General features: G+C 41.7%; 52 protein-coding genes (2 of these 52 cut by a window edge). 8 read left to right on the top strand and 44 right to left on the bottom strand.

The window, feature by feature from the left end; genetic code table 11:
- The 5 genes from BLU58_RS05535 to BLU58_RS05515 all read right to left on the bottom strand — a co-directional run.
- Positions 1–1,348 carry the 5' portion of an OmpL47-type beta-barrel domain-containing protein gene (locus BLU58_RS05535; protein ID WP_176786507.1) on the bottom strand. The gene continues 803 nt to the left of window position 1, outside the view, so the window shows 1,348 of its 2,151 coding nt (coding positions 1–1,348); it begins with the start codon at positions 1,346–1,348; its stop codon lies off the left edge, out of view.
- A 212-nt stretch (positions 1,349–1,560) separates the two neighbouring features.
- Positions 1,561–3,219 (bottom strand): glycerol-3-phosphate dehydrogenase/oxidase, encoded by a 1,659-nt coding sequence (locus tag BLU58_RS05530; RefSeq protein WP_093291230.1) that lies wholly within the window; start codon positions 3,217–3,219, stop codon positions 1,561–1,563.
- A gap of 122 nt (positions 3,220–3,341) precedes the next feature.
- Positions 3,342–4,835, bottom strand: a complete 1,494-nt coding sequence (gene glpK, locus BLU58_RS05525; protein ID WP_093291229.1) for a glycerol kinase GlpK — start codon at positions 4,833–4,835, stop codon at positions 3,342–3,344.
- 55 nt (positions 4,836–4,890) lie between these two features.
- Positions 4,891–5,601 carry an MIP/aquaporin family protein gene (locus BLU58_RS05520; protein ID WP_093291228.1) on the bottom strand — a complete coding sequence of 237 codons (711 nt, stop codon included), beginning with the start codon at positions 5,599–5,601 and terminating at the stop codon, positions 4,891–4,893.
- Between the two features lie 228 nt (positions 5,602–5,829).
- Entirely contained in the window at positions 5,830–6,390 is a 561-nt protein-coding gene (locus BLU58_RS05515; RefSeq protein ID WP_093291227.1) for a glycerol-3-phosphate responsive antiterminator, read from the bottom strand.
- 261 nt (positions 6,391–6,651) lie between these two features.
- On the opposite strand from BLU58_RS05515, the gene BLU58_RS05510 reads away from it, so the two are divergent.
- Positions 6,652–8,055, top strand: a complete 1,404-nt coding sequence (locus BLU58_RS05510; protein WP_093291226.1) for a protein kinase domain-containing protein — start codon at positions 6,652–6,654, stop codon at positions 8,053–8,055.
- A gap of 51 nt (positions 8,056–8,106) precedes the next feature.
- On the opposite strand, the gene BLU58_RS05505 is transcribed toward BLU58_RS05510, so the two are convergent.
- From BLU58_RS05505 to BLU58_RS05475, 7 genes are all read right to left on the bottom strand, one after another.
- Positions 8,107–8,787 (bottom strand): uracil-DNA glycosylase, encoded by a 681-nt coding sequence (locus BLU58_RS05505; RefSeq protein WP_093291225.1) that lies wholly within the window; start codon positions 8,785–8,787, stop codon positions 8,107–8,109.
- A 111-nt stretch (positions 8,788–8,898) separates the two neighbouring features.
- Positions 8,899–10,170 (bottom strand): M14 family metallopeptidase, encoded by a 1,272-nt coding sequence (locus BLU58_RS05500; RefSeq protein ID WP_093291224.1) that lies wholly within the window; start codon positions 10,168–10,170, stop codon positions 8,899–8,901.
- Positions 10,171–10,372: 202 nt separating this feature from the next.
- Positions 10,373–11,653, bottom strand: a complete 1,281-nt coding sequence (gene aceA / locus BLU58_RS05495) for an isocitrate lyase (RefSeq protein WP_369813685.1) — start codon at positions 11,651–11,653, stop codon at positions 10,373–10,375.
- Between the two features lie 33 nt (positions 11,654–11,686).
- On the bottom strand, positions 11,687–13,291 hold the full coding sequence (gene aceB / locus BLU58_RS05490) for a malate synthase A (RefSeq protein ID WP_093291222.1): 1,605 nt from the start codon (positions 13,289–13,291) through the stop codon (positions 11,687–11,689).
- A 446-nt stretch (positions 13,292–13,737) separates the two neighbouring features.
- Positions 13,738–14,922 carry a ZIP family metal transporter gene (locus BLU58_RS05485; RefSeq protein WP_093291221.1) on the bottom strand — a complete coding sequence of 395 codons (1,185 nt, stop codon included), beginning with the start codon at positions 14,920–14,922 and terminating at the stop codon, positions 13,738–13,740.
- A 12-nt stretch (positions 14,923–14,934) separates the two neighbouring features.
- The gene (locus BLU58_RS05480; protein ID WP_093291220.1) at positions 14,935–16,002 is read right to left on the bottom strand and encodes a multicopper oxidase domain-containing protein; all 1,068 of its coding nucleotides are present in this window, start codon (positions 16,000–16,002) and stop codon (positions 14,935–14,937) included.
- Positions 16,003–16,141: 139 nt separating this feature from the next.
- The gene (locus BLU58_RS05475) at positions 16,142–16,513 is read right to left on the bottom strand and encodes an iron chaperone (protein ID WP_093291219.1); all 372 of its coding nucleotides are present in this window, start codon (positions 16,511–16,513) and stop codon (positions 16,142–16,144) included.
- A gap of 185 nt (positions 16,514–16,698) precedes the next feature.
- Between BLU58_RS05475 and BLU58_RS05470 the strand changes: the two genes are divergently transcribed.
- From BLU58_RS05470 to queF, 4 genes are read left to right on the top strand one after another with little or no spacing between them, the layout of a single operon-like run.
- Positions 16,699–17,403: a radical SAM protein gene (locus tag BLU58_RS05470; protein ID WP_369813684.1), complete on the top strand. Its 705-nt coding sequence runs from the start codon at positions 16,699–16,701 to the stop codon at positions 17,401–17,403.
- A gap of 14 nt (positions 17,404–17,417) precedes the next feature.
- Complete coding sequence (queC, locus tag BLU58_RS05465) at positions 17,418–18,119, top strand: 7-cyano-7-deazaguanine synthase QueC (RefSeq protein WP_093291218.1); 702 nt, start codon at positions 17,418–17,420, stop codon at positions 18,117–18,119.
- 4 nt (positions 18,120–18,123) lie between these two features.
- Entirely contained in the window at positions 18,124–18,510 is a 387-nt protein-coding gene (locus BLU58_RS05460; protein WP_093291217.1) for a 6-pyruvoyl trahydropterin synthase family protein, read from the top strand.
- 27 nt (positions 18,511–18,537) lie between these two features.
- Positions 18,538–19,020, top strand: coding sequence for a preQ(1) synthase (gene queF, locus BLU58_RS05455; RefSeq protein ID WP_093291216.1), 483 nt, complete (start codon positions 18,538–18,540; stop codon positions 19,018–19,020).
- A gap of 16 nt (positions 19,021–19,036) precedes the next feature.
- On the opposite strand, the gene BLU58_RS05450 is transcribed toward queF, so the two are convergent.
- From BLU58_RS05450 to BLU58_RS05435, 4 genes are all read right to left on the bottom strand, one after another.
- A complete protein-coding gene (locus tag BLU58_RS05450) occupies positions 19,037–19,759 on the bottom strand; it encodes a 4'-phosphopantetheinyl transferase family protein (protein WP_093291215.1) in 723 nt (240 codons plus the stop codon).
- Positions 19,760–19,798: 39 nt separating this feature from the next.
- Positions 19,799–20,473, bottom strand: a complete 675-nt coding sequence (locus BLU58_RS05445; RefSeq protein ID WP_093291214.1) for a 3'-5' exonuclease — start codon at positions 20,471–20,473, stop codon at positions 19,799–19,801.
- 172 nt (positions 20,474–20,645) lie between these two features.
- On the bottom strand, positions 20,646–21,458 hold the full coding sequence (locus tag BLU58_RS05440; protein WP_093291308.1) for a YitT family protein: 813 nt from the start codon (positions 21,456–21,458) through the stop codon (positions 20,646–20,648).
- Between the two features lie 190 nt (positions 21,459–21,648).
- Complete coding sequence (locus BLU58_RS05435; RefSeq protein WP_093291213.1) at positions 21,649–24,456, bottom strand: DUF7948 domain-containing protein; 2,808 nt, start codon at positions 24,454–24,456, stop codon at positions 21,649–21,651.
- A gap of 207 nt (positions 24,457–24,663) precedes the next feature.
- Here BLU58_RS05435 and BLU58_RS05430 point away from each other — a divergent pair, with 207 nt between their 5' ends.
- The gene (locus tag BLU58_RS05430) at positions 24,664–25,518 is read left to right on the top strand and encodes a cupin domain-containing protein (protein WP_176786506.1); all 855 of its coding nucleotides are present in this window, start codon (positions 24,664–24,666) and stop codon (positions 25,516–25,518) included.
- A 71-nt stretch (positions 25,519–25,589) separates the two neighbouring features.
- On the opposite strand, the gene BLU58_RS05425 is transcribed toward BLU58_RS05430, so the two are convergent.
- Both BLU58_RS05425 and tdh read right to left on the bottom strand, forming a co-directional pair.
- Positions 25,590–26,768 (bottom strand): glycine C-acetyltransferase, encoded by a 1,179-nt coding sequence (locus tag BLU58_RS05425; protein WP_093291211.1) that lies wholly within the window; start codon positions 26,766–26,768, stop codon positions 25,590–25,592.
- A gap of 41 nt (positions 26,769–26,809) precedes the next feature.
- Positions 26,810–27,838, bottom strand: coding sequence for an L-threonine 3-dehydrogenase (gene tdh / locus BLU58_RS05420; protein ID WP_093291210.1), 1,029 nt, complete (start codon positions 27,836–27,838; stop codon positions 26,810–26,812).
- A gap of 232 nt (positions 27,839–28,070) precedes the next feature.
- Here tdh and BLU58_RS05415 point away from each other — a divergent pair, with 232 nt between their 5' ends.
- A complete protein-coding gene (locus BLU58_RS05415) occupies positions 28,071–29,609 on the top strand; it encodes a DHA2 family efflux MFS transporter permease subunit (RefSeq protein ID WP_255404614.1) in 1,539 nt (512 codons plus the stop codon).
- A 212-nt stretch (positions 29,610–29,821) separates the two neighbouring features.
- Here BLU58_RS05415 and BLU58_RS05410 read toward each other — a convergent pair whose 3' ends face one another.
- The 12 genes from BLU58_RS05410 to recA all read right to left on the bottom strand — a co-directional run bounded on the left by BLU58_RS05410 (position 29,822) and on the right by recA (position 41,945).
- On the bottom strand, positions 29,822–30,688 hold the full coding sequence (locus BLU58_RS05410; protein WP_093291209.1) for a 2-oxoacid:ferredoxin oxidoreductase subunit beta: 867 nt from the start codon (positions 30,686–30,688) through the stop codon (positions 29,822–29,824).
- Positions 30,675–32,435: a 2-oxoacid:acceptor oxidoreductase subunit alpha gene (locus tag BLU58_RS05405; protein ID WP_093291208.1), complete on the bottom strand. Its 1,761-nt coding sequence runs from the start codon at positions 32,433–32,435 to the stop codon at positions 30,675–30,677. Before BLU58_RS05405 ends, BLU58_RS05410 begins: the two co-directional genes overlap by 14 nt.
- A 252-nt stretch (positions 32,436–32,687) precedes the next feature.
- A complete protein-coding gene (locus tag BLU58_RS05400) occupies positions 32,688–33,653 on the bottom strand; it encodes a dipeptidase (protein ID WP_176786504.1) in 966 nt (321 codons plus the stop codon).
- A gap of 131 nt (positions 33,654–33,784) precedes the next feature.
- Complete coding sequence (locus BLU58_RS05395) at positions 33,785–34,045, bottom strand: stage V sporulation protein S (protein WP_072332452.1); 261 nt, start codon at positions 34,043–34,045, stop codon at positions 33,785–33,787.
- Positions 34,046–34,177: 132 nt separating this feature from the next.
- Positions 34,178–34,978: a TIGR00282 family metallophosphoesterase gene (locus BLU58_RS05390; protein ID WP_093291206.1), complete on the bottom strand. Its 801-nt coding sequence runs from the start codon at positions 34,976–34,978 to the stop codon at positions 34,178–34,180.
- A 65-nt stretch (positions 34,979–35,043) separates the two neighbouring features.
- On the bottom strand, positions 35,044–36,582 hold the full coding sequence (gene rny / locus BLU58_RS05385) for a ribonuclease Y (RefSeq protein ID WP_093291205.1): 1,539 nt from the start codon (positions 36,580–36,582) through the stop codon (positions 35,044–35,046).
- 227 nt (positions 36,583–36,809) lie between these two features.
- Positions 36,810–37,472 (bottom strand): ATPase, encoded by a 663-nt coding sequence (locus tag BLU58_RS05380; protein WP_093291204.1) that lies wholly within the window; start codon positions 37,470–37,472, stop codon positions 36,810–36,812.
- Positions 37,473–37,715: a hypothetical protein gene (locus BLU58_RS05375; RefSeq protein WP_093291203.1), complete on the bottom strand. Its 243-nt coding sequence runs from the start codon at positions 37,713–37,715 to the stop codon at positions 37,473–37,475.
- Complete coding sequence (locus BLU58_RS05370) at positions 37,696–39,171, bottom strand: AAA family ATPase (protein ID WP_093291202.1); 1,476 nt, start codon at positions 39,169–39,171, stop codon at positions 37,696–37,698. Before BLU58_RS05370 ends, BLU58_RS05375 begins: the two co-directional genes overlap by 20 nt.
- Positions 39,168–40,157, bottom strand: coding sequence for a metallophosphoesterase family protein (locus BLU58_RS05365; RefSeq protein WP_093291201.1), 990 nt, complete (start codon positions 40,155–40,157; stop codon positions 39,168–39,170). Before BLU58_RS05365 ends, BLU58_RS05370 begins: the two co-directional genes overlap by 4 nt.
- A complete protein-coding gene (locus tag BLU58_RS05360) occupies positions 40,154–40,810 on the bottom strand; it encodes a RecX family transcriptional regulator (protein ID WP_093291200.1) in 657 nt (218 codons plus the stop codon). Before BLU58_RS05360 ends, BLU58_RS05365 begins: the two co-directional genes overlap by 4 nt.
- Before the next feature lie 19 nt (positions 40,811–40,829).
- Complete coding sequence (gene recA / locus BLU58_RS05355; RefSeq protein ID WP_093291306.1) at positions 40,830–41,945, bottom strand: recombinase RecA; 1,116 nt, start codon at positions 41,943–41,945, stop codon at positions 40,830–40,832.
- 166 nt (positions 41,946–42,111) lie between these two features.
- Between recA and BLU58_RS05350 the strand changes: the two genes are divergently transcribed.
- Positions 42,112–42,426: a metal-sulfur cluster assembly factor gene (locus BLU58_RS05350; RefSeq protein ID WP_093291199.1), complete on the top strand. Its 315-nt coding sequence runs from the start codon at positions 42,112–42,114 to the stop codon at positions 42,424–42,426.
- 74 nt (positions 42,427–42,500) lie between these two features.
- Here the strand turns inward: BLU58_RS05350 and BLU58_RS05345 are convergent, their stop codons facing one another.
- The 14 genes from BLU58_RS05345 to BLU58_RS05280 form a co-directional block, all read right to left on the bottom strand.
- Positions 42,501–44,120, bottom strand: coding sequence for a DEAD/DEAH box helicase (locus BLU58_RS05345; RefSeq protein ID WP_093291198.1), 1,620 nt, complete (start codon positions 44,118–44,120; stop codon positions 42,501–42,503).
- A 9-nt stretch (positions 44,121–44,129) separates the two neighbouring features.
- On the bottom strand, positions 44,130–45,371 hold the full coding sequence (locus BLU58_RS05340) for a competence/damage-inducible protein A (RefSeq protein ID WP_093291197.1): 1,242 nt from the start codon (positions 45,369–45,371) through the stop codon (positions 44,130–44,132).
- A 15-nt stretch (positions 45,372–45,386) separates the two neighbouring features.
- Positions 45,387–45,980 carry a CDP-diacylglycerol--glycerol-3-phosphate 3-phosphatidyltransferase gene (gene pgsA, locus BLU58_RS05335; RefSeq protein ID WP_093291196.1) on the bottom strand — a complete coding sequence of 198 codons (594 nt, stop codon included), beginning with the start codon at positions 45,978–45,980 and terminating at the stop codon, positions 45,387–45,389.
- Positions 45,981–46,221: 241 nt separating this feature from the next.
- Positions 46,222–46,785 (bottom strand): hypothetical protein, encoded by a 564-nt coding sequence (locus BLU58_RS05330; RefSeq protein WP_093291195.1) that lies wholly within the window; start codon positions 46,783–46,785, stop codon positions 46,222–46,224.
- Positions 46,786–46,898: 113 nt separating this feature from the next.
- Positions 46,899–48,503 (bottom strand): helix-turn-helix domain-containing protein, encoded by a 1,605-nt coding sequence (locus tag BLU58_RS05325; RefSeq protein ID WP_093291194.1) that lies wholly within the window; start codon positions 48,501–48,503, stop codon positions 46,899–46,901.
- 190 nt (positions 48,504–48,693) lie between these two features.
- The gene (locus tag BLU58_RS05320) at positions 48,694–49,512 is read right to left on the bottom strand and encodes a helix-turn-helix domain-containing protein (RefSeq protein ID WP_176786503.1); all 819 of its coding nucleotides are present in this window, start codon (positions 49,510–49,512) and stop codon (positions 48,694–48,696) included.
- 67 nt (positions 49,513–49,579) lie between these two features.
- Positions 49,580–50,350, bottom strand: a complete 771-nt coding sequence (locus tag BLU58_RS05315) for a DUF3388 domain-containing protein (protein ID WP_093291192.1) — start codon at positions 50,348–50,350, stop codon at positions 49,580–49,582.
- 183 nt (positions 50,351–50,533) lie between these two features.
- Positions 50,534–50,788, bottom strand: a complete 255-nt coding sequence (locus BLU58_RS05310; RefSeq protein WP_093291191.1) for a DUF3243 domain-containing protein — start codon at positions 50,786–50,788, stop codon at positions 50,534–50,536.
- A gap of 47 nt (positions 50,789–50,835) precedes the next feature.
- Positions 50,836–51,585, bottom strand: a complete 750-nt coding sequence (ymfI, locus tag BLU58_RS05305; protein WP_176786502.1) for an elongation factor P 5-aminopentanone reductase — start codon at positions 51,583–51,585, stop codon at positions 50,836–50,838.
- A 66-nt stretch (positions 51,586–51,651) separates the two neighbouring features.
- On the bottom strand, positions 51,652–52,965 hold the full coding sequence (gene yfmH / locus BLU58_RS05300) for an EF-P 5-aminopentanol modification-associated protein YfmH (RefSeq protein ID WP_093291189.1): 1,314 nt from the start codon (positions 52,963–52,965) through the stop codon (positions 51,652–51,654).
- Entirely contained in the window at positions 52,952–54,253 is a 1,302-nt protein-coding gene (gene yfmF / locus BLU58_RS05295; protein WP_093291188.1) for an EF-P 5-aminopentanol modification-associated protein YfmF, read from the bottom strand. Before yfmF ends, yfmH begins: the two co-directional genes overlap by 14 nt.
- Positions 54,254–54,423: 170 nt before the next feature.
- Positions 54,424–55,428, bottom strand: coding sequence for a BMP family lipoprotein (locus BLU58_RS05290; RefSeq protein WP_255404612.1), 1,005 nt, complete (start codon positions 55,426–55,428; stop codon positions 54,424–54,426).
- A gap of 283 nt (positions 55,429–55,711) precedes the next feature.
- A complete protein-coding gene (locus BLU58_RS05285; protein ID WP_093291187.1) occupies positions 55,712–56,647 on the bottom strand; it encodes an ABC transporter permease in 936 nt (311 codons plus the stop codon).
- A protein-coding gene (locus BLU58_RS05280; RefSeq protein WP_093291186.1) for an ABC transporter permease crosses the window boundary here: on the bottom strand, positions 56,640–57,671 show its 3' portion. 36 nt of this gene lie beyond the right edge of the window; only the last 1,032 of its 1,068 coding nucleotides appear in the window; its start codon lies off the right edge, out of view — the gene reads right to left on this strand; the stop codon is at positions 56,640–56,642. Before BLU58_RS05280 ends, BLU58_RS05285 begins: the two co-directional genes overlap by 8 nt.

Here is a 57,671-nt window from a genome sequence, read left to right as displayed (position 1 = left end):
CTGCTTGATAGATCCCTAGATCTAAACCAGATAACGTCTGGCCAGGTGTTAAATGATCTACTGTAACATTTAGTCCAAATTCTTCGCCATCAGGTAAGACGGATTGATGAGTAAGGGTATACACGGGTTGAACTGGCGCTGCTTGTGAGGAACCATACGATCCAGGTTTAAAAGTACTAGGGTCCCACCATTTATAACCTGCTTCAGGTGCTGCCCAAGGTTCTGCTTGAGGTTCAGTCGAAGCTGCTGGTTCTTCCATCGGCAAAGTAGGTGTTGGCTGGTCTAACTGAAGCCCTTCTATCTGATCCAGGCTAGTATATGTTTCTTTTTTAGCCAACCAATTAACCGTATTTACTAGCAATTTTGCGTCGTCTTGCTCTTTAAAACCGTCATAAGTAGTCTTCTTTTTTCCGTTTTCCTCACGAAGATATTTAGGGGTAATATCTTCAACTGGAGAAGAATCGCCGATAAAAGCAGCTTTTCCTTTTCCTTTTTTCGATATCGCCATATAAGGACCTTCTGCCACTCCACCACCCATGTAGACTCCTTGGTCAACTGAGTGCGCCCATTTTGTATTCGTGGTTGGTAGATATACAAGTCCTTTTGCTTTTTTAGGATCTGTAATCATCAATGTGGAACCCGCATGCATTGCTACATTTGAAACCCCGGAAGTAATCCCAAAGCTTTGTTCAGGAGCTACAACATGGTTTGCCGTTACATCCCCAATTGCATTATATCGGAAGCGAATACCAAACTGCTCGTTAAGCCAGTCCGTACTTGTGACATCCTTCATCGCTTCTGAATTTTTCTCCTCGTCACTCATCCCCTTTGTTGGATTTCCAAATGCGCCACGTCGATAGCCATTCATTACCTCAGAACCATCCCAGCGGTTCTTATTACGATCTGCATTATAGTGATCCCCGATGAAGAAAATACTGCCACCCTGCTCCACATATTGTTTCATAGCAGCTTGTTCGGTTTGTTTATATGGGATGTTTGCTTCCCCGATAACAAGTACATCATATCCCCTTAGATCGGTAAGTGTAATCGGAGTTTTCTTTCGCAGTTCTTTTACATAGAAACCATCATTAGCAAGTCCATTTGCAAAATCTGAAAATCCACCATCAATTACCCAATCAGCTGCACCAGCAGTTTGTCCATGAGTATTATCAAATAATACCTTTTTTCCAGCATTCCCATTTACAACCTTCGGACTAATAAACGGAGCAGGATCAATCGGACCCTCTGCGTGAACAGATCTTTCATTCCAAAAATAGAGTGGAATCGATACTGTCACGATTGCAAATGAAAGGACAAGCTTTGAAGATTTCCTCAACAAGCTTAGCATAATACTCCTCCTAAAATTAGAAAAATTATGACTACAAATTCCCCTTAGATCGAAGCAAACAATCCTATCATAACACGAAATCAAACATATAACACGAAATTATCAATAATTTTATACCTTTTATATCGAAAATTTACACTTTATAAATTACTAACACTCATTGCGAAAAACCCTCCATATTATAAGTAAATGGAGGGTAGAAACACATTTCATTAAATCGCTTCTGTAGCATATTTGATCTCTTGTTCAAGATGTTTCATATGGTGTTCTGTAGTCTGCTCATCCCAATTCGATTTCTCTTTCATGTATTGTAGGACAAGTTCTTTCCATTCTCTAACCCATGCAATATCAAACAATAAACTACCTGTTCTACGAATAAAGAAGTCAACTGGAGTTGCTACCATTTCGTACTCCATTCCATATACAAGCGCTCCATATACTTCCGAAGAAAGATGATATTTCTTTGCCTCATGATCACCTTTGTTTATGATGTCATACACTTGATCGATATTGCTACCGTAGCGGTTAGCTAGACGCGATGCTTCTTCTTTAGATAAGCCTATTTGAATCCCTAGTTCTATTTTCCCTTCAATAAATGCTTTATAGCCACTGGAACCTCCTAGATCACCGCCAGAAAGAACCATTCTCTCCGTATGGCAATCTTTGAAACTTCTCCCCTCTTCATTTTCAAGCTCAGAACCAACTAAATCAACAACTCGTTCAGCCATCTTACGATACCCAGTCAATTTTCCACCAGCAATCGTAATCAATCCTGATTCAGAGTGGAAGATCTCATCTTTTCGAGAAATTTCAGATGGGGATTTTCCTTCTTCATGAATGAGGGGTCTCACTCCTGCCCAACTTGATTCCACATCTTCTGCTGTCAAACCAACAGAAGGGAACATATGATTGGTGGCCGCAATAATGTAGTCACGATCCTCTTTTGTCATTCGAGGATGGGTAAGATCTGAATGGAAATCAGTATCTGTGGTTCCGATATAGGTTTTCCCGTCACGTGGAATCGCAAAAACCATACGTTTGTCGTGAGTATCAAAATAAACAGCCTGACCGAGTGGGAATCTCTTTTGATCTACAACAATGTGTACACCTTTTGTCCAATGCAGATACTTCCCTTTTTTAGAACCATCTTGTTCGCGCAATTCATCTACCCACGGACCCGTAGCATTTACAATCTTTTTCGCGTAAATGTCGAACTTCTTATTCGTTAGTAGGTCAATCGCATTTACACCAACTAACTTGTCATTATCATAAATAAGACCTTCTGCTTTTACATAGTTAAATGCTTTCGCACCATATTCAGATGCTTTTTTCATTACTTCTAACGTAAGCCTTGAATCATCAGTACGATATTCTACATAGTATCCAGAACCCTTTAAATCCTCCTTGCGAAGAAGAGGTTCTTTCTCGAGGGTTTGCTCTAGGTTTAGCATCTGACGACGTTCATTTTTCTTTACACCTGCTAATAGATCGTAAATCCAAATCCCAATCGAGCTGGCTAACTTACCGTAGGTTCCACCTTTTACGATCGGTAAAAGCATCCATTCAGGCTTGGTAACATGTGGTGCATTTTCATACACAATCGCACGTTCTGTACCTGTCTCTGCAACAATTCCAAATTCCAATTGTTTCAGATAACGTAGTCCACCGTGCACCAGCTTTGTGGAACGGCTCGATGTTCCTGCGGCGAAATCCTGCATTTCAATTAACACTGTGTTTAATCCTCGCGATTGAGCATCCAGCGCAATCCCTGCACCCGTAATTCCACCACCAATTACTAATAGATCAACCTTCTCTGAGGATACCTCTTGTAACTCTTTCTCACGCCCATTAACAGAAAAAATGGTACTCATCCTCAACTACCTCCCTTTTCTCAAAAAGGAAAAACCACACTACCCTAACACATTTGTGTTAGGGTGATGTGGTTGATCTCCTCGTCTCATCCATTTATTAACTTGTTCAATTTCTTCCGAAATTATTTAAACGTACGAGTAGAACTTACAGCTTTCACCCAACCATTATACAGCGTCTCGCGGGTCTTGTCATCCATATCAGACTCATAATCACGATCAACATTCCAGTTTTCAGCAATTTCTTGCTTGTCTTTCCAGAATCCAACCGCAATCCCCGCCAGATAAGCTGCACCTAATGCAGTTGTTTCTAGAATGACTGGTCGCTCAACTGGTACGCCTAGAATATCACTTTGGAACTGCATTAAGAAGTTATTAGCAGTTGCTCCACCATCTACACGTAGTTTCTTTAACTCAATAGAAGAATCCGCTTCCATCGAAGCTAATACATCTTTGGTTTGATAAGCAAGTGACTCTAGAGTTGCTCTTACTAAATGAGACTGATTGGTTCCCCTGGTTAAGCCAAAGATTGCACCTCTCGCATCACTATCCCAGTATGGCGTTCCAAGACCGACAAAGGCTGGCACCACATATACCCCATCTGTAGAATCTACTTGTGTGGCTAGTTCTTCTGTGTCGCTAGCTGATTTGATTAATTGTAATCCATCACGAAGCCATTGGATCGCAGAACCAGCAACGAAGATACTCCCCTCTAGTGCATACTCTACTTTGCCGTCAATACCCCATGCGATGGTTGTTAATAAGCCATGTTGGGAGCGAACAGCTTGTTCTCCTGTGTTCATTAGCATGAAACAACCTGTTCCGTAAGTGTTTTTCGCCATTCCTGGCTCAAAACATGCTTGTCCGAATAGAGCAGCTTGCTGATCTCCAGCAATCCCCGCAATCGCGATCTCTTCACCGAAGAACAAGGACTTTTCAGTCACTGTATATACTTCGGAAGAAGAACGAACCTCTGGAAGCATGGACTTCGGAACCGTTAGAATTTCAAGTAATTCATCATCCCACTGCAAATCATAGATATTATACATAAGGGTACGTGAAGCGTTTGTATAGTCTGTTACATGTGCCTTGCGACCTGATAACTTCCATACTAACCAAGTATCAATCGTTCCAAATAACAAATCTCCGTTTTCAGCCTTTTCTCTTGCTCCTTCTACATGATCCAAGATCCATTTTACTTTGGTTCCAGAGAAGTAAGCATCAATTAGTAAACCTGTTTTATTGCGGAATAACTCATCATAACCCTTTTCTTTTAGTTCTTCACAAATATCAGCTGTTTGTCTGGATTGCCATACAATCGCGTTGTAAATTGGCTCTCCGGTGTTCTTATCCCATACAACCGCTGTTTCCCTTTGGTTTGTAATCCCGATGGCAGCCACTTCATACGCAGAAACAGGATGCTTAGCTAAGACTTCTGAGATAACGCTTTGTACAGATCCCCAGATCTCCATCGCGTCGTGCTCAACCCAACCAGCTTGTGGAAAGATTTGTGTAAACTCCTTCTGTGCAGTACCTAATATCTTACCTTGTTTATCAAATAAGATCGCTCTAGAACTTGTAGTTCCTTGATCAATGGATAACACGTATTTCTTTTCCAATACAAACACCTCATTTATCTGTATTTTAATGGGGTAATCTAGGCGTACCTATCTATTAAATGACAAAACCGTATGCAACCGCTGCCAAAATCGCTCCCACGATCGGTCCAATTACTGGGATCCATGCATATCCCCAATCAGAAGAACCTTTACCGGCAATTGGTAGAATCGCATGCGCAATACGAGGTCCCAAATCACGTGCTGGGTTGATTGCATATCCAGTTGTTCCACCAAGTGACATACCGATCGAAACGATTAAAAATGCTACTGCCATCGTTTGTAGTCCATCAGCAAATACAAGGCCTTTTGCCCCGAATGCTAATAAGACGAACACAAGAACGAATGTACCAATTGCTTCACTCATAAAGTTGGCAAACGGACTTCTGATCGCTGGACCTGTAGAGAATACGGCTAATTTATCTGCAGGGCTTTGTGTTTCCTTCCAATGTGGGAGGTAGTGCAACCATACAAGAATGGCTCCTAAGAAAGCTCCGATCATTTGAGCTGCAATCATCGATCCCACCTTTGCCCATGCTAGCTTCCCAGCTATGGCAAAACCAATTGTTAGAGCAGGATTTAAATAAGCTCCACTATAGTGACCTACCATATATGCCGCAAGCATTACAGCAAAACCCCAGCCAAACGTAATCACGATCCAACCCGAATTTTGGGCTTTTGATTTGTTCAAAACAACCCCTGCTACTACTCCATTCCCTAAAAGGACTAGAAGCATAGTACCAATTAATTCTGCTACAAAAATAGACATTTGAGATGCCTCCCTAGTATTGGTGGTAATGGATGAGTGTAAAATGACAGATTATTTAAACATCAGAACGAAAGAAAAAAGACTCACAACAAAACCCTTCATCCTTCTCCATCCAGAAGCAGAAGACTTTCCGTGACTCTCCTCATCTCATCACTACTACTATTAACTTGTGAAAACGATTTCATGGACTATATTAAATGATTATGTTGCCTATGACAAGCCTTTTATTTAGAATTTCATTTTCCAAAGTTTCTCACTTGACGTTGTCGCCGCAACAGCACCTGCTTGAATCGCCTGCTTCACTTCCTCTTCTGTCCGGATCAATCCCCCAGCTAGTACTGGTATACCTGTATGTTCTACAACTTCGCGGATAATATGTGGCATAATTCCAGGTAAAACCTCGACAAAGTCGGGTTTAAATGACTCGAGCAATCGATAACTTGTGTTTAATGCATGAGCATCTAAGAGAAAAACCCGCTGAATCGCGATCAGTGATTTTTTCTTTGCTACACTTACAACAGGAGTTCGAGTGGAAATAAGTCCCGTGGGCCGAATCGTTTGACAAAGAAACTCAGCAGCGTACTCATCACTGCGCAACCCTTGTACAAGATCCACATGCAACAATACTTTTTTCTTATGTTGATTTGCCAAATTCATTAATGCCTGTAATTGAGCTACATGGCTATCTAAGAGAATAATATACTCAAAATTTGTCTTCATTAGCCTTTCAAATTGCTTAATATTCTTCGCAGCAGGCAGGATTTTTTGGTTTTTAAAGTGGTGATTCATCATTTCCTCCGAAGTTTATAGGTGTATTATCAATTTCACCTAGGTAGAAGGATAAAATACCTCGTTTTAATGCGAAATTGGTTTCCCTTTTTGTTTGTTCAACAAACTAGTTTTAATATATTTGTTATAAAATTACCATTCATTTTCATGTTATCATATCTATATGTAGGTAAAATTAGTTTATCAGGTAATGATCCCTTCTAGTAAACAGAGTATTACATGATCCGATAAATAGATTTCCTGAGAGGAATAGATATATAGATGGAAATAGGTCATAAATTAGACAACCGATATGAGCTGGTGGAACAGATTGGCGGCGGTGGAATGGCCACTGTATACAAAGCGATTGATTTAGTATTAGAGCGTTTTGTTGCAGTAAAAATCTTAAATCACTCGTTGCTAGATGATCAAGCATTTGTAAATCGCTTTGTTTTCGAAGCACGAGCCACCGCCAAGCTCTCACATCCACATGTGGTAAAGGTGTTTGATGCTGGTGTAGACTCTCAAAATTACTATATCGTAATGGAGCTTGTAGAAGGGCAAACATTAAAACAATACATCTCTCAGTATGGTCCTTTAGCAGAAATAGAAGCTGTACATATTATGAGACAAATTTGCCTTGGACTTGCCCATGCCCATAATCAAGGCATCATCCACAGAGATATAAAACCCCAGAACATTATCTACTCTACTGAGGATGCCACCTACAAAGTGGCTGACTTCGGAATATCCCGTGTTTTGCAAGAGACAAACTCTTTTACACAAACCGGGAAAGTAGTTGGCTCTGTTCATTATATGTCACCGGAGCAAATTACTGAGCAACCAGTCGGCTTTGCCACTGATCTCTACTCATTAGGAGTTGTATTTTTCGAACTTCTAGCAGGACGACCTCCTTATCGTGCGAAAGAAATGGTTATGGTTGCTCTCCAGCATATTAATGACCCAGTCCCGGATCTCAAAAAATACAATGCTGTCACTTCTGATAAAAGCATTCAAGTCATTACGAAATTACTTGATAAAAATCCAGAAAACCGCTATCAAAGCATAGGGGATCTACTAGATGAATTAGATGACCTATTGCCTAATGGGCATCAAAAACAACAAACGAAGGACCTTCGCTCTCCAAAAAAACAGAAGAAATACGATCGCAAGCGGTTTACATTTCTCCCTATTCTGTTAGGAATCATCATGATTGTCATTATCGGGATCATTGGATACTCATCGTTCTCAAATCAGGCATCTACCACACAAAAAACAGAGCAACCAACCACTAGTCATCCAGTGAATACAGAAAGTCAAAAAATACCTAGGTGGAAAAAGGAAGAACCTACGTATTTTACAAATGACGTATTCCTAAAGCACTCTATAACAGGATCGAATGGGAATTATACTGTAAAATTAAAAGTATCCCAAAAGCTAGCTCGTCCAGCCATCTACTACAATGTATATGTGGTTGGAAAAACTACCTCCGAAATAATCATTACTCGGAAAAAGGTTCCTATTCAGTTGAAACCAAATAAAAAAGATACCGATATAACCTTTTCGGTTACTATATCCAAATCTCACATTCCTCCAGAAGGCATTTTTAAAATCGAGATTTTTTGGTTAGATGATGAAAATGATTATCGCAGAGACCGAATCGAAAACCTATTAGAGAAGTTTTAGGGAATAGCAAAGCCAGTTCACATCAGAATTGGCTTTTGTTTTTTGGCCTTCCTACTCGATAGCAGGAATCGACCAATCAATTGGGTGCATATTGCTTTCTTGTAAAAATTGGTTGATGTAAGAGAATGGTTTAGAGCCAAAAAAACCTCTCCTTGCTGATAGCGGACTTGGATGAACAGACTCTAGGATCAAGTGATGATTCTTGGTGATAAGCTTCTTTTTCGCCTGAGCAGGCTTCCCCCACAATACAAATATAACGGGTTGCTCCCGCTCATTACACTTTTGAATCACAACATCTGTGAATCGTTCCCAGCCAATCTTTTTATGAGCCAGTGGGGTGCTTTCTCTCACTGTCAAAATCGTATTCAATAAAAGGACACCTTGCCGTGCCCATGACTGTAGGCACCCGTGATTAGGAGCAGAAATACCTAAATCTGATTCGAGTTCCTTATAAATATTTTTTAATGAAGGAGGTATCTTAATCCCAGGTTGAACCGAAAAGCTTAAACCATGAGCTTGTCCCACCCCGTGATATGGATCTTGACCTAAGATAACGACTTTCGTATCAGCGTACGAAGTAAACTGAAAAGCGGAAAATAAATCCTCCTGCTTAGGATATATAGTATATGTTTTCCTTTCTTCCTCTACTTTCGAGAGTAATTGCGTGAATTCATCGTGATATATCACATCGGTTAACACTTGATCCCAATCATTTTCAAAATACGCTTTCACTATGATCTCTCTTTTCTATCTGTTGTCATACATTAATAATAAGCCGAACAAATGTTTCTGTAAATAGAGAAGCTGCATCCGACAAAAAAGGATACAGCTTCTCACATGTTATTATTTAGATGAACATGATTTTCCAATCACAGAATAGGGACAAGCCGCTTTATCTGCTAGATAGAGTACAGCTGCTTTATTACGAGAAGTTTCTCTAGCAATTGCTTCATCAGGAGGGTAAAATCCTGGGAAAGAGCTTCTGGGGTACATTTCAAAAGTAAAGGCAAATATCTTATGAGCCCCATAAGCCCAGTCAGTCATTTCTCCATCTGCTATATACAGTTCACTCGATTGTTGCGGAGTATATCCGTTTGTACCTGCCATTTCTTTTGCCATCGTTTCAAATACATTATGATCATCTTGCGTCATATCGCTTGGGACTTCAGCATACGTGTAACCGTATGGATACAAAATGAGCTCACTATACGTATGGAAGGTTATTAACGCCTTGATTTGTTGCTCTCCACCCACTACTCGACCGTTAATAAAGTCACGCATTGCCGCAGTCTCAGGAGCAGAGAATGCCGATGCCCCACGATAAGTCTCACTTGATTTCGACCCACTTGATCCTCCACAACATCCCCATTTGTACCCGTAGTTCCGATTTAAATCGGTTCCTACATAAGAACTCCTTGAGTTGGGTTGGCGGTTTTTACGCCAATATCGATAGCTACCAGTAGCAACATCATACTCTCCACCATCTGGATTGACATTAAAGACAATGTAAATTTCGCGCTCATTTACGAGATCCGTGATTTGCTTATTGCTTCGATATTCCTTCGTAAATAGATCAAGTGTATACAATGCCATCTCAACTGTTAGATGCTCGCGTGCATGATGCAAAGAGGTATAAAGTACTTCTGGTTCATTCTCATCCACTTGCACATTGTCGCTAATCTTTACCGCCCATAATTCTCTCCCTTGATAAGAACGGCCAATGCTACGTTTCTGCACAATATCTGGATAGTCATGTACCGCAGCTTCGATTTTGGCCACCATTTCATTATAATTGTGATAGCCTGAATCAGATGACGGGAAATCCTCTGGATAAAAGTTTATTTCTTCCTTCACAGAAAATCCTTTTTGCTTGATGCTTTTTATCTCCTGTGGAGTTCCCACTACCTTTACATAATCGGCACCTACCTCTTCAATCGCAACACCTGTTGAAGAAACAGCTGTACGTTGCTCCTTCGTTTTCACATTCGATACCTTGTAAAACTTTGTGCCCAACTCGTACATAGTAGGGCTTTTACTTTGACTAAACCCAAGTACCGGAAAACAAGCAACGATCAACACAACAATCGACACCAGAGAAAGCCATTTTTTATTCATGCTATACACCCTCCTCATCAATTTGAGTAAAGCGGTTAATAACAGAAGACTCATCTCCCTCTTTACGTATTCGACATAGCACATAAACAACCTTCTTAAAAATAAAAATAATCAGATAATTAATGAAATTATTATTCTATCGGGACAGAAAAAAGAACAGCTCGATACAAAAGGAATCGGCTGTTAATACAAGCTTACTTATTTAAGCAGTAAACTGCTCTTCTTCTGTTGATCCCGATAAAGCAGTGGTCGATGAGGTCCCTCCCGAAATCACCATTGAAACCTCATCAAAATAACCAGTTCCTACTTCTCGTTGATGGCGTGTGGCGGAGTAACCTAGTGGCTCTGCTGCAAACTCCTCCTCTTGTAATTCGGAATAAGCCGCCATCCCTTGTTCACTATATCCTTTAGCTAATTGGAACATACTATGGTTCAAGCTATGGAAGCCCGCGAGTGTAACAAACTGAAACTTATACCCCATCTTGCCAAGCTCCTCCTGAAACTTCGCAATCGTGGCATCATCTAATTTTTTCTTCCAGTTGAAGGAAGGAGAGCAATTGTAGGCTAAAAATTTTCCAGGGAATTTCTTGTGAATTGCCTCTGCAAACTGTCTAGCTTCTTCTAGATTCGGCTCTGAAGTCTCACACCAGATCAGATCCGCATAAGGCGCATATGCAAGACCCCTAGCAATAGCCGTTTGTAAACCCGGACGAATTCGGAAGAAACCTTCTGAAGTACGTTCTCCTGTTAGGAACTCAGCATCACGCGGATCAATATCGCTGGTTAACAACTCTGCCGCATTGGCATCTGTGCGTGCAATAACGATCGTTGGCACCCCCATGACATCTGCCGCTAAACGTGCCGATACTAAGTTGCGAACTGCATGTGCTGTCGGAATCAATACTTTACCGCCTAGATGACCACATTTCTTTTCAGATGCTAATTGATCTTCGAAATGAACGCCTGCCGCACCTGCTTCAATCATTCCTTTCATTAACTCAAATACATTTAGCGGTCCTCCAAAACCTGCTTCCGCATCCGCTACAATCGGCGCAAACCAATACCGCTCCCTTTTCCCTTCTACATGCTCTACTTGATCGGCACGTTGCAACGCTTGGTTAATACGTTTGACTACTGACGGAACCGAGTTAGCTGGATACAAGCTTTGATCTGGGTACATATGGCCAGATAAGTTTGCATCCGCCGCTACTTGCCATCCACTTAAATAAATCGCTTTTAAACCTGCTTTCACTTGTTGAACTGCTTGATTTCCTGTTAACGCACCTAGTGCACGCACAAATGGATCTTGGTGCATCAGATCCCATAAACGTTCAGCACCCTTCTTCGCAAGTGTGTGCTCAATCATAAGCGAACCACGCAGCTTTAATACCTCTTCCGCCTGATAAGGACGCACAATTCCATTCCAACGAGGATTTAATTCCCACTCTTGTTTAAGTAATGCAAGCTGATCTTGAAATGTCACGATCATCCACTCCCTTTTTATCATTTCGGTTGTTTAGGTTAAAATCTCATAAGCTGGTACTGTTAAAAATTCTTCAAACTCATCCCTGATGGTCAGCTCTGAAAATAACTGAGTTGCCTCCTGATAGCGACCTTTTAGATATCGCTCTTCGCCTATTTCCATTTTTATCTTCAGCAACTCTTCCTCGAGCAACACTTGAAATAACTCAGCCGTGATTTTCCGACCGTCTTCCAGTATCCCTTTGTCATGGTGAATCCACTGCCAAACTTGTGCTCTCGAAATCTCAGCAGTTGCAACATCTTCCATCAAATAATGAAGTGCTACGGCTCCAAAACCGCGCAACCACGCCTCCATATATTGAACACCCACTCGAATGTTCATCCGTAACCCTTCTTCTGTGATTGTACCTTCCGGCACAGCAAGTAAATCACTAGCCACAACCTCTACATCGGGTCGCTGTTTGAAATATTGATTTACAGTTGGCATAATTCGGTCAAATACTTCCATCGCAATGGGCACTAGGGCCGGATGAGCCACCCATGTTCCATCATGTCCGTCAGATGCCTCCCTCTCTTTATCTGCTTTTACCTTATCCATCGCTTCTTGATGTAGCGCTGGATTCCCCTTAACCGGTATTTGCGCCGCCATTCCGCCAATCGCCGGAGCGTTTCTTCGATGACATGTTTTCACGGTTAATAAGGTATAAGCCCTCATAAAAGGAACCGTCATCGTAACTTGGGATCTATCTGGTAAAATGACATGAGGTTGCTTGGATAACTTCTTAATGTAACTGAAAATATAATCCCACCGACCGCAGTTCAATCCAGCCGAATGCTCCCGTAATTCATATAAAATCTCATCCATTTCAAATGCAGCCATAATGGTTTCAATGAGCACTGTTGCTTTAATCGTGCCTCGAGGAATTTCCATATAATCTTGAGCAAATAGAAATACATCATTCCAAAGCTTAGCTTCTAGATGACTCTCCAACTTAGGCAAGTAAAAATAAGGACCCGTACCACGTGCAAGCAATTCTTGAGCGTTATGATAAAAATAAAGTCCGAAGTCAAATAAGCTAGCAGGGATGGGCTTCCCATCAACGAGGAAGTGCTTTTCATCAAGATGCCATCCTCGCGGACGTACAAGTAGAACAGCCGTTTTTTCTTGCAATTTATACTCTTTACCAACCTCATTTACAAAATCAATCTGGCGACGAATCGCATTTCGAAGATGAATTTGCCCTTGTATGCAGTTCTCCCAACTCGGGGAATTTGAATCTTCTAAATCAGCCATAAAGACTTTCGCCCCAGAATTAAGCGCATTTATCACCATCTTTCGATCACTAGCTGGTCCCGTAATCTCAACACGGCGATCTAACAGATCCTCAGGTAAGGGAGCGATGGTCCAGTTACTTTCTCGAATATTTCGGGTTTCAGACAGAAAATCGGGTAACTCACCTTGATCCATTCGTTTCTGACGGTCTACTCTGTTATATATCAGTTCATTCCTACGTTGAGTGAAACATTTTGCTAACTCCACCAGAAATGAAATAGCATTGGGAGTAAGTATTTGGTATTCTGTTTCACTACAACCCCCTAAAATCCTTACTCCCTCTGGAAGCACATACTTCTGATTCAACTAAGTCCCTCCTCTATCCAAGTAAATAAATTATGTTATATAACAATACTGTTTTTTCATAATCTATACTAACACAGTATCCTGTTATATAACAATATGTATGTTGAAAATTATTTGTTACCTTATTTTTGTGTCATCGTACATTTGCTCTGAGATTATTTTTTCCCTCTTGCTCCTTCTTCCTTTGATGCGACAATTTTCCTCGGCACAGTGGCTGTCGATATTGGATAGCCTTATCGAACGGGTTCATTGGTATTTGGGTAAAATGAGCAAAGGGAGTGACTGTTTAGTTACTCCCTTTTCGGATTAAATTGCAAGCTTTGGTAGGTTGATACTAAGTATGACTTCTCTCACCTAAATCATGTTTATCCGAGAATATTCTTTGCTAAGTAAGAGAAAAGGAAACAAAGGTAGTTTTTGCAATATGTTCGATCTGGAGATTCTTTTCAGGCAGTAACAAACAACGCTGTAATATACATCACTACAATACCAGTCAGTAACCCGGCTACACCTACAGGCGTCAAGAAAGTTGCTCGATTCGACTCCGAACGCTCTAAGCGGAACACTTGTACAACCACTTGGAATATCGCACCCGCTCCGATTGATAGGAAGATGAGGGACCAAATGGGCGAATAAACAAATCCGCCAATCCAAGTACCTATTATGGCTGGAACACCGCCTATTGCTCCCAAAAGAAGTAAATGGCTAAATAAATTGGATCCCTTTATCTTCTCACGAGCAACAGGAACTACAATCGCTAAGCCTTCCGTAATATTGTGCAAAGTGAATCCCATAATGAGAAATGCCCCCATCGCTACATTACCTAGCGTAAAAGCGGCTCCGATTGCTAAGCCTTCACCCAAGTTATGAATCCCGATTCCCAAGGCAATCAGATAAGCCACTGTTAACTTCGTACGATAGTTATTAGATGAAGTTTCTTGTCGTGCTTCTGTATAAGAGCTGATTGCGCTTAAGATGAGGAAACTCCCTAATCCCCCTAGTAAAATAATACCGACCCCTTGAAATGCTCCCGGGATCTGATCAGCTAGTTCAAATGCTTCATTTAAAGAATCGATTCCTAAGAAAATAAGTAATCCAATCGTAACAGCTAGAACAAAAGTATAGCCCTTTCCGTCTAACTTCGCTACAAATGGCTTCCATAACATTCCTAAGAGAACCGGAATCACACCAACAAAAAGACCAATAAGTGCGAATAAGCCAAATGTACCCGGTGTTGCTTGTGAAACTTCCATCGCAGCCGAAATCTCGCCCGTAAACTTGGCACCTGTAGAAGTGACCACTGTTACGGCATAAGGCTCTCCCTCTACCCAGTGGAAAGGAATGGTGATGTCTGCTTGATCAAAACGACCAAGTTCCGATTTAGAAACTTCAGCATTCCACATCGCATCATTTACCGTTACTTGAGCAATCGTAACAGGATCAGCTCCCGTATTCGTCACTTTTGCTAAAAGCTTCCCCTCTACTGCCCATACACGGTCAAAACTGATCTCCTCTAACGGAATATTGGCACGAGGAATGAGCCGATCGACTCCTGAAAACAAACCGACAATCATCAAAGCAAGTAAGACAACCGGAAGCAAACCTAAAAGCCATTTCTTCGAAGCACTCATGATTCATTCCCCCTATTCCATTACCTCAAATAATCCCATCCAACCTAGCTCCGCAAATTCGCTTTGGTGGGCATGAAACATATATTTACCAGGGAATTTATACGAAAACTCCAACACAGACCGCTCTCCCTGACATAACATCACGGTATCCGTAATTTCATAATGGGTTAAAGATGTGCCTGTCCGGTACAGTTTGAACATATTCCCATGAAGATGGAAGGAATTAATCAAGTCAAACTCTGTAACATTTACTAAATAAATGCGTACTTCCTCTCCTACTTTTAACGGAATTGGATGATCTAAATATGCGTTTGCTAGACCATTAACGGTATAAAACTCATTTTCGCCATCAAAGTCTGTATCAAAGGCATTCATCACCATAACTAGCTCTTTCATCTTCTTTCTCGGCTCTTTTGGATCAATGATAAAAGCTCCGTAAAGTCCTTTTTCAATATGCTTTTTCAATGGCATGGTATGACAATGATATAGATGGAGACCAAAAGGCTCCGCTGTAAACTCGTAGGTAAAACTTTTACCTGGTTGTACTATTTCAAATGATCCATCCATGTTACCAGGATGAATTCCATGAAAATGAATGGTATGAGGATGAGCACTCCCATTATCAAACTTTATACGAAGCAAATCTCCCTCAGTGGCTCTAAGCGTAGGCCCTGGTGCAGTCCCATTATAGGTCCACGCCGGATAAAACACACCCGGGGCTATCTCTATCTCATTATCTTGTGCCAATATTGAGTATTCACGTATGATTCGACCATCTGGCAATTTACTGACTTTTCCGTAGTCAAATGTATCTAATACTTGTTGTGCCGATTGATAGGCTTTCGGCGAGGCTTTTTTATTCATAGCATGTACTTGATCCATCCCGCTACCATCATGGTTGGAGTGATTAGAATTAGATACACCAGCAATACGGTCCTCGCTTCGAATCCATTTAGGAAATAGCCACGTAGCCATACCTGCTATACCCAGAGCACCACCTATTCCCGCCTTCAAAAACTTACGTCGGGAGAAGAATGACGACAAAGTTTCATCTGACCCATTTTGTTTGCCTTTGTTCATGATGTTTGCCTCCTGCAACTTTTAGTCTAAAAAAATTCGACCCTTCATTTTCTTATGAATGAACCTGTACCTACATTACAAATATATGAGTAACGACCATATTAGTATATATTAATGCGAGGGGAAGGTCTATCCCCCCCTATTTTCTCCAAAAAGCGGAACAGTCTGCCTTATCTACAATGTTAAACTCGATCATCTTCTCAAGTAAGGGGAAATCAATTGGATCATCCCACCGAATGCGTACTAATTGCTTTGTATGTTCATAGCCAGCACGTTTAATTTCATCGGAAAAACGATCGATTACTATCTTTTCAGGTGAAAACGAAAAATGATGCTTGGCCACACTAAAACCGATAATAAATGTTCCGTGATCGGTAAACATAGGTTGATTCCATGCAATTCTAGGGGCTAGATTGGGGAATCTTTTACTAACCCAATCTAGCACTTCTTCTAGTCGAGCCCGATTTTGTCGATTCTCAATTGTAGCTAGATAATCTGCAAATGTTTCCATTGTTTCCTCCTAAGTAGAAATACGTGCTCCGAAAAAAACATCCTGTTCCTTATCTTCTAATCTCTATCGAAATACTCGAAAATATGTATTATCAATTCAGAAACCGAATTAATCCTGATTATCCAGTCGAATTATGATATGATTCTGTAGAATGTCTATAAAATAGGATGAAGTGAGGTGAGAACTTGCAATCTGTCTATGAATCAACCAAACTTCCTATGGTAGAAGTGTTTCAAACTGTTGAGGGAGAAGGAATGCGGGCGGGATTTCCCACTGTTTTCGTTCGTGTATTCAACTGTAATTTGCGTTGCACTTGGTGCGATACACCCTATAGCTATGCGCCAAGTACACCTGAATATCTTGCTACGATTTCAGAAATCCTACAACAAGTAAAGCAATATCCAGCAAAAAACATTTGTCTAACTGGTGGAGAACCCCTTATGCATGGACAAAAGTCATTACAGCTTCTTCAGGCGTTAGCGGAGCTAGATCATATTATGGATGTCCATATCGAGACCAATGGGGCAATTGATCTAACCCCTTTTCATGAATGGCGCCAAATCCATCCACAGGGTTATAAAGTTCGATTCGTCATGGACTACAAATTACCTGCTAGTGGTGAGTCTGAAAAAATGAATCTTCTTAACTTTGAACTCCTCCAAGCTGACGACGAAATCAAGTTTGTCATTGGGAATGAGGTGGATTTCCATTCAGCCCTGATCATCGCGAAACAGTATGTAAAGCAAGGTATCCCGATGTTTAGCCCTGTTTGGGAATCAATGCCCCCACATCGCCTAGTTGAATTAATGCTAGAGCACCAACTAACTAACATCAAACTAAACCTACAAATTCATAAAGTCATCTGGGACCCAAACCAGCGTGGCGTATAACACGGAGGCCTCTTATGAAGAAAAAAGCAGTTGTTGTTTTAAGCGGTGGTCTAGATAGTACCACTTGTATGGGAATCGCCGAGCATCAAGGATATGAATTATACCCGATTACCTTCTTCTATAATCAACTTCATCAACGTGAAGTGGAGCAAGCAAAGTGTGTGGCCGCTCATTACGGAGTAGGCCAAAATCATAAAATAGTCGATCTCTCCTATCTAGGACAGCTCGGGGGCAGTGCCTTAACAGATCCATCCATCCAAGTTCCCACAACAGGGGTTGATGAAGATGAGATTCCAGCCACTTATGTCCCCGCACGAAATCTAATTTTCTTATCAATGGCTACTGCCTATGCGGAAGTAATCGGTGCTAAAAAGATATTCGTTGGGGTGAGTGCTGTAGACTATAGTGGATACCCAGACTGTAGACCGGAGTTTATCCAATCGATGTCAGAGACAATCAATCTAGCTACGAAACTGGGTGTAACCTCTGATGCAGATGACCGCCTCTCCATAGAAGCCCCACTCATGCATCTGAACAAAGGGGAAACGGTAAAATGGGGATTGGAATTAGGGGTTCCTTATCACCTTACTACCTCTTGCTATCAGGGTTCAGAAGAAGCATGCGGCGTTTGTGATAGCTGTCTCCTTCGTTTAAAAGGCTTTACTGAAAACGATGCTAAGGATCCGATTCCCTACGCACAGCAGGTTTTGAGGTGATCTTATGCACGGTAAATACACATTAACTAAACACTTTTGGATCTCTTGTGCACATAGTGTGCCTGGTGCCGGAAAATGTGAAAGAATTCACGGTCATAACTATAAAGTAACTTTTTGTGTTGATGGCACGAAACTAGATGAAAGCCAGATGCTGATCGATTTTCGTCAAGTCAAACATGTAATCGAAAAAAAATATGACCATCACCTACTAAATGACTTTCCAGAGTTTAATCCGGAAGTAGGTGGAGCTGCGCCATCAACAGAAAAAGTGGCAGAAATCTTTTTCTGTGCGATCGAGCAACTTTGTCAGCAAAAATCGAACCAACCAACCCTTCGCTGGGTGGAGGTGCAAGAAACCAATGAAGCATTTGCTCGTTTCGAACGAGTTTAATTAAAGCGTGGAGATGAGGATAATATAATGGCTCAACACGACCTAGACCTACAATTACTGGGACAAAAAACAAACTACCACTTCGAATATAACCCGGATGTACTGGAGTCATTTGATAATCGACATCCGGACACTGACTACTTTGTAAAATTTAATACTCCGGAGTTTACCAGTTTGTGTCCGATTACCAACCAACCTGACTTTGCAACACTCTACATTAGTTATGTACCTGATCAGAAGTTGGTTGAAAGTAAATCGTTAAAGCTATATCTTTTTAGCTTCCGAAATCATGGCGACTTTCACGAAAACTGCATTGTGGTCATCATGAAAGATTTGATCAAACTACTTGATCCAAAGTACATCGAGGTTTGGGGCAAATTTCTACCTCGTGGCGGGGTCAGCATTGATCCGTATGCAAACTACGGCAAGCCTGGTACTCGCTGGGAAGCAATTGCCGAGCAACGCCTTGCACAACATGACCTCTATCCTGAGACGATTACCAATCGGTAGAAAAAAACCTAGTGATCTATGTGATCATTAGGTTTTTTTCAAGCTTACATATTTCATCGTATTTGATCTGTTTTACTTTATAAACGGGCTCTACTGCCTGTTCTGAACATAGCGCAGTCGATATCATACAGTCTTTCTTGGGATGAAACGTATAGAGGTGATATTCCCCATCAAATTCTCTATGATGATCAAGAGGCACAGAAAAAGATAACGGCTTCATCGAAAAGCCTTTGCCCTCTGCCTTCATCACTGCCTCTTTTCTAGTCCAAATCCAGTAAAAATGTTGAAGTCTCGTTTCAAGGTCATCCGGCTTTTTAACAAATGCCTGCTCTTCTTCCTGAAACACAAGAGGCATTACTTCCAAGTGATCCTTGAATGTGTTTTCAACATCAATCCCGACTTCGCCAGCTAGTGTAACCGCACAAGCTACAAGGCCATCTGTATGGGTTAAGTTAAAATAGATTTGCTTCTTTTCTTGCAGGCTCGGAATGAGATATAGCTTTCCATACATATTTTCTTGAAATCGTATGTCTGCCGATTCTAATCCTAAATATTCACCTAGCAACCCCTTCAATAACATTCTTCCCAACAGGAATTCCTTTTTCTTATGATCAACTAGATAAGAGTTTCGTTTTTCTTCTTCTTTTTGATCTAAAATAACTGTAAACCGACTTAATTCATCGGAATGCATAGCAGAAGGAATCTTAGTCCAATAAATTTCTACAGTGTTTTTATTCATTTGATCCTTCCCCTATCTGCCATGTCAAAAGGAGCTATACTATCCTTCTTCCATGAGTTGTGCACCAATTGATAGAACCAGCAGGCGCAACCCCTCACAATCACTGGTAGCTCGATGACTTGGAATGTATTCAATTTCTTTCTGCTCTAACGCCCTTGTTAAAGAAACAAAGCGCTCATCCCGATGTAACTGCTTGTACATTTTCATCACACACCGCGGATCGTAGCTAATCAGTGGCAATTGATACTTCTTACAGGTTCTACGAATCATCATGATATCCGCATCAGAGGCATACATTAATACGGTCTTCCCTTGAATAATGCTACCTACTTCTGGCCAAATTTCAGACCATGTAGGAGCATCTTGTACCATTTCATCTGTAATGCCATGGATATCCGTTGTACGCTTTGGAATAGGCTGAGAGGGCTTCACAAGTGATTCAAATAAAATCGCGCCTTCCGCATCTGTGATACCGATCTCGATGATTTCGTCCTCCCGTCCACCTCCTGTAGACTCTGTATCCAGTACCAACCAATCCCGTCTTAGATACCATTTCCGAAATAATTGTTTACTCTGTTCATATTCTTTTTCTATCTCTTTACATTTTTTCTCATAACAGAATGGACAAAGATTCACTTCCTCCATCCGTGCACGTTTCTTGCAGCGTTTACATCTTTGAATTTTTGGTTCGTTTTGTGTTTGATTTTGTTTCATAATGAGTAAATTTCCCCTTGTGCACAATCCCAAACGAATGTTTATCAGCGTATGTATATTTTTCTTACTACTATATCCTAACAGGCCCTCCTCACACTATCAAATAAATGGGGAAAAAAGGCTAGCTTTCCAACTAGAAATATCACTATATGATGAATGATACGGATGGACTCTAGTGAACAGCCCTCTTCTTAAAATGACCTCCTCTTACCTCATGAATATTCCCAACAGCCAAAAAGGCTTGTGGATCTATCTCTTCTACAATTTCCTTTAACTTTGCTTCTTCAAGACGTGTTACAACACAAAAGATTACTTTTTTGTACTCTCCGGTGTACCCACCTTCCCCACTCAAATAAGTAACCCCTCTCCCCAAGCTACTTAGTATACAGCTTCCTAGTTTCTCCGGTTCTTCACTCATAATCCAAACAAGCTTGGTTTCATCAAACCCTTCGATTACAACGTCGAGGAGCTTAAATACGATGAAATAAGCAATAAATGAATACATAGCACGCTCCCAGCCAAACAAAAACCCCGCACTTCCCAAAATAAACAAGTTAAAGAATAAAACAATTTGACCAACGGAGAAAGACGTCTTCTTATTAAAAAGAATCGCAAGAATCTCTGTTCCATCTAGTGATCCTCCATATCGAATCACTAATCCGACACCAATCCCTATGACAATTCCACCAAAGACAGCGGCCAAGAGGGGATCTTCCGTAAGAGGTGGGACAGAGTGAAGATAGTAAGTACTAACAGACATAACTATCACACCAAACAAAGTAGAAAGTGCAAATGTTTTACCAATCTGTTTATAACCCAGAAAAAAGAAGGGAAGATTGAGTACAAACAATAGAACTCCTAGCTTAAATCCAGTCAAGTATGAAAGGAGCATAGAAATTCCTACGATACCTCCATCCATTATCTGATTGGGTACCAAAAAAATCTCTAATCCGACAGCAACTAATATCGCTCCAAATAAAATCATGACAATACGCTTGAAAAGATTGATTTTTTTCAACCTTTTATGATTCGGTTTTTCCAACTGAGGGGATACAAGCTCCAACAGAACAGTCTCCTTTTAAATAGAATTTCGTTGGATAGTATCCCCTTTTACGGATTGGTTATGTTAAAGTACATCCAAAAATTGTGCAAAACAAATGATGAAATCAGTACACCTATTTACTCGAAGGCCCTACCCGAATCATCACTATAGCACTAACTGATTCAGGGGTAGAAGAGGCTGAACGGGCCATTCCTCTGATCCACAAAGTTCCTACCTTTAGTGGAATGAAGCGAATTAGGGCACATCTAGATTCTCCTGCCGGAATCGTTCCTAGATGAAATAATAAACCTGGTGTTCGATTTTCACTTGTTTGAGTCTGTGGAGACGTGATAACCCGAACATGTGCTGGAATTCTCACGTGTAGAACAACATTCTCCGCGGCAGAGCGTCCATGATTATGGACAGTGAAGGTACCCGTTACTAATTGTCCGACACGGACACTAGTACAAAATTGCTTCGTGATAGAGAGGCGGGCTCGATGTTGTTGTCTCCTAATAGTGGTAGTAACTGTGGACGAATGACTAGATAGAGGGCTAGACAAAGTGGATGTATTAGAAAGTGCAGATCCCATCGGGGCATCTGACTTAATCCGGACCACAAGGGTAAATGTAGCTATATCACCACTATCGAGAGAAGGCCAATCAGCTGTCACTATTCCTGTTCCCCCTACTGGGGGGGTAGATATGATCGCTGGTGGTCCACTATCCTGTATAAAGCTCACAAAAGTACTATGGGAGGGAATGATGTCTGATAACGATACTGACAACACCTGATCTGGACCATGATTGCGGACGGTTATCGTATAGGTAAATCTCCTGCCTGCAACCGCAGAACTAGAAGAGGCTACTTTTTCTACTGCTAGATTTGCACTTATTCCGAATTTGCTAACAAATGCATCATTTAGCCCCAGTCTCTCTGTTTGAAATGCCCCTGCAGTAACCGGGAAATTTTCCGAGCTTGTGGTTCCTACAATATACATACTTCCCCCATTATCTATCACAATCTTATTTCCATCCTCTGCTCCATCTCCCCCGAGATAACTGGAATAAACTAGTGAGCTTCCACTTGGATCAAGTATGGATACAAACACATTCCGCGATCCTACTAGTGTCTGTTGAAATGCGTTTGGTGTAATAGGGAAATTTATGGACTGTGTCTCCCCCGTCAAATAAACCCGACCCAATGTATCTACCGCAATCCCATTTCCATCCTCCAGAGCACTTCCCCCGAGATAACTGGAAAAGACTAGTGAGCTTCCACTTGGATCTAATTTCGTTATAAATGCATCTTGCACTCCACCGAAGACAGTTTGAAAGGCTCCAGGAGTAACTGGAAAATTAGCTGATTGTGTACTACCAATTACATAAGCATTTCCACTTCCATCTAGTGCAATCCCACCCCCATCATCGTTCCCTGCTCCACCCAGATAACTTGAATAAACCAATGTACTTCCACTTGAATCTAATTTCGTTATAAATGCATCTTGCACTCCACCGAAGACAGTTTGAAAGGCTCCAGGAGTAACTGGGAAATTAGCTGATTGTGTAAGTCCAGTCACATAGGCATTTCCACTTCCATCTACTTCTATTCCCCATCCATCATCCTCCACTGTTCCACCCAAATAACTGGAATAGACCAAAGCACTCCCACTTGAATTTACTTTCGTTATAAATGCGTCTCGCACCCCACCAAAGGCAGTTTGAAAGGCTCCAGGGGTAACTGGAAAATTAGCTGATTGAGTATTCCCAGTCACATAGGCATTTCCGCTTCCATCCAATGCCACTCCTCGCCCATCATCACTTGCTGCTCCACCTAGAAAGCTCGAATAGACTAAGGCATTTCCACTTGGACTCATCTTCGTGATAAATGCATCTTGCACTCCCCCAGAGACGGTTTGAAAGGCTCCAGGAGTGACTGGAAAATTAGCTGATTGTGTAAACCCAGTCACATAGGCATGTCCTGCTGTATCCACGGCAATTCCGCGTGCCGTTTCAGTGCCCGTTCCACCCAGATAAGTCGAATAGATCAGAGCACTTCCTGTCGAATTAAACTTGGTTACAAACGCATCCATAACCCCCATTCGTGTCGTTTGGAACGCTCCAGGGGTAACAGGGAAGTTGGCTGATCGAGTAAACCCCGTCACATAGGCATGACCTGTATCATCTATCGCAATTGCCTCCCCAGATTCCAGGGAGGTCCCCCCTAGATAGGTGGAGTACTCCAAACTAGGATCGATAACCAATTGATAGTTAGAATCATAGTTTGTTACTTCGAATCCAATCACTACTTGCCCTTGCCCATCTAAAGTAAGTCGGAAGCTACTCTCTACCTCTTGAAGCTCCCCATTGATCTTCTGATAACTATATGGCTTCTTTTCCATTAACGTACCGTAACGGGTATGAATGTGAAGATTCCCTTCCTCATCTAGAGAGACATCGTCTACTCCTTTGTAAATCCATTGAATATCACTTATTCTTCCTCCTGGATTGATAAGAAAGTCGTACTTGAAATCGCTTTTATCACCATGGAAAACAACATCAATCTGATCCCATATCTTTTTGTATACTACTTCCTGGTACGTAGGCACATCTGTAAACCATCCGCTCGGGTCATTACCTAGAAAATAGTTAACTTTTCCCTCTCTCATCCCTTTTCCTTGTATCGTGCTCCCTTCTTGGGGGTGCAGAAAGTTTAAAGAAATCGTATAGCCTCTCTTCTCCTCGTTACGAAACTCTGATGAACTCCCCTTTTCACACTCCATCCATGTTAAAAACACTTCTTTAGGAGTAAAAGAATAGAGGAAACCTCCTTTCGTTCCATAAAATTGTATATCGGAGTAAATTTGTCCTTGATTCGGAACAAAGTATAAAGGCAACTTTCTATATGTTTGTGGAATATTACTCTCCAGTAAAGTAGTCATACACTACCCCCCGTATTTCTTTTATTTAGGTAATATAATATGATTCACACATATCTTTAATTACCGTTTACAGGAAAGAGAGGATTCGTTCTATATGCCATTGTTAGAGAAATCCCTTTCATTAGAACCTTTTTCATACGTCATCATATGTATATATCAATCCTATTAGGCAAATGGATCATGACGACTGTTAAGGAGATGAGCAAATTGTATTATGAATACTTAAATCAACCCGTGTCCACCCATTATCGAGAATCATTAGACGATGTACTTACAGGTGTCAAAAGATCCGCTACTTCCATCGCTTTTTACAAAAAACTTGCCAAAGCCGCACCTAATCCAAAGCAGAGGGAAGATATTTTGCAAGCGATAGAGAAGGAAAAAGATCTTTGGAGAAAGTTTACTCAGTTATACATCGATTTAACAGGAAGACACCCTGTATATGAAACAAAAAATGTTACCTTTCTCACATTTGAAGGAGGGCTAAAAAAGGCCTTAGAACGAGCCATAAAGGATTACGAGGAATATCGCAATAGTTATGTACAGACACAATACTTTCCTTATCAGGATATTTTTTTAAAAGCTTGTGAAAACGAAGCCGATCAGGCAAAGCGATTTCAGGCTTTATCGGAGATTAAACAACGAAACATTCCATTAAGAGATTATGGGAAGCAACCACTTGTTATCAATATTGATGTAGCAGCTGAGCAGAATGATGCTTTTCGCACCACTCTGTGGACAGGTAATTATTTGCAAGTGACATTAATGAGTATCGATGTAGGAGATGACATCGGTGTAGAAATGCATCCTGACGTCGATCAGTTCTTACGAATTGAAGAAGGAAAAGCGCTAGTTCAAATAGGAAATCGAAGAGATTCATTAAATTACAAAACAGAAGTGCACGAAGATTATGCTATTATGGTACCCGCTGGTACATGGCACAATATTATCAACACAGGAAATAAGCCACTCAAACTTTATTCTATTTATGCACCACCTGAGCATCCCTTTGGTACAATCGATAAACAAAAACCCAGCCATGCACATAATGATAGTCCATGAGATAAAAAAGAAGTATTAGATTGATATTTCAACCTAATACTTCTTTACTTGTTATATAAGGTCGTCACTTTCTAAGAAATAACCCCTAACTCTTTTCCTACTTTTTCAAAAGTATCTAGCGCTTTTTGAAGATCGTCTTTGGTTTGACTCGCTGTTACAATAGTCCGCACTCGTGCTTTTCCCTTTTGGACAGTTGGGAAAGCGATTCCCTGTGCATATACACCCTCTTCGAACAATGCATCCGAAAACTTCATCGTAAGGGCATCATCACCAATAATGACGGGTGTAACAGGAGTTTCACTATGACCTGTGTTAAAACCTAATTGAGAAAGTCCCTCTTTAAAGAAGCGCGCATTATCCCAAAGTCGTTCCATAATCTCAGGCTCTTCGAGCAGAACGTTAACTGCTTCCAAACAAGCGGCAGTTACTGCTGGTGGATGCGAAGTGCTAAATAAGAACGGACGAGCACGTTGAATCAAATACTCACGTAATACTTTAGGCCCTGCTACATAACCACCTAAGACACCAATTGCCTTAGATAAGGTACCAATTTGGATGTGTACGCGACCATTTAGATCAAAATGATCAACCGTCCCACGGCCATTGCGCCCCAAGACACCACTCGCATGTGCATCATCTACCATGACAATAGCGTGATACTTCTCTGCAAGCTCCACAATTTGGGGAAGCGGAGCAATATTCCCATCCATACTAAATACGCCATCCGTTACAATCAAGCGCATTCGTGCAGATTGTGTTTCTTGTAATGCTTTCTCCAGGTCTTCCATATCCACATGCTTATAGATCCGACGGCCTGCTTTTGTAAGCCGAATGCCATCGATAATACTAGCATGGTTTAACTCATCACTAATCACTACATCTTCGGCAGATAAAATCGTGGCCACTACCCCGACATTGGCAGTAAAACCCGATTGGAACACGAGGGCTGCCTCTGTATGTTTGAACTCAGCCAATTTACGCTCAAATTCCTCATGAAGAGAAAATGTACCCGCAATGGTACGCACAGAGCCTGTACCAGCACCAAATTTTTCTACTGCCTCAATCGCTGCCTTACGCAAGCGAGGGTGCGTCGTTAATCCTAGATAGTTATTCGATGAAAGCTGAATAACTTCTTTCCCACGAATCACAACCCGAGCGCCTTGCTCTGATTCGATTTCTGTAAGCGGACGATACATCCCTGTATCTTTCCAACTCTGAATTTCCTCTTCCAGATGTGCAAATGGATTCATGCTTACACCTCTTCTATTATCTTATCGTTTTATCTATTTCATTATAGAGAAAAAACAACTTTCCCACTACGTCCACTTTTCATTAATTCAAATCCTTCTTCAAAATCATCTAAGGATAGGCGGTGTGTAATAAGAGGCTTCAAGTCCACAGCTCCTGACTCTAAGAAAGAAGCAGTTTGTTGCCATGTCTCATACATGCGACGTCCTGTGATCCCTTTTACTGTGATTCCTTTAAAAACGATGTCATTGGTTATATCTAATTCAATCGGACGAGTAGGCAAACTTAAAATGGAAATTCTTCCTCCTGGAGTTAGCATCTCAAACGCCTGCTTCATCGCGAGCGGATGTCCAGACATTTCCAAAGCTACCTCTATCCCCTCGCCTCGTGTAATAGCTTGGATAGCTTTTACTGGGTCTTCTTTGTGGGAGCGAATCATATGGGTAGCACCCATTTCTTCGGCAAGATTCAAACGATATTCATTTACATCTAATACGATTACTTTAGAGGCGCCCGCAGCTTTTGCAACCGCCGCCGCCATAATGCCAATTGGTCCGCATCCTACTACAGCAACACTACGCCCAGCTACCTCTCCTGATAAGACCGTATGAACTGCATTTCCCATCGGCTCCATCAAGGAAGCAATTTCAAATGGTAGACTCGGATCATTCACCCATAAATTAGATGCTGGAAGGGCAACATATTTCGTAAAACAACCATCTCTGTCTACCCCTATGATTTGGGTGTTCAAGCATACATGATAATCATTTCGCCGACATGCCACACAATGACCACATACGATATGGGTTTCAGCGGAAACATGATCTCCTACTTGCAAGTTGGAAACGTTTTCACCCACTTCTACTACAACTCCACCCAGTTCATGACCAAATACATAAGGTGGTTTAATTCGACTCTGTGCCCATTCATCCCATGTATAAATATGGACATCTGTCCCACAGATACTAGAAACTTTTACCTCAATTAATGCTTCATCTGGCCCAATGGTTGGGATTGGTACTTCACGTAATTGTGCTCCTTCACCTCGGTGGTGTTTAACTAAAGCGCGCATAGTTCCTCCCACGACGGACACTCCCTTCCTTTTTAGCTCAGTTATATATATAATATCATGAATCATTATAAATGATTTGAAGCAATAAAGGTAGTGATACATGTCCTTTTAGAGCGGACAAAACTCATTCATTGACCTCGTAGGGATCAGATTGGTATAATGAATTTCGTGATTCGAAATATATGTAGTCGCTTCCTGCATAATAAACAAAAAATACGTTGGAGGAATTACCTTGAATGGAAAAAATAAATTAGTTCTCCTAGCCATGGCACTTGGCATTTTGATGGCATCACTCGATAACACGATTACCTCTGCAGCAATTAATGCCGTCATTGAAGATATCGGTGGGTTTGACCGAGTAAGCTGGGTGTTTACCGCATATGTGCTCGCGTCCACCAGTACCATGTTAGTTTTCGGCAAAATGTCTGATATATTTGGAAGAAAATTACTATACTTAATAGGGATTGCATTGTTTCTTACCGGATCGATCTTATGTGGATTCTCCCAAAATATCGATCAATTAATTTGGTCACGTGTCCTGCAAGGGATTGGTGCTGGTTCTCTCATGCCTATTAGTTTCACCATTATCTTTTCGTTATTCCCTGATCCGAAAGAAGCATCGAAGCTCACAGGAGTATTTGCTGGGATCTTCGGGTTATCTTCCGTAGCCGGTCCACAGTTAGGAACATGGATCTCCTCCTCATTGGATTGGCGTTGGTGTTTCTTTGTAAACATACCAGTTGGTATCCTAGCGTTTGTCATTCTACTATTTGCCTTGAAAGAGTCGCGCTCTCAAGTACGACCTAAGATCGATTATTTCGGAACCGTCTTTGTTATTATTACAACCGTTTCATTTATGTTGGGAGTAGAGTGGGGAGGAAAAGAGTACGCATGGGGGTCTTGGCAGATTATTGGTTTATTTGCCCTCTCTGTCGTATTCGGAATCGCCTTCATCATAACCGAGAAGAGAGTTGCAGAGCCGATCTTGCCACTCCACCTCTTTAAGAATAAGGTAGTACGTGGAACCAGTATTATGTGTCTATGCCAAGGTGCGATCCTATTTGCCTCGATTACGTATCTACCTATCTTTGCTGTGGCTGTACTCGGAAAAACAAACTCTAACAGCCTACTCACTCCTATGATGTTTTCTGTGATGGTTGGAGCCAGTGTAGCAGGTATCTTGCAAAGTAAGGTCTCATTCCGTACTTTATCAACGATCTCGATGGTATCTGCTATCGGAAGTAGCATTGCACTAACCATGCTGTCTCATACTGCATCATGGGCTACTATAACCATTCTGATGATCATACTGGGTTTCTTTGCACTTGGACCTTTAATGAGTACTGCTCAAAATGCCATCGCGGCCAATGTAGATTCTCGTTATCTAGGAATCACTAGTTCAATCATCGGTTTCTGGCGCAATATTGGCGGTGTATTAGGGGCTTCCATCACGGCAACGATCGTAAATAATCAGCTCCAACACAAACTACAAGATGGTGCAACCAAGTTAGGTATTCCAGCTGATAAAATAGATCAATTAGCAAATCCAGAAATTCTTATGCACTCTGGCGGGCAAGTCTCCCCGCAGATTCAACAATTTCTACGTGATGCTCTCGAACTTGCTATCAATAACGGTTTTTATCTTGCCCTCGTTTTCTCTATCATCGGGCTACTTGCTGCGATAAGTGTTGGCAAGGGAAATTTTGTAGAAGCTCGCTTTAAAAAGCAAAATGAAGCAGCGCTGGCTACTGCAACTAATAAGGACGAATAATTCGAGTATACGTAAATGGGATTCTTATCCCCTTGCTATGTAAGGGAGGATGACAGGAATCCCATTTTATTTTTTAGAGATTTTGTTTGTATAGCAAACTAGTCTAATATATAAAAAGTTCCTATTTATGAAAATCTCCATAAAAAAATAGGACCTCGAATTTTTTCGAGGTCCTATTTTTTTATGAGAGAGAAAAATGAGGACATAAGACCTTATGCAAATTCAGACATGAGGCGGTTAAACTGCTCTTCTGAAATATTGAGATCTTGTTTTGCCAACCCTTCTTCTTTAAAGCCTTTAATCATCGCTTCGTATGGTGGACGCTCTTTGTTTTGGTAAAGGATTCCAGTTACCAAACCATTGTGCTCCATCAATGTTTGCATAGCTTGTGCTCGGTTAGCATTATCATATCCCTCTAAGGTATCTAGGTTTACGATATTTTGCTTAAACCATTCGTAGGTATTAATTTTGTTATACGTTACACAAGGGCTATACACATTGATTAAGCTAAAGCCTTTATGTTTCAGACCTTCTTCAATCACATGAGTAAGTTGTTTCAAGTCACTGGAGAATGATTGTGCTACAAAACCAGCATTTAAGGATAGCGCTAATTCCAATGGAGAAATCGCCTGTTCAATCGATCCTTGAGGGGTACTTTTGGTCTGAAATCCTTGTGCACTACGTGGAGAAGTTTGTCCTTTTGTCAAACCATAGATTTGGTTATCCATTACGACATACGTAACATCTACATTACGACGGATCGCATGTACAGTATGACCCATACCAATGGCAAAACCATCCCCATCTCCACCTGATGCTACGACAGTTAAGTCACGGTTCGCTAATTTTAATCCTTGAGCAATGGGCAGTGCACGACCGTGTACTCCGTGTAAGCCATATGCATTTACATAACCAGAGATTCGACCTGAACAACCGATTCCTGAAACGATCGCTACTTCTTCCGGTTCCAAACCTACATTAGCAAACGCGCGTTGCATAGCTGCGAGTACTGAGAAGTCCCCGCAACCTGGACACCAGTTGGGCTTCACTTTGTTGCGGAAATCTTTAAATGTTGCCATGAACTAACAGCTCCTTACATGCGTTTGTAATTTCAGCTGGATAAAATGGATTTCCATCATACTTACCATAGAATTCGATTTTCTCAGCCATTCCTACATTCATCTTAATTAAGGAGGTCAACTGACCTGTCGCATTATTTTCAACGACTAGAACTTTCTTCGCGTTCTTCATTTGTTCTGCCAATAAATCAGTAGGGAAAGGCATTAACTGACGTACATGAGCTTGATTTACTTTTAAACCATCCAGTTCAAGGCGCTCTCTCGCCTCAGCGATGGTGCCTTTGGTTGAGTTAAAGCCAATTACCAGAAGATCTGCTTCTTCATGATGTGCATCAACCGCTACTGGATTGGTATAGCCGATATCTTGGCTAAGTTTTCCTAAACGTTTATCCATCATGTTAATCCGGTTTTCAGCACTTTCAGAAGGGCGACCTGTCTCACTATGCTCAACACCTGTAACGTGGTGAATTCCATTTTTCGTACCTGGAAGTGTACGACGAGAAATGCCATCTTCTGTAAGTTCATAACGTGGGAACAATTCTGAGTCTCCTAATTGCGGGAGATCTGCATCAAACGGAAGTAGCTTTCCACGGTCGATTTTAACTCGATCATAGGATAACGGATCCACCGTTTGCTTTCCGAGAGATACCGCTAAGTCCGTTAAGATAATAACCGGACATTGATACTTCTCAGCCATATTAAACGCTTCAATCGTATCGTAGAAACACTCTTCAGCAGAGCTTGGGGCGATTACGATTTTAGGGATCTCTCCGTGAGTACTATATAGCATAGAAAGCACATCAGATTGTTCTTGCTTAGTTGGCAGACCTGTACTTGGACCACCACGTTGGGTATCCACGATCACACACGGGGTTTCTGTCATACCAGCAAGTCCGATTGCTTCTGTCATTAAAGAAAGTCCTGGACCAGCAGAAGCTGTTAACGCACGTACACCACCATAGTTGGCACCGATGGTCATCGTAATCGCGGCCAGTTCATCTTCTGTCTGAACAACCGTTCCACCAAACTCAGGAAGTTTCCGAATCAGGTATTCCATAATTTCAGATGATGGAGTAATCGGGTATGCAGCCATCAAACGAGCACCAGCCGCAACAGCTCCAAATGCAATCGCATCATTACCAATCATGTAAAGACGCTTTTGGCCGTCTGAAGTTGCTAATTCAAAATTAGGAAGGTCATCAATTGTAAGTTCTTTCACATAGTCACGGCCACGTTCAATCGCTTCCATGTTCTTATCAACGACTTTTTGTCCTTTTTTCAAGAAGCGTCCTTCGATTACTTCACGGAACGCAGCAAGTGGCAATCCGAGGAGAGCTGTCGAAGCACCTACCGCCACCATATTTTTCATCTGAGCCATGCCAACTTCTTCAGCGATTTTCGTGAATGGTACCGCTAATAAGTGAGCTGTAATACCTTCAGGTAATGTAGGATCAAACTTTTCATCTGCCAAGATGACACCGTTTTTGATTAACTCGTGTGCATTAAGATCGATCGTTTCTTGGTCAAATGCAACCAAAATATCGAGGTCATCGGCGATCGAACCGATTGGATCGGTACTCATACGAAGCTTCGTATTTGAATGTCCACCTTTAATCCGAGAGGAAAAGTGGCGATACGCATATAGATGATAACCTTGTCGGTTTAATGCAGTCGAAAGAATCTCACCGGCACTGTCGATCCCTTCACCTTGCTGTCCGCCCACTTTCCACGAAAGCTGCTTAATCATGAACTCATCTCCTTTAAACTCCCAAACACAACGATTACAATATCATTTATATGTTAGATCTAGATCGGCTCTTCACAAATGAAAGATACAGCCTATTTTTGTGGTGAGTCGTCTAACGCATTTTCATTTATCATTCTAGACCTGCCCACCTGAAAAAGCAACCGTTTCCCTTCTAAAATTGTTCACATTCTGTTTCACTATACCAACAAACCACTAGATTTAATTCACATTAACGTATATTTATACAATTTGCTATGAAAACGCTTTACTATAGAATACATAACTGCTTTTCCATGCCCATTTTTCTACTAAATCAGATGGATAATATTGCAATAGCATGTGGATGAATGAAGAGTACTCTTTTGTCGTTTCTAAACCTGCCACTTTTTCCTCTATTCCATCAAAATCAGAACCAAACATGATATTATCCGCCCCTCCCAGTTCACAAATATGTTCAATATGCCGTATGACATGACTTATATTTGACTCGTTTGCTGGTTGATAAACAAAATATGGGACAAACGTCACACCAATCATACCATCTTTCTGAATCAATGCTCGAATTTGATCATCATCTAAATTTCTCACATGCGGGCATAAGGCGCGTGCATTGGAATGACTCGCCATCACAGATAAATCGGAGTACTCCATCACATCCCAGAAACTTCGGACAGAGAGATGAGATACATCACAAATCATTTTTAGTTTTTTCATCTCTTCCAACACTTCGTGCCCAAATCGAGTTAGCCCTCCATTACGTATCTCTTGAACTCCATCCGCTACTTCATTTGCATAGTTCCACGTAAGACCCATAGAGCGTACTCCTAGACGATGAAATAATCGCAAATAGGCAATCTCCCCTTGAAGAGCGTCTGCACCCTCTAGAGATAAGATTGCCCCAATCAGAGCATGGTCGTCCTTTTCACGAACTACGCGTAAATCATCCAGCTCCTCTCGATTTGTAATGAAAGCCATTTTTGATTGATCCCGCAACACCTTTTGATAAAAAATATCAATTTGCTGGGCCGCTGCTAAAAAGCGTTGTCCTATTGGAATTCGGGGTGGGACGAAAACGGCAAAGTTTTGGATGAAGCTATTGGTAGCGCATAAACCATCGTACGAAACATCTAATGTCGAACCTTCCTCATAGAAATCATATTGATTTGGATAATTCCATAATTTTAATAGCACATCACAATGCCCATCTATAATCCACATACGTACATCCCTCCAACATACCATTCATGTATCTGCCTACTGTGATTAGTTGAGAATATCAATCTCAATAAAAAATAAACCTGTCTATTATGATAAACAGGTTTTTACTAAAAATTATATACCAATCTGAGTTAGCGAGGTTCTACGATTAGTTTGATCGCCGTACGCTCTTCTCCATCGATTACGATGTCTGTAAATGCTGGAACGCATATGAGATCAATCCCACTAGGCGCCACAAATCCTCGTGCAATCGCGACAGCTTTTACTGCTTGATTAAGTGCACCCGCTCCAATAGCTTGCATTTCCGCTTGACCGCGTTCACGCAAAACACCAGCGAGTGCGCCTGCTACAGAATTCGGGTTAGATTTTGCTGAAACCTTTAATACTTCCATGACTGTACCTCCTCGATGGTTATGAGTGAGTCCACTCCTAATATATTCGACTAAGTTTTAAAAATTCCTTCTTAAAAATGTAGATAGAAATGAAAAATCAGAAAGAATTTTATTCGAAAACTACCGAAGTTATTAACGAAACCACGGTGAGTCTTCGTCAATTCGAATCCTTTGAATTCGCCTAGCCTTTTTAGTCGAAGTATCAAAATCAAGAAGAACAGCATTTAACTGAAACCTACCGCCAGCTACTTCGAAACGAACGGGTAATTGAGTGAGATAGCGACGAATAACTAACTCCCGCTCCATTCCAATAATTCCATCATAAGGACCCACCATTCCCACATCTGTTAAATAAGCTGTGCCTTTAGGAAGGATTCGTTCATCTGCTGTTTGTACATGTGTATGCGTGCCAATCACCGCAGATGCCTTTCCATCTACAAACCAAGCAAAAGATTGTTTCTCAGAGGTAGTTTCAGCATGAAAATCAACCAAAATATAGTGTCCTGCAGATATTTGTTTATACATTTTTTCAAAACTTTTCATCGGGCAATCCAAGGTGAGAGGAGACATAAAACTACGTCCCATCAAATTCATAACCGTAACTTTCCCCTTCGGAGTGGACAGAGTGGTAAACCCTTTACCAGGTGTTCCTTCCGGATAGTTGGCAGGTCGTACCAAGTATTCCTCTTCCTCAATAAAATCAAAGATCTCTGACTGTCCCCATGTATGGTTGCCAAGTGTTAAACAATGCACTCCGAGAGATCGAAACTCTCGAACGATCTCTTTCGTGACCCCTCTTCCATTATTCGCTGCGTTTTCCGCATTTACAACAATGACATCTGGTTGATAAGCATTTTTCAATTGTGGTACGTACGTTTGAAGAGTCTGTCGACCAAGGCGGCCTACGACATCTCCTATCATTAAAATTCTCATAAATTTAATATTTCCTCCAACCTCATTTAAAAACTTAAAAAAAATAAAGCGGCGTTCCAGCCACTTTATTTTGCATACTCTACCGATCTTGTTTCACGAATTACCGTTACTTTGATTTGTCCTGGATAATCCAGCTGACTCTCAATCTGTTTTGTAATCTCACGCGCAAGGCGACTTGCCTCTACATCATCCACTTCTTCTGGTCGAACAATGATGCGGCATTCACGTCCTGCTTGAATAGCGTATGATTTTTCGACGCCTTCAAATGACTCACAGATCTCTTCTAGTTTTTCCAGTCGCTTGATATAAGCTTCTAACGTCTCACGTCGTGCTCCTGGGCGAGCCGCCGATAATGCATCAGCCGCACGTACTAACACAGCAATGACACTTTCAGCTTCACAATCACCATGATGAGAAGCAATGCTATTGATTACGACCGGATGTTCACTGTATTTCTTGGCCAACTCTACACCAATTTCTACATGAGAACCTTCCACTTCATGGTCAATTGCTTTTCCGATATCATGCAAAAGACCTGCACGCTTCGCTAAATGAATATCTTCACCTAATTCAGCTGCTAACAAACCACAGAGATGTGCCACTTCCATCGAATGTTTTAAGACATTTTGTCCATAACTTGTACGGAATTTCAATCGACCTATGATCTTGATCAAATCTGGATGAATTCCATGAACACCCGTCTCAAAAGTAGCTTGTTCTCCGTATTCTCGAATGCGCTCATCCACATCACGACGGGACTTCTCCACCATCTCTTCAATGCGAGCTGGATGGATTCGACCATCAGCTACGAGTTTTTCGAGTGCGACTCGAGCTACTTCACGACGAATTGGATCAAAGCCAGACAGAATAACGGCTTCTGGCGTATCATCGATAATGAGGTCAATACCCGTCAATGTTTCCAAAGTACGGATATTACGCCCTTCACGCCCAATGATTCGTCCCTTCATCTCATCGTTCGGTAAGGTAACCACAGAGACCGTTGTTTCCGCCACGTGATCCGCAGCACAACGTTGGATACAAAGAGACAAGATATTACGAGCCCGTTTATCTCCCTCTTCTAGAGCTTGTTGCTCCATATCCTTCACGATTTGAGCCGTTTCATGACGCATCTCGTTTTCTACTTTGGTTAGAATCAGCTGTCTTGCTTCGTCTGTAGTCAAGTTCGAAATCCGTTCCATCTCACGAACTTGCTTTTGATGCAGATCTTCGATTTGTTCCACTCGCGCTTCTAGTTGGCGCTCTTTATTTGCCAGAGCTTCCTCACGACGCTCTACACCATGTTGCTTTCGTTCAAGTGTCTCCTCTTTTTGTGCGAGACGACGCTCAAAACGTTGTAATTCGTTTCGTTGTTCGCGAATTTCTTTTTCTACATCCATCCGAAGCTGATGGGCTTCATCACGTGCTTCAAAAATCTTTTCTTTTTTGGCTGCTTCCGCATTTTGATGAGCCTTTTCAACAATTGCCTGCGCTTCCTTCTCAGCACTTCCGATGCGGGCTTCCGCAGTCATTTTCCGAATCCAGTAGCCTGCCCCAAATCCTGCCAATAGTGAGGCTAAAAGCAGAATGATGGATTGAATTTGCATCCGCTTTCACCTCCTCTTTTCTTTTATTAAAAAACAAGACCGATTCATTTCGGTCCACTAAGCTCGTCCCTCTGTTGTTTGCTCTTTACCAAGTTAGGCTGTATAACCAGCAAATTGATCATTTCATATGCATCATCATAGGAACTCTTAAACCAAGTACATCTCTTTCAAAGTCATTCCTCAGAAAAAAGATATAACTTGATTTTATTATTTATAAATTACCATTGTCAAGGAGAGGTAAGAAGGACCAACTCCGACTTCCCACCATTTAGGCGTACTTCATAGACTTCGTCTGCTGATTCGGTTAAATCGCTATTATGGGTAACAAGGATGATTTGCCGACCATATGTTTGCGATATGAGCTGAAGAAATTGAACCATGGGAACGACGTAGTCCTTACTTACATGTTTGCCAGGTTCATCTAAAATTAACGGCCCCTCCACACGAGGTTGAATCGTGGTAATAAGTGCAATTCGCAGAGCAAGAGAAATAATATCCACAATTCCTCCCCCACGAGAGTCTTGAGGCTTGTTTTTCACCTGCATTCCATCCCAGTCCGTTACAACAAAAAACTCCGCACTTGGATTTTTCCCAGCTTCTGACAATTCAATGATAAAAGAAAATGCGGGACCAAATACCATTTGTAATGCCCTTGTTACTAGTAACTCTAGTTGTGCTTTTGCCTGTTGTCTGGCATAATCAGAAGCTTTTTGAAACAGAATTCGAACTTGATCGAGTAATTCTTTTTCCTCTTGATAAAGCTTCCAATGTTTTTCCACTTCATGAAGCTGTTCTAAAAGAAGATCTTGTTTCCCCTTCCGCTCAGACCACTCTGTCTCATATTCACTTACCCTTTTTTCTAGATCTTCCAGACAGAGATCTGTATCCATCTAAACCAGCTCCTTAGGTAGGAGATCATTTACTTCTTTAATTCCTCTTTGAATCTCCCTCTCCAGGCGTCCTATCTCCTCTTCGAGCTCTTCTGGCTTTACTCCTAACTGTTCTAACTCGTGTAGCAACTCCGCCTCTTGCTTCTCTAGATTCTCTAATTTCCCTTCTGCTCGTGTTCTTTGCTCTCTAGCCGCTTCAATTCGGACCTTTAACTCTTTCATCTTATCTTCCAGTTGTAGCATATACATCGCCTCCTAATTCGCTCATCAGATGCTCCAGTACATCCCCATGAATCTGAGAACCACACGTTGGGCACTTCTTATTGACTCGAAGTAACCTTACGTACTCTTTGGTTAAATGTTTAATCTCTTCTTCTTGGTCTGTACAATACTTTCGACCTTTCATTACCCGTTGATGAAGGTAAATGTATTTTGATTGTTGTTCACGATATAATTCCATTTGTTTTGTATGCATTTCTAATTTAGGCAATAAAATCCGATAAACTTGATCAATCGCCTCTGTTTTGGTTAAGACAGCTAATTGCTGTTGTTTTTGGGAGTAAATCGATTGATAGGTTTTCCATTTGTGACCTAGCTGGGCTCTTGTCTCATTTTCATGAATCATCCGCTGAAAGCGCTCTGCGGCTTCTCCAAGATTCTGATTCCTCTTTAAAACCTGTATCGTTTGCTCCTGCTCAGATCGTACGCTCTTGTAACGATAATATAGGCGGTAAAGCAGTTTGAATCGGATGTCCAAATCTATCAGCTTGGCTAAACGTGCTTCTGCCTCCGGTGATTTCTCAAGATAGATAAGTTGCTTTTGGCACTGTCGCTTTTCGCTTTGATGATTCTTCCATCTGGTTCGTCTTTGTTGTAGTTGTATCTGCTGGAAAACCATCACCTCTAACTCTGCTTTTTTCATCTCAGCATGTGGGAGTTGTAATAACGATTCTAGTACCCCAGCCCAGTACACTTGCTCTTGTTTCACTTCTGTATAAAGATGAGCTGTCTTTCGAAGTTGCTGGAGCCTATTTTGCAACTCTTTGATTCTAGCAATCTTCTTCTTGCTTTCATCTAGTTGGCGGCGTAAATCGATTAAATTCTCATAAGGCTTCAACTGTTCGAGAAGGGATTGCTTGTTTTTCTCTGTTCTTCTTCCCTCCTCTAAAATCGCCTTCCGATCGCTATTTGCTTGCTTTAGAGCTACATCTATAATTTGCGCACCACTGATAAATCCTAACATTTTTGCTTTTGTACCGGGCGATTCCGAAAGTAAAAAGGGCCCGTCTAATTGACTCCCAAACTGAAGAAGGATCTCTTGCGTAGTGTCTAGTTTCACAGATGTCATTTGATGGATTTCTGTAATTTCATGTGGAACTTCTGAACCAAATCCTTCAAAAATCAACTCTTGTTCGTCCGGTTTGCGTAAAATATAGCGATTAATCGAACCTGTACTGCGTATTCGCTCGATCTCTGTACCGTCATCCATCGTAAGAGTGACTTGACACTTAGTTGTGCCTGTACGAATATAATCAGACCCACGAGGGACATTAAACAACACCCAACGCAAGGCTCGTAAAATTGCACTCTTCCCATTATCAGATGCACCTACAAATACATTTAAACCGGGAGAGAGTTGTACGACCGTATGCTCATGAGATTGAAAGTTATGGATCTCTAGCTTCCGAAATTGTTTCACGCTCCCTCTCCTTCCCGCATCTCTTTTGCCCTGCTAATCCTTCGTAATGCGTCCAGTCTTACCGATTCCTGAATTTCATCGTTCTCTGCAATCGTTTCAATAATCGTATCCACATTTAAGGTCTTTAACTCCAACGCAGCATCTACTTGTCTCGTAAACTCCGCCCAGCGCTCTTCCTGGTATCGTGCTTTTTCGATATGACTCCGATCCAAGATCTCCTCGCCTGATCGTGCAGAAGTGAGTGGGATCACGGTAACATCAACACAGTCTGTCAGTGTAATCAATACTACTTGGGGTGTTCGCCGCATCTCAGATAAATGATTATTTACCCTTGCAATCGCCCCTGGGTTTAACACATATCTCCCTTCCCGATGCTGGACCGGAAATCCTGCATGATAATGCCCTGTCAAAACAACATCTACGTCGCTATCTAACTCCCATAATTGTGAAATCAAAGTATGGGCCACGCTATCGGGCAATGGGCGATCAACCAACATACTATGTACCATATGAATACAAAAATGAGCTTCCATCTCATTCTTGACCGCATAATCAAGGGTAATGTCACGCTTATCTAAATCATAGTGAAAAGGCTGGCCACTAAGTTGTACCACAATACCATCTTTCTCTAGCTTGATTCGGTTTCCTTCGTGTACCAGTTGTAAGGTACCAAACGCATCCAACAATCCTAACATCGTACGCGGCAGCGTAATCGGATTATGAGCATATACATCGTGATTCCCTGCAATCGCATAGACTGGCACTCCAAAACCACGAAACAAACTAGCAAAATCTCCTACTACTGCTGGAGATAGATTTGGATGATCAAATACATCCCCACCGTGTAACACATAATCTACTTGATGGTTGCTGGCAAGCTCGATAATCTCTTCCATTTTTCTACGGATCGTGGATGGAAAATCATCCTTCCGACTTCGTGGTGAATTCCCGCGAATGTGGGTATCCGTAAAATAGAGTATCTTCATAAACGATCCCCCTTTTCTTGGCGATGAATGGACCGAAAATGCTTTAGAATCGGGTAGACAATATCTGCAGAAAAACCACGCCTCATTAGGTATTGCCCTAGTTTCCTCTCTACTTTTGGCCAAAGATCGTCTTGGATACGAGAATAGCGCCTCTCGGCAAGGGTCATTGCCAGTTGGCGCTCTTCATCTTGTTCAATGTAGGATAGTGCCTTGTCAATCCAATGATCTGCCACACCTTTTTGCTTTAATTCTTGACGTAATCGAGTTGATCCCAAGCCCTTCATTCTCTGCCGTTCCTCAACCCACGCCATAGCATACTGCCCGTCATGGAGATAACCTTGTTGCACCAATTCCTCCGTAACAGCTCGGATGTGCTGGGGAGAGAATCCTTTTTCTAAGAGATGTTGATGAACTTGGTAAACTGTACGTGGACGAAAGCCGATGTACTTAAAAGCGACCTGACGGGCACGATTCTGTTCCTCAGCAAGCAGCCAGTGCTGGCAATCAGATTCACTCACATCCATCCCCTTATGTAGTCGGAATTTGATTAACACATCCTCATGGATAGAGAGCGCAAACTCTCCATCCACATAAATGTGATAACGCCTGCCCAATGCTGATTCCTTTTCGATCCGGGTGATGTTCGAACTCAACGGTCTTCACCCGCCTTTTTTAATCTTCTTGGTCAAGTCCCGCTGCTAAAGCTGCTGTAATAATTGGGTCCGAATCTACTTGTTGTTCTTTTGCTTTACGACCGCGCGGCTCACTTTTTTCCTCTACTGCTGGAACTGGTACCTGCGCAAGAGGTAGTTCATAATGGGTACGAATTCGATTTTCGATCTCGATAAACAATGCAGGGTTCTCTTTCAGGAATAACTTTGCATTTTCACGACCTTGGCCCAAACGCTCCCCTTCAAAAGAGTACCAAGCACCACTCTTATTCACAATATCCAATTCTGTGGCAATATCTAGTGCACTACCCTCACGGGAGATTCCTTCACCGAACATAATATCTACTTCAGCCGTTTTAAACGGAGGAGCTACTTTGTTTTTTACTACCTTAATCTTCGTACGGTTCCCTACCATGTCTGTACCTTGCTTAATCGTTTCAGCACGTCGAACTTCTAACCGAACACTGGAGTAAAACTTTAACGCGCGACCACCTGGAGTAACCTCAGGATTCCCAAACATAACCCCTACTTTTTCACGAATCTGGTTAATAAAGATCGCGATAGTCTTCGATTTATTAATAGCTCCAGAAAGCTTCCGAAGTGCTTGTGACATCAAGCGAGCTTGAAGACCTACATGAGAATCTCCCATCTCCCCTTCAATCTCTGCCTTAGGAACCAGTGCTGCTACAGAGTCGATTACGATCACATCGACAGCACCGCTACGAACAAGTGCCTCCGCAATTTCCAAAGCCTGTTCCCCTGTATCCGGCTGGGATAAGAGCATCTCAGATATATTTACACCTAGCTTTTGGGCATAAATCGGATCTAATGCATGTTCCGCGTCAATAAATGCAGCTTGTCCACCCATTTTCTGTACTTCTGCAATCGCGTGCAGAGCAACCGTCGTCTTACCTGAAGATTCTGGGCCGTATACCTCAATAATTCTTCCACGAGGGAACCCACCAATTCCCAATGCAATATCTAATGCAAGGGCCCCAGTTGAAGCAGTCTCCACTTGCGGAGCTGATTCTTCACCCATGCGCATAACGGAACCTTTTCCGAATTGTTTTTCAATTTGTCTAAGTGCGATTTCTAAAGCTTGACGACGATCTGACAATGCACCCACTCCTTTTGTCCATTTATGTACTAGTGTTATCATACCTTGTTTTTCATTTACTGCCAATACTATTTTACGAACATCCATTCGTTTTTTTGTTTTTCTATTTGGCTATGGTACATTGGAAGAAGAAACGAAACCGAACAGTGTATGGGAGGCTATTACCTTGAATCAAGATGTAAGGAAAGAAGCCATTTTAGATGAATTAGAAAATGTACTAGACCCAGAGCTTCATGTCGACATCGTAAACCTTGGACTTATCTATAACCTTGAAATCGATGACAAGCAAAAGGTTACCGTCACGATGACATTGACAGCAATGGGATGCCCTCTCTCTGCTACTATCCACAGCATGGTCACTGAGGCTGTTATGAGAGTAAACAACATCCAAGACGTGGAAGTAAACATTGTCTATGATCCCCCTTGGGACAAGAGTCGCATGTCCCGCTATGCCAAAATTGCTCTCGGAATTGCAGACTAGGCGTTACGATTCACGAAATTCCATATTCACATATAAAAAAGGAACCATCCAACAAGATGATTCCTTTTTTATGGTTATCCCCTAGGTCGAGGGGTACGCTCAGAAGGAGGGGTGCTTGTACGCGGACGAGCAGGTTCCATATTCACACGTGCGCCGTTGATTTTAGACTGACGAAGTGCTTCATAAACAAATGGAGCTACATCCTCTGGCACTTCTACAAAGGAGAAGCGGTCATAGATATTAATTCGTCCAACTTGGCGCAAGGCAATTCCTGCATGATCAGCAATCGCTTGTGCCAACTCTTGTGGACGCATGTTTACATTACGACCCACATTGATAAAGAAACGAACCATACCTGGTGAGGCACCCGTTTCTCCAAAATTATACCCTGCATCAGGGCCCTTGGAGAATCTCTCTGAGAAGGATAGATATAGTGCAGCTGCTGCTACCTTCTCAGCAGAGTACTTCCCACTCAATTGTCCTAACATCTCTTCAAATAGACTAAGATCCGTCTCAGCTTGGATGACTTCTCCGATTTGAGTCATCCAAGTCTGCTGTTGCTTCGTAGCAATTTCTTCTAGAGTAGGGAGTTCTTTTGATTTCAAACGGTTACCTGTTTCCTCTTCAATCGTGCGCAATTGCTTCATCTCACGTGGAGTTACGAGAGTTAACGCAACACCCGCACGACCTGCACGACCCGTACGGCCAATACGGTGCACATAGCTCTCTACATCTTGCGGAATGTCAAAGTTAATGACATGAGTTACACTACCGACATCAATTCCCCTTGCCGCTACATCGGTAGCCACAAGTAATTCGATCTCACTATTACGGAAAGCACTCATCACACGATCACGTTGATATTGTTGGAGATCTCCGTGTAGTCCTCCAGATAGATAGCCACGTGCCTGAAGTGCTTCTGCTAGCTCATCTACACCTTTTTTCGTTCGACAGAAGACAATTCCTAAATTAACTTCCTCACTATCTAGAATTCGACATAGCGCATCTACTTTATGATTCTCAAGTACCCGATAATATACTTGCTTGATCATAGGTACACTCACATCGCCTCGATTAATCGTAATATACCTTGGCTTTCGCATATACTTATTCGCTAATTGGCGAATAGCTGGCGGCATAGTAGCCGAGAAAAGAAGAAGCTGGCGGTCTGGCGGTGCAAAACGTAACACCGCCTCAATGTCCTCGATGAAACCCATATCTAGCATTTCATCTGCTTCATCGAGGACAATCACCTCAATGGCATCCACCTTTAGTGTTCCACGACGCAAATGATCTAGTAACCTTCCTGGAGTACCAATAACCACATGAACACCTTGCTCCAATGCTTTTACTTGTCGTCCGATAGATTGTCCACCATAGATTGGGAGTGTTTTAATCCGACCTGGCCGCCCGATACGCCGTAATTCTTCAGACACCTGAATCGCTAGTTCACGAGTAGGGGTAAGGATGATGCTCTGCACTTGGTTCACTTGGGTTTGAATTCGATCTAATATCGGAATCCCAAAAGCCGCCGTCTTACCTGTTCCTGTCTGTGCTTGCCCAATTACGTCTTCCCCGCGTAATACAGCGGGAATACATTCGATCTGAATCGGAGAAGGCTCTTCAAAGCCAATATCGTAAATTCCTCTTAAAATCTCTGATTGTAGTCCAAATTCATCAAAACTCTTCGTCATGTTGTAAAATCACCCTTTTTTTAATCTCTGCCATAGATGGAATAGAGCATATTTTGCTGCTAGTAACTGAATTCGTTTACGTTGGCCTCTAATCATATGACGATAGACCTCAGTCTTGCTATTTTTCGTGGCAATCGCGATCCAGACCTCCCCAACAGGTTTGCCTTCCGAAGGTGTTGGCCCCGCAAGTCCTGTCACACTGATGGCAAAATCACTTTGAAATTGATCCCTTGTATGCTCTGCCATCTCAGTCGCTGTTTCTCCGCTAATCGCACCGTATTTTTGAAGTGTATCGGCTGAAACCTTCGTCATACGTTCCTTGATTTCATTGGTATACGTAACGACACCACCCAGCACAGCTTGACTGGATCCAGGAACAGTGGTTAGTAGATACGTAAGGAAACCGCCCGTACAGCTCTCTGCCATCGATACAGTCTGCTTCCGGTCCCGCATAATAGATAAAACGACTTCTTCTAAAGCCTCTTTTTTCTCACTAAAACAAAACTCTCCTACACGATGAAGGATTTCCTGTCGAATCCATTCGATTTGTTCCTGTGCCTCATTCACTGACTCAGCTTTCGCTGTAATTCTCAAAACAACCCCCGCTTCTTCAGCATATGTTGCAATGGCTGGAGATGTTTCTGATTGGATCAAGTCCTTCAGTTTGTCTTCTAATAAAGATTCGCCAATTCCAAAAAAAGAAAGAGGATGAGATATGATTACTCTTCGACTTGGGATGAGAGAAAGTATAAATTCACGAATCTGTCCTTCAAACATGGGAATCATTTCACCCGGGGGCCCTGGTAACAGAATATATGTAATTCCTTCTGAAGTAACAGCTAGGCCGGGAGCAGTTCCTCTTGAGTTTAAAAAAACGGTCCCACTCGGAAATACATATGTTTGTTTTAAATTATTATCTGTCATCGGGATAGAACGTCCAGCAAAAGCGGATTGTAACGCTTCAAAAGCAGCAGGATCTTGGACCAATTCAACACCCAGAAATTCAGCCAATGTTTCTTTTGTCAAATCATCTAGCGTTGGACCAAGTCCACCACAAACGATTACTAACTCAGAACGAGCCTTAGCAAGCTGAAATGTTTGATAAAGTCGATCACGATCATCATCTACAGAAGTGTGGAAGTGAACCGGTATTCCCAATACGGCACATTCCTGTGATAGAAAGTTAGAGTGGGTGTCTAAGGTATAACCCATTAATAACTCTGTTCCAACGGTAATGACTTCCGCCTTCATAAGCGAGTCCCCTCTTTACTGTTTCGGGTTCGAAGTAGTAAGTGAAACAAATTTCCTATTTTTATAGAAATAATCGACCCCTGATACAACCGTAATGATCACTGCCAGCCATTTCGTTATAGAGGCAAACGGAATAGCATACTGAGCAAACGGAACATTATTTAGCATTAGTGCCACGATAGCTACGATCTGAATAATCGTTTTCGCTTTCCCTAATGCACTAGCAGCGATGACTTTCCCCTCCACTGCTCCAATCAAGCGCAATCCTGTAACAGCAAACTCTCGACTAATAATGACGATAGCCATCCATGCCTCTAAGCGATTCATCTCTACAAGTGAAATGAGTGCGGCTGTAATTAATAGTTTATCTGCTAGAGGATCAAGAAATTTCCCGAGATTGGTTACTATTTTATTCTTTCGAGCTATATATCCATCCAAACCGTCTGTAACAGCCGCTAGAACAAATACCAATGTCGCAATCAATTCACTCACTGTTATCGTGACTTGACCAAATTGTATCGATCCAAGATCAAAACGAACAAGTAAAAAGATCATGACCACGGGAACAAGAAAAATACGTGCCATTGTTATCTTGTTGGCTACGTTCACTGTGATCTACCTCCTGGACAATCCCTTGATTTGGTTCTTGGAGGAAATCCTCTCCATGATCCCTTGTGTGGGAGAAGAAACGAACAGGATTGCGACTGAATGATAAGCAGGTATATATTTCATGTGTGATCAATTCTTCCAAATATGTAGTAGATAGCAGATAATCCTTCCGTAAGTATAAACTATGCAAAAGTAAGGTGTCAAAAGCTTACCCATAAAAAGCTTTTCTTTTTACGAATCTTTATTCAACTAAGAAAAATCGATATGACTTAGCACTTTTCGAATTGGATGTATCAATTTGAATCCCATTTACTTTTAATTCAACTTGGTCAGGTTTTTCTACAAATACATACAATTCTTTTTTATCCTCTATTTTTTCTACATTATTTGACGAAAGTTCCCCTTCTCTTAACAGAGTACCTTTCGATGAATCGCGATACACCTTAAAAGAAGCACTGCTCTTGGTTGAAAGAGAAACCTCCACTTTCTCTACATTACCTAAGCGATATGGCTCAACAGGGTCTTTTCCTCCGGAATGAGGTTGCAATTCTATTCTCGGTCTACTCGGATTACTTTTACCCACTTCCGTTTCAGTATGGACAGGGGGAGACTTGGCTTCTTGGTTAGATGAACTTCCCTTAAAGGCATAAAAGCCAACAGGTATAGCCAAAGCCACCAGCACTACACTAAACCATGCGAACCAAGCGGCTGGTTTCATTTTTATCTTTTTAGCATATTTTTCCCTTCTGCTTACGAACTGACTAGGTTTTGTTTGCGATTGTGATTGCTGCTCCATATCTACCATAGCTGCAAATATCCTCCCATCCGCTCTCCATTCTGATGTCAGTATATCCTAGGAAAAACAAAAGAAAAAGCCTGTTAAAAGGCTCTTTCAGGAACATTTCTTTAACAATTTTATTATTCTTTCACTAAGAAGGTAAGTTCTTTAACTGGATTCACTTTATTAATGGATATATTTCCATTTGCCATAATCTCTACGTCTTCTGGTTTGGCGATGGAAATGGTTAACTTATTCGCATCTCCAGAAAACGTATATAAAATGTCTGGGGCTGTAGGGTATTTAGTACTCAAAACGAACGCAGGTTTAATTTCTTTACCCGCTGCATCCTTTAATACAATCTGCCCACTGGTAGAGGTACCTTGCTTTAATTTGAAAGAGAGCTTCACTTGGTTCCCTTTCGAGACATGATAAATTCCAGCTCCTGATTTCTCAATCTCAACTGGACCTGATTCCGTTACAGGCTGCGTACTAGGAGTCGATTCCTTTGCTTCACTTTCTGGTTTCGCTGCTTGTTCAGGAGTGGTTGGTTTAGAAGTGTTCGTTTTCTTGGCATCATCTCCACCAGAAAAAACATATATCAACACCCCAATAATGAGTACCAAGAGTCCAATAGCTCCCGCAATCCAATACCCATTTACAGGGAACAAATCCACTTTCCACTTAGACTTACTACGACCCGTTTTCATGGCACTACGACTTAATGTTTTGAGAGATTCTACATCTTGTGAGTAACGCGAGTCTTGTTTTTCATCACGCGGGGAACTAAACTTCTCACGGCGAGTCATAATCGTATCGGAGAGTGGAACCAAACCTGTCTCCAATTTCCGACTTACGTCCAATTTGGAATCGTCAAATCGAGCAGTACGTTCAAACCTAGGGTCGCGCCTCGTTTCTACACGAGAAGGTGAATCCATTTTTTTCGATCCAGATCCAGGCATAGTAGATGATAAATTCATTGCACCCGGCTGATGATCTTGGCCTTTTATCATCTCAAATGGTACCGTTTCCTGTCCCGCAAGTCCTATCTGTGTGTTCGCAGAAGGAGCCTCAGTTAGAGTTTTTTGGATTGTTTCCTCAGAACGATCCTTGTGATCCTTCGCAATCGTCATAGATTGTTCGCGCACAGTACGACTAGGTCGACGATTTACTCCTGAATTCTCTATTGCCTTTAGCCGCTGTGTTTGTGCCGGATTAAAGGGCGGCATAGTCTGCGTTTTTCCAGGCTCAAATGGTGGAGTCATAGTAGGCATACTCTGGGACTGATCCACTGCACGTAGTTTCTGTGTTTGAGCCATCCGCTCCATTACCGGTGGCGTATTTACTTGCGTGTTAGCGCTCGGCTTCGCAATCGTAAGGGCTGTATGAACTTTAATACGATTTGAACTTGCAGGCTTCTGGATTGTCGTTTGACTCAAGGAAAAATGACCCGTTTGCTGTCCCACAGCAGGCATAACAGCAGTATTTTGCTGTACTCCATACCGCACAGCCTGCTCTTCTTTTCGATAGTGACGCAAAATATGATGAGGCTCTACCTTGACTTGATTGGCATAAGAACGCAGATAGGTCCTCACATAAAAAGGGCTCGGTAGTTTGTCAAAGTCACCATTTTCAATCGCTATAAGAAAAGGTTTTTGGATCTTTGTTTTTTCTTGTAATTGGTCGAGGGACAGTCCTATCGACTCCCGGGCCTGTCGAAGATAATGTCCAATCTCTTCAGACATCCCAGACACCTCCCAAAAGGTTTGCAAACAAATGCTACATGATCGTACAAGAAGCTATTTTGTTCTTCAACCTGACTGTTTGTTATTTCAAAAAATACGCATAAATTTGATACAAGCATATCAAAATACAGATGCTCTGTCAAAAAAAGCTCTCTTAACAAGAGTTAGAACGGCTTTACGTCTTATGTATCTAAGAGCTAGTTATCCGCAAATATAGAACATAGAGAGCTGCAATCGCAAGAATAGCTGCCCAAAACATTAAAAATTTCGTGTAAAACGTGAATTTCTTTTTCGATTTCCCCTTGCGCTCTCTCAAACGAGAACCTAAGCTCGGTACAAGCTCATTCCCTTCCACGGATCGTTTTTGGCGATCGTTACGTGATAAGCTTTTCAAATTTTGTAAAGCCTGAAGTTCCTTAGAGCGTGGACTTTGTTTCGTCGAAGAAGGTTGCACAGAACGCTCTGATGGTGCAACTACCGGTAATTTACTCGACTGACTTAACCGATCAGATCTCCCTTGTTCTCGGCGTCTCGCAAGGCGATTAGGTGGAACGGTAGCAGTAGTTTGCTCTTGCTCAGCTTCTTTCAAATGATTTTCAATGCGTTTTACGTCCCAGCGAACCGTATTCCCAAATGAACGAGTCGTAGCAAGCTCTTTTTCTGGTTGCCAGCGATTTTCATCGGCCACCGCCACACTTTGCTCCGGTATGCCTGGTAAACGTTGATTACGTGATCTTTCAGGAACTGCTGAGACAGCTTGTCTGGGGTTTTCTTTAGCAGCAGATTGTGTATGCCTCACTTGATGTAATATTTTATGTGGATCCAAACCTACAGATAGTGCATACGTACGAATATAGGATCTTACATATATGGAACCTGGCAACAGGTGGAATTGACCATTTTCAATTGCTGATAAATATTGCTTTTGAATTTTTGTATGGGCCTCTAATTCTTCTAAACTAATGCCAAGAGATTCACGAGTGTTTCTAAGTTGTTGTCCTACTCCCACTATGGTCACCTCCCTGAGCTAATTATTGGTTTCTCTTTAGGAAGCTTCTCTACCTTCTTAAACCTCACTAAAACATGGAATGACGTTCGTCGATCAGATCGTAAACAATCTTCTCATCAGAATGATTTCTGAGCTCAATCATATAGTTGAAATCTTCTAGTCGATACTCCGAGTTTCTGACAAAGATATCAGGGTGTTCAATCACCTTGGTTGTCTCCAGCCCCATCACTTCTCGAAGTAAACAAATATGCTCTTCCGAAAAACGGCGTGTAGAGACGATCCCATCTATTATGTAAACATGGTCAGTCGTAAGTTCATTCGCGGCTAATTGTGTGCGAATCGTTTGTCGTAAGAGTGTTGATGATAGGAAAGACCACCTTTTATTCGCACATACACTAGATGCCACGATTGATTCTGTCTTTCCAACACGCGGCATTCCTCGAATTCCAATAAGTTGATGCCCTTTTTTCTTCATTTGTTCGGCTAGAAAATCTACTAAAATACCGATCTCATCTCTAATAAATCGGTATGTCTTAATATCATCGCTGGAGAGTTCAACATATTTTCCATGCCTCACAGCAAGACGATCGGTTACATTTGGCTTTCGCAAAGCCGTTACATGGATATGATCCATCCGATGTAGGATTTGGCTTAAAGCCTCTATTTTTTCAGGTTTACTTGTGCGCAGGATCAGACCACGACGATTATTGGTTACCCCGTTAATCGTCACAATATTAATCTTTAGCATTCCGAGTAGTGACGCCAAATCCCCTAACAAACCAGGACGGTTTTTATTTTTGTGAATTTGATACTCAAGATACCATTCGTGATCTTCCATTTCACACCTCATTCTCTCATCTAAAATAAAACGGTAAGCGAATGTTTTTTTCAGTATAGCACATCCATGTTTCGGAACGAAGAAAGATTCGTGACTAATTCCTTACATAAAAGTCATTGTCCGTTAAAAAATAAAATAAAACAAGTCTCGATCAAAGACTTGTTTTATTAATTAAACATACAATTATTGTTTGCCATCGCTTACCATCTTCACCATAAGCTCTGCCATCATTTTTTGTTCTTCTGGTCCCGCTACCTTCCATAAATCACGTAGCAACAATTCTTGTTCATTTTGAGGCTGAACATCCTTGGCTAGATAATCTCCTAACTCGTAGGCGATATCTTGAATCGAATTATCATCCATTCCTAAGCTTCTCGCTTGGCCTACACGTTCGGATAGAAAGCCTTTCCACTCTTGAAAATCATCAAGAACTGACATGATTAGATCACCCCCTACTCGAGTAATATGATCTAACAGCAAACAAATTATGTATACCAACCACCATTTACATGAATAACCTGACCCGTTATATACCCACTCTCAGGATCACATAAATGACCAATCAGTCTCGCTACCTCTTCAGGCTTTCCTAGACGGCCCATTGGGATTGCCTCCGCTAACTCCGCTTGTTCCTCATCTGATAATTGCGCAGATAATAATGGAGTCTCAATGGCTCCAGGAGCCACTGCATTTACCGTAATATGAGACCTAGCTAGCTCTTTGGACAGTGACTTCGCTAATCCTTGGATGGCTCCTTTGGCGGCTGAATAGATAGCTTCACCAGCCCCACCCGTCTCCCCCCAAATCGAAGATAGTAAAATGATACGGCCTTGTTTTTGTTGAATCATACTAGGTATCGCAGATTGAATCATCTGCACTGCTCCTCGAACATGCGTATCCATTAACTCATCATACTGCTGCATGGTCACATCCTGAAGTAGCCCAATCTGAGTGCCACCTGCAGCGTGGATCATGGTGGTTGGTACTCCTAATGTCCAGCAAATTTGCTGATAACAATTTCGCACCGATTCTGCTTGTTTTACGTCCAATCGAAACGCCTCAGCTTGACCCCCTGATTCTCGGCATCTTCTTACAATCTCTTCTGCCCGACTAAGGGAATGCTGAAAACAAACCGCGACTTTAGCACCTAACTCAGCTAAATGAATCGCAATGGCACTCCCAATACCCCCACTAGCTCCTGATATCCATACAATCTGTCCTTCTAATGACTTCACACTGTCACCCCCACTCCTACTCGTATAAAAAGTCGTGCCTGCAAGGTAGCGGCACGACCACATTATTTAAGTAGTAGATTTCGTCGATTGTTCCAATGGACGTACGGTAGAGACCGCAAATCTCGCAAAGTCAATATGCTCTCTCATTCGATTGTTGACATCCTCTAATGTAATCGATTCTAACATTGGGATCATCTGGAACAGATCTGACTCATGAAAACGATAACTCGTAAATTGGTTCGCAATCCACTCCACTGAATTTAGTGAACGCAAAACACTTCCGATCTTCTTTTTCTTTACTAACTCAAACTCCTCAGCAGTAATTCCCTTTGTTACTTTCTGAGGAAATAGTTGTTCGATACGGGCCACAAGTTCATCTGGCTTTCTTGTATCCCCGCCCATCATCGTAAAGCCGTAACCCTGTTCGATCGAGTAGTCGTGTCCAAATGAGTCATCAATCAACCCTTCATCATACAGGCTTTGATACAACGCTGAAGATGATCCGACTAACGACTCCATAAACAACTGTGTAGTTAGCTCCATTTTCAACATATCTTCCCCAGAGACTCCTATAACAGTAGGCGCCTCCTTAAATCCGAAGTAACACTTAGGAGCGTTTACACTTAGACGCATTTCCTTTCGCTTCTCTGCAACAGCACCAGGTTCTTTATCAAAAAAGCGCTTAATCTCACCCTGCGGCTCAAATTTTTTCTGCGCTTGATTTTCTTTTACCAACTGGAAAATACGCCCCGCGTCCACCGCCCCGATGACAAATAACAACATGTTACTTGGGTGATAGAAGGTATTATAACAAGTGTAAAGAGTCTCCTTGGTAATTTTGGCGATGGACTCCACAGTACCTGCGATATCGATTTTGACTGGGTGATTTTGATACAATGCCTCAATCAAACCGAAGTAAACTCTCCAATCCGCATTGTCATCATACATGCGAATCTCTTGGCCAATAATCCCCTTCTCCTTCTCCACATTTTCATCTGTAAAGTAAGGGCTTTGTACATAATTTAACAGTGTAGTGAGATTGTTTTCCACTTGATCCGTACAAGAGAATAGGTACGATGTACGTGTAAAACTAGTAAAGGCATTTGCCGATGCACCTTGCCTAGAAAACGACTGGAATACATCTTCCCCTGACTCCTGTTCAAACATCTTATGTTCTAAGAAATGTGCAATCCCATCCGGTACATGTACCTTTTCTTTTCCAGGAACCTGAAACGTATTGTCAATAGAACCGTACTTGGTAGTAAAGGTAGCATACGTTTTAGCAAATCCCTGCTTAGGCAGCACGTATACATCTAATCCATTTGGCAGTTTCTCATGATAAAGCGTCTCTTTTAGCTGCTTGTATTCAATTTTTTTCATCAGCTTCTCCTCCTTGATCTCGTAAGAAGTAGATTGTGTCGAGCTGAATCTTTTGTGCTACTTTTTGCACATCCTCTTTCGATACGTGTGAAATTTCTTTTAGAATCTGTTCTAATGGACGGTTCGTTCCACTTAGTACAGAGTGATAGTGTGATTGAATCATCTCATAGGCACGATCTTGTTGCTCACGGAACTGATTCGAAAGGGTCGCTTTTGTTTGCTCTAATTCTTGGTCGCTAATTTGCCCCTGGCGCATTACTTCCATCTGTTCTTTAATAATGGTTACAGCCTTTTCGAAGTTTTGAATCTCAATTCCTGATTGGATATGCATAATCCCTTTATGACTTTCCAGTCGCGAGGAAGCATAGTAAGCCAGACTTGCTTTTTCACGCACATTCATAAACAACTTCGAGTGCGGAAAACCACCGAGAATCCCGTTATACATAAGCAAAGCAGAGTAGTCGGAATCCTGCACTGTTATATGGGTTCGGCATCCCATATTTAGTTTTCCTTGATTTACAGGTAAACGCTCCACCACCGTTTTCACTTGTTGTACGGATTGTGCTGTGTAAGAGAGATCCAATTGGTTTCGTTCGGAAGTAAACATCTCAGAAGGAAGATACCTCTCGAACAAGGAGACCACTTTTTGAATATCCACATCCCCGACACAATAGAAATCAAGTGGGCAATGGTACAACAGTTCTTGATAATATGTATAAAGATTATCGGCTTGTATTGCCGGAAGATCCTCCACTCGCCCATTTATAAAAATGGCATATGGCTCGTTTTTACACATCGCTTCAATGCTACGTTGCGCTGCATACTGGATTTTATCATCCACCAAGCCTTCAATTTGTTGCTTTCGGTTTCGTTTCTCCGCCTCTATATAGCTTTTCATAAATACATCCTGCTCTAAGGCTGGCTTCGTAATCACTTCACATAAGAGGCTCACTGCTTCTTCGAGTAGCGGTGAAGCGTCATGAAGATATTGTTCATTTGCGATATCTACTCCAAAGTGGAGTATTTGCCGTTCTCCACGTTTAAAAACATCTCCAAAGAGACCTGCACCGTACAGATCGTTTTGCTTCTTTTTTAAGTCTAACATCGTAGGGTATTGTTCCGTTCCTCGAAGCAATACATTTGAAAGGAGAGCTGTTTGAGTTACATATTTTGTCGATAGCTCCTGTTGAAACATCGCCACCAACATCGTGGTTTTAAACTTTGTACTCGGACAGACATGTAGACGTACATTGCCTATTTGCCTGGTCTCAAATTGTCCGGATGACATGCTCCGTTCACCTCGTTTATTAGAAAATATTACCTAGTCTCCATTATAGACTAAAAAAAAAGAACATGGAATTGTAAGAGCTTACAACAAGGAATTTTCTCCTATGCTTAGTAAGTTTCCTACTTCCATGTTCTTTAGTCATATATCCACAATATGACAAGGTTTAAAAATTATTTGGAAGGAACGGTGATTTCACCTTTAATGATTTTTTGTTTGTACTCTTCCACTTGCTTCATTACCTCAGGAGAGACTTTTGAGCTTTTAGAAAGGCCGACACCTTCATCTTTCAGACCAAAATTCACTTCTGTACCTGTTTTAAGCGTTCCTTCTTTCGCTTGCTTTGTAATTTCAAATACCGCTACATCAACACGTTTAATCATAGAGGTGAGTGTATGCTCTGGTGCCAAACGGCTTTGATCCATGTCTACACCAATCGCCCAATATTTTCCTGCCTGACGAGTTTTTACTTCATCGAAAAGACCTTTTCCGACGCCACCGGCTGCATGGTACACAATGTCTGCTCCACCGTCATATAGAGACTTCGCCAAAGAACGGCCTTTCGTTGCATCTGTAAATGATTCTGCATAAACAGCTTTTACTGTCGCTTTCGGATTCGCTTCTTTCACACCTGCTGTAAATCCTGCTTCGAACTTTTTAACGAGCGGAGATGTAATCCCACCAATGAAACCAACTTGGTTTGTCTTGGTAGTCTTACCTGCTGCGATTCCTGCTAAGTAAGAGCCTTCTTCATCTTTAAACGTTACTGCTACAACATTTGATGGAACCTTGCCACCTAAGTTGTCATCCACAATGGCAAACTTACTATCTTTAAATTTATCAGCTACTTCTGGAAGTGCTTTATTAAATTTAAAGCCTACACCCCAAATGAGATTTCGTTTGTCTTTGGCAAAACGAGTTAAATTCGGAACATAGTCATCATCTTTTTTGGATTCTTGTGCTTTCACATCCACTTTTAAATCGTTCTTCGCTTTTTGAAGACCCATGTTAGCAGATTGGTTAAAGGATTCGTCGTTTAAGCCACCTGTATCCGTTACAAGACCGACAGAAAAGTCTCCTTTTGCTGTCCCCTTATCATTATTACCACCGCAACCAACAGCTAGTGTTGCTACTAGAGAAACCGCTACGAGTGAACCGAGCCAGCGCTTCATTTGCATACAAATACCCCTTTACTAAAAGTGTTTGATTTTGTACTGCAGGGAGAATGATGTTAGTAGTATGAACCAGAGACAAGCGGATATTTGCTGTTTCACTAGGAAATTAAATCCATTTTTTCTCTGTGTTACAAACTAACCTAATGATTCCAATTAACTCCAAAGCTTATTCACAAAAAAACGCTTACAACTTCATCTCTTATTTTATACATAAATGACTTTATATCAACAAAAACTTTTTTCTTTCAAAAACTTTTCTCTTTGCTTAAAAATTTTTCCACAAATCCTAACGGCTTCCTTTTTCATATAGTTTCCCAATCGCCGCTGGAGCATTCGCACGCCCCACAAATCCTGCAAGCGCCAAGATAGTTAGTACATATGGAAGCATAGTTAGAATTTCGGAAGGTACATATTCTGTCAGTCCCCAAACCTGACCCGTTAAAGATAGGGCTACGGAAAAACCGAAGAAACCCGCTGCTCCTAAAACTCCAAATGGTTTCCATTTACCAAAGATTAATGCTGCGATCGCAATAAATCCCTGACCCGCAACGGTAGTCGCACTAAACTCACTCCCGATTGATATAGAAAGTGAAGCGCCACCAATAGCCGCTAAAGCTCCACTGATTAGGACAGCAATATAACGCATTTTGACAACCGATACACCCGCCGTCTCGGCAGCATGTGGATGCTCTCCTACTGCACGTAAGCGCATACCGAATGGAGTACGGTACAACACGAAGTAACTAACAAAAACCATGATTAAGGCGATATAGGTAATCGGTGATGTATTAAAAATGGTCTTTCCTAAAACAGGAATATCCTTTAATACAGGGATCGCCCAATCTGTAAATTTACTATTTACAACAGGCGTTTGTCCTGCACCATCATAGAGGGCTTTTACTAAGTATACAGATAGTCCTGCTGCCAAGAAGTTAATCGCGACTCCACTTACGGTTTGATCAGCTTTAAAGGTAACCGTAGCAATTGCATGAATCAGCGCAAGAAGAACACCTGCTACCATGCCTGCTAAGAGTCCGATCCATGGACTTCCCGTATGGATCGCAACAACTGCTGAGGTAAACGCACCGATTGTCATCAGGCCCTCTAAACCAATATTGATGACACCCGAACGCTCCGAGAACAAACCACCTAATGCCGCTAAAATGAGGGGAGTTGAGTAAAGAATAGTGGTCTCTAAAAGGTTGGTTATGGTACTAAGCACTAGCTTTCTCCCCTTTCTTTTTACGGTTCTTTCTACTTCCCAATTGTTTTACGAAATTAGCTGCTACAAAGAGAATAATAGCTGCAAATACAATTCGAATCACTTCAAAAGGTACTCCTGCTACATACTGCATGTTGCTTCCACCATTAAATAATCCTCCGAACAACATGGACGACATCACCACACCAAGTGGGGTATTAGCTCCTAAAAGTGCCACAGCAATCCCATCAAAACCCGTTCCTGGAAGAGATGCATTAATGGATAAATACTCACTTGTTCCGAGTAGCTCAACCGCTCCAGCAAGACCCGCAATTCCACCTGAAATCATCATGGAAAAAATAATATTTCTCTTTACACTCATCCCCGCGTACTCAGAAGCATCCGGATTCAGGCCAACCGCACGCAACTCATAACCTAATTTGGTTTTGAATAGCAATACATAGACAAAGATAGCTGTCAAAATAGCTAGAATAAGGCCTAAATGGACACGTGCTCCATCGAACAGATCCGTTAAAAAATCAACACGAATGGATGCACTTGGATGAATCTTTTCGGTGGAATCACTATTATTTGAAAGAACTTTTCCAACCATGTAGTTACTTAGGAATAAAGCAATCCAGTTCATCATGATACAGACAATCACTTCATGTACACCACGAATCGCTTTCAACAATCCTGGAATGAGCGCCCATATTGCACCAGCTAATGCACCCACTACTAATGCCACAATCGCATGCACTACCGGAGGCAACTCTAACTTTAATCCAACAAAAGCGGCTGCCATACTACCAATGATTAATTGGCCCTCTACCCCGATATTGAACATCCCTGTACGGAACGCTAAAGCGACAGCCAAACCAGCAAAGATGAGTGGAGTAATCGTGCGCAATGTTTCACCCATATCGGATGCAGAGCCAAATACACTGTTAAATAAGGCACCGTAAGCTGAAATCGGATTATATCCAGATAACAGCATCGCGATTGCCCCGACTAACATCCCCAAAACAATGGAAATGATAGATGA

The sequence above is a fragment of the Thermoactinomyces sp. DSM 45892 genome, from assembly GCF_900107305.1.
In the GTDB taxonomy this organism is placed as follows: domain Bacteria; phylum Bacillota; class Bacilli; order Thermoactinomycetales; family Thermoactinomycetaceae; genus Baia.
Note: the sequence above shows the minus strand (reverse complement) of the source record. Positions and strands in the feature narration are given on the sequence as shown.

What these genes read in the sequence shown, in the direction of transcription:
- BLU58_RS05530 (WP_093291230.1), bottom strand. Translation starts at nt 3,219, where the DNA reads ATGAGTACCATTTTTTCTGTTAATGGGCGTGAGAAAGAGTTACAAGAG.
- BLU58_RS05520 (WP_093291228.1), bottom strand. Translation starts at nt 5,601, where the DNA reads ATGTCTATTTTTGTAGCAGAATTAATTGGTACTATGCTTCTAGTCCTT.
- BLU58_RS05515 (WP_093291227.1), bottom strand. Translation starts at nt 6,390, where the DNA reads ATGAATCACCACTTTAAAAACCAAAAAATCCTGCCTGCTGCGAAGAAT.
- BLU58_RS05510 (WP_093291226.1), top strand. Translation starts at nt 6,652, where the DNA reads ATGGAAATAGGTCATAAATTAGACAACCGATATGAGCTGGTGGAACAG.
- BLU58_RS05500 (WP_093291224.1), bottom strand. Translation starts at nt 10,170, where the DNA reads ATGAATAAAAAATGGCTTTCTCTGGTGTCGATTGTTGTGTTGATCGTT.
- BLU58_RS05485 (WP_093291221.1), bottom strand. Translation starts at nt 14,922, where the DNA reads ATGAGTGCTTCGAAGAAATGGCTTTTAGGTTTGCTTCCGGTTGTCTTA.
- BLU58_RS05480 (WP_093291220.1), bottom strand. Translation starts at nt 16,002, where the DNA reads ATGAACAAAGGCAAACAAAATGGGTCAGATGAAACTTTGTCGTCATTC.
- BLU58_RS05475 (WP_093291219.1), bottom strand. Translation starts at nt 16,513, where the DNA reads ATGGAAACATTTGCAGATTATCTAGCTACAATTGAGAATCGACAAAAT.
- queC (WP_093291218.1), top strand. Translation starts at nt 17,418, where the DNA reads ATGAAGAAAAAAGCAGTTGTTGTTTTAAGCGGTGGTCTAGATAGTACC.
- BLU58_RS05460 (WP_093291217.1), top strand. Translation starts at nt 18,124, where the DNA reads ATGCACGGTAAATACACATTAACTAAACACTTTTGGATCTCTTGTGCA.
- queF (WP_093291216.1), top strand. Translation starts at nt 18,538, where the DNA reads ATGGCTCAACACGACCTAGACCTACAATTACTGGGACAAAAAACAAAC.
- BLU58_RS05450 (WP_093291215.1), bottom strand. Translation starts at nt 19,759, where the DNA reads ATGAATAAAAACACTGTAGAAATTTATTGGACTAAGATTCCTTCTGCT.
- BLU58_RS05445 (WP_093291214.1), bottom strand. Translation starts at nt 20,473, where the DNA reads ATGAAACAAAATCAAACACAAAACGAACCAAAAATTCAAAGATGTAAA.
- BLU58_RS05440 (WP_093291308.1), bottom strand. Translation starts at nt 21,458, where the DNA reads ATGATTTTATTTGGAGCGATATTAGTTGCTGTCGGATTAGAGATTTTT.
- BLU58_RS05435 (WP_093291213.1), bottom strand. Translation starts at nt 24,456, where the DNA reads ATGACTACTTTACTGGAGAGTAATATTCCACAAACATATAGAAAGTTG.
- BLU58_RS05425 (WP_093291211.1), bottom strand. Translation starts at nt 26,768, where the DNA reads ATGAATCCATTTGCACATCTGGAAGAGGAAATTCAGAGTTGGAAAGAT.
- tdh (WP_093291210.1), bottom strand. Translation starts at nt 27,838, where the DNA reads ATGCGCGCTTTAGTTAAACACCACCGAGGTGAAGGAGCACAATTACGT.
- BLU58_RS05410 (WP_093291209.1), bottom strand. Translation starts at nt 30,688, where the DNA reads ATGGCAACATTTAAAGATTTCCGCAACAAAGTGAAGCCCAACTGGTGT.
- BLU58_RS05405 (WP_093291208.1), bottom strand. Translation starts at nt 32,435, where the DNA reads ATGATTAAGCAGCTTTCGTGGAAAGTGGGCGGACAGCAAGGTGAAGGG.
- BLU58_RS05400 (WP_176786504.1), bottom strand. Translation starts at nt 33,653, where the DNA reads ATGTGGATTATAGATGGGCATTGTGATGTGCTATTAAAATTATGGAAT.
- BLU58_RS05395 (WP_072332452.1), bottom strand. Translation starts at nt 34,045, where the DNA reads ATGGAAGTATTAAAGGTTTCAGCAAAATCTAACCCGAATTCTGTAGCA.
- BLU58_RS05390 (WP_093291206.1), bottom strand. Translation starts at nt 34,978, where the DNA reads ATGAGAATTTTAATGATAGGAGATGTCGTAGGCCGCCTTGGTCGACAG.
- rny (WP_093291205.1), bottom strand. Translation starts at nt 36,582, where the DNA reads ATGCAAATTCAATCCATCATTCTGCTTTTAGCCTCACTATTGGCAGGA.
- BLU58_RS05380 (WP_093291204.1), bottom strand. Translation starts at nt 37,472, where the DNA reads ATGGATACAGATCTCTGTCTGGAAGATCTAGAAAAAAGGGTAAGTGAA.
- BLU58_RS05375 (WP_093291203.1), bottom strand. Translation starts at nt 37,715, where the DNA reads ATGCTACAACTGGAAGATAAGATGAAAGAGTTAAAGGTCCGAATTGAA.
- BLU58_RS05365 (WP_093291201.1), bottom strand. Translation starts at nt 40,157, where the DNA reads ATGAAGATACTCTATTTTACGGATACCCACATTCGCGGGAATTCACCA.
- BLU58_RS05345 (WP_093291198.1), bottom strand. Translation starts at nt 44,120, where the DNA reads ATGACGAAGAGTTTTGATGAATTTGGACTACAATCAGAGATTTTAAGA.
- BLU58_RS05340 (WP_093291197.1), bottom strand. Translation starts at nt 45,371, where the DNA reads ATGAAGGCGGAAGTCATTACCGTTGGAACAGAGTTATTAATGGGTTAT.
- BLU58_RS05330 (WP_093291195.1), bottom strand. Translation starts at nt 46,785, where the DNA reads ATGGTAGATATGGAGCAGCAATCACAATCGCAAACAAAACCTAGTCAG.
- BLU58_RS05325 (WP_093291194.1), bottom strand. Translation starts at nt 48,503, where the DNA reads ATGTCTGAAGAGATTGGACATTATCTTCGACAGGCCCGGGAGTCGATA.
- BLU58_RS05315 (WP_093291192.1), bottom strand. Translation starts at nt 50,350, where the DNA reads ATGGAAGATCACGAATGGTATCTTGAGTATCAAATTCACAAAAATAAA.
- BLU58_RS05310 (WP_093291191.1), bottom strand. Translation starts at nt 50,788, where the DNA reads ATGTCAGTTCTTGATGATTTTCAAGAGTGGAAAGGCTTTCTATCCGAA.
- yfmH (WP_093291189.1), bottom strand. Translation starts at nt 52,965, where the DNA reads ATGAAAAAAATTGAATACAAGCAGCTAAAAGAGACGCTTTATCATGAG.
- yfmF (WP_093291188.1), bottom strand. Translation starts at nt 54,253, where the DNA reads ATGTCATCCGGACAATTTGAGACCAGGCAAATAGGCAATGTACGTCTA.
- BLU58_RS05290 (WP_255404612.1), bottom strand. Translation starts at nt 55,428, where the DNA reads ATGCAAATGAAGCGCTGGCTCGGTTCACTCGTAGCGGTTTCTCTAGTA.